This window comes from Marinibium conchae (genome assembly GCF_015595035.1).
Taxonomy (GTDB): Bacteria; Pseudomonadota; Gammaproteobacteria; order Enterobacterales; family Alteromonadaceae; genus Glaciecola.
The window spans coordinates 173,015-230,685 of the sequence record NZ_JADNRN010000004.1 but is presented as its reverse complement, the minus strand read 5'-3'; the positions used below and the strand labels follow the sequence as shown (position 1 = coordinate 230,685).

The following is a 57,671-nucleotide window of genomic DNA, read 5'->3' as shown; positions in this document are numbered from 1 at the left end:
AGACCATTTTGCTGACAAAGCAGACAGTACATCTATTAAACTCACAGTGCCGTCGAATCTAACAGCCGTTACCAACGGGAAATTACAAAAAACCATAGCGCTAGCTAATAACAGAACGCGTTTTGAATGGTTATTATCTGTGCCAGCAAGTGATTACAACATTGCTCTCAATGTTGGCCCCTATGGCTATATCAAACGAGATTATAAAAGCAGCAATGGGCAAACGGTGCCGATTGAATTCTGGCCTTTGAAAGAAAATCAAAAAAAGGCGGAAAGTCTTGTTGAAGACGACCTAGTCCAGCAGCTTGCATTTTTTGAAAAGCACCTTGGGCCTTACCCGTGGGGAACTGAAAAGCTCGGTTTTGTTGAGACTCCCCATTTGGGTATGGAACATCAAACCGTCAATGCTTATGGTAGAAACTACAAACGCGATAAACACGGCTTTGATTGGCTATTGCATCATGAGTTGGCACACGAGTGGTTTGGTAATCTGATGACTCACGAGCGTTTAAATGATGCGTGGTTGCATGAGGGTTTCGGTTGGTACATGCAACCTGCTTATAGTTTATACAAGGATGGCGAGGCAGCTTACCAACACCGTATGTATGAGTCATATTTGCGGTTAAAAAACTGTAAGGCGATTGTACTTGATGGTGACATAAGCTCCGACGACGCCTTTAACTCTGATATTTACGGTAAAGGAGGTTGGGTTTTGCATACTCTCCGATGGCTTATTGGTGATGAGTTATTTTGGCAAGCATCTCGCGAGCTCGTTTATGGGCAGGCTGATAAGGTAAATACCTTGCTCTCGCCAATAACACCGCGTTATCGAAATACTCAAGACTTCATCGATATCGTGAATAAAATGACCAATGAAGATTATAGCTGGCTATTCGATGTGTATATGAAACAAGCAAGCTTGCCTGAGCTAATTGTTCACAGAGATGAGTCGCACTTAGCACTTAGTTGGAAGACACCTAATCAATTACCTTTCCCTATGCCAGTGCCTGTTTCAATAGATGGCGATACTCTCATAGTAAAAATCGACCCGCAGGCTCAGAATACGTCACTGCCGGTGTCAACATCAAGCCATGTCATTATCGATCCGCAAATGAGCGTATTACGCAAACTACCAATTATTCCCACCTGCGAGGAGAGAATTGCTGAGGAAGCGACACAAAGCCCTCATTAGCGACTCACTTCGCATAAGTGCTACATCGGTTTTTACTGCGTTAAATACAAAGCAAATTCATCATGCCCAAATAACAAAAAAAGTATGCTTTTATGTTAATTTGATGTAATGTAAACGTTTACATATGAAAAGTTAGACCATTGAAAAGGACGCTTATTTTGAAATTTCGTAAACATCTTCCCTTGCTGTGTTTGGTCTTAGGCGCTACTACAGCATGTACTAGTGAAAAAGAGACTGCCGCTATGGATAAACCAAAACAAGAAGTTGCCGCAAAAAGCGGTATTGATATCTGGCCAGTACTAGATATAGAGGTTAAACAAACTAAAGAAGTTGAAGATCGCATCAAAAGCATTATGTCAACGATGACGCTTGAGCAAAAAGTTGCTCAGATGATTCAGCCCGAAATACGTGATATTACGGTTGAGGACATGCGCAAATATGGTTTTGGAAGCTTCTTAAATGGTGGTGGCGCATTTCCAAACAATAACAAACAGTCTACTCCACAAGACTGGATAAAGTTGGCCGAAGATTTATACCAAGCTTCAATCGACGATAGTCTCGATGGTTCTACTATTCCGACAATGTGGGGCACCGACGCAGTTCACGGGCATAACAATGTTATTGGTGCCACACTTTTCCCGCACAATATTGGCTTAGGTGCGGCAAATAATCCTGACTTGATCGAAAAAATTGCGAATGCAACGGCTACCGAGGTAATGGTAACGGGCATAGACTGGGTGTTTGCACCCACTGTGGCGACGGTGAGAGACGACCGATGGGGCCGAACTTACGAATCCTATTCCGAAGATCCTGAAATTGTTAGAACATATGCCGCAGCAATTGTTCATGGTTTACAAGGACATGCCGGCAAAGACTTCTTAAGTGATAATCGCGTTATAAGCACCGTTAAGCATTTCGTCGGCGACGGCGGCACTGTAGGGGGCGACGATCAAGGCGATAATATTGCACGTGAGCAAGAACTATTTGAAATTCATGCTCAAGGTTATGTGGGCGGACTAGAAGCTGGCGCACAATCTGTTATGGCCTCTTTTAATAGTTGGCATGGCGAGAAGATTCATGGCCATAAGTATCTTTTGAATGACGTGCTGAAAGATAAAATGGGCTTTGACGGATTTATTGTAGGTGACTGGAACGGTCATGGCCAAGTAAAGGGCTGCACTAACGGAGATTGTGCTCAGGCCGCTAATGCTGGTTTGGACATTTACATGGTACCAACGGATGCGTGGAAGCCCCTTTACGAAAACCTAATCAAACAGGTGAATGAGGGAATTATTCCTATGGCGCGCATTGATGATGCCGTAAGCCGAATTCTTCGCGTCAAAATCCGTGCCGGTCTATTTGAAAAACCGAGCCCGGCGAATCGCAAATTCTCTGGTAAAACCGAGCTAATTGGGCAAGAGAGTCATCGAGATATTGCAAAACAAGCCGTTCGTGAGTCTCTTGTGTTACTTAAAAATAAAAACGCGTTATTGCCACTTAATCCTAAGGCTCATGTTTTGGTGGCCGGAGACGGCGCAGATAACATCGGTAAGCAATCGGGCGGATGGACGATTACTTGGCAAGGAACAAATAACACAAATGATGACTTTCCGGGCGGCACTAGCATTTACGATGGAATAAAAGCACACGTTGAAGCCGCTGATGGTAGCGTTGAACTCAATGAAAGTGGTTCTTATGAGAAAAAGCCCGATGTAGCTATTGTTGTGTTTGGTGAGGAACCCTATGCCGAAGGGCATGGAGATCGTGAACATCTTGATTATCAACGTGGTGTCAAGTCCGATTTAGCAATGCTTAAAAAGTTGAAGGCTGAGGGCATCCCAGTGGTTTCTTTGTTTATCAGCGGTCGCCCTTTGTGGATGAATCAAGAGCTTAACGCCAGTGATGCTTTCGTTGCTGTCTGGCTACCTGGCTCAGAAGGCAGTGCTGTCGCCGATGTGTTGTTTACCGATAAAGAGGGTCAAAGACAATATGATACTACTGGTCGACTGTCGTTTTCGTGGCCAAATTCGCCATACGATGCAGTGTTAAACAAGGGCGATGAGGATTACTCACCACTGTTTGCCTATGGCTATGGTTTAAGTTACGACGATAAAGATAGCCTTGGTGATGATTTGTCGGAAACATACGAAGACTTGGCCGCAAACGCCGAAGCTAAGAAAATTTTCACTGGCACCTTACAAAAACCGTGGGTTTTGCTGCTTAACGAGGGCGCAACAGATCAATTCGTCGTTGCTAGCACTGCAGAGCTTGGGGCGGTCAGCTATAGAACGGTTGACAGAAATGTACAAGAAGACGCCTTTCGATTAACTGTAAGCAATGCAACTGAAGCTGCTGGTGTAAAAATTGCTGCAAAAAGCTTTTTCAGAGAAGACCTGAGTAATGAGCTACTGCGTAAATCTGCAATCACTTTTATGGTGAAACCTGAATCTGCAATAGAGGGAAGTGTTTCTCTGACGATGAGCTGTGAAAGCGAAGGGGATGCGCCTGGCAGTTGCACTGGTTCCGTTGATTTAACTGAACAGTTGAAATCAGTCGAGCAGGGCAGTTGGGCTACATTAAGTGTTGATTTACAGTGCTTTAGCAAGCAAGGTGTTGATTTCACCGGTTTGGTGGTGCCCTTTAACCTAACTGCAACGGGTTCGGTAACAATGAGCATCAGCGATATCGCTTTTGATTTTGATGCTGCTGAAACTGCGACGGTCAGCTGTAACTAGTCTTACATTTAACTTAGGCTCTTAATCCAGGAGCCAAGTTCGCTTCTTAATATAAGCCCGACCATCATAGTTGATGTCGGGCTTTTCTATGTTCTTTATTCAGCCTTTGTTCAGTCTATAGGCTATAATATGCCTCGGTGTAATAACGCTAGCGCAATTAAAGCGCTTGTTTTCAAACAAGTATTAAAGGAATAACATGTTTTCAAAAACGACACTGAGTTTAGCAACTCTTGCAGCAATCGCATTTTCTCAAAACGCCTTCGCTGACGATTATCAAACCTTTTTCGGTGCATCAGTCACCAGTAACAAAACAACGGTAAAAGGAGCGGGAAGCTCTACTTCAGAATCGCGCGAGGCTTGGAATCTGAATATGCAGTATTATTTTGACCCGCGTCCAACACTCGGGCCTTTGGCGGAGTTTGATTTCATTAATCAACAAAGCCGCATATCAGCAGGCCTGTTTGGTGCAAGTGGTAATCGTCAATATAGTCTGGCTGGCGAGTACATCATGGATAGCTTGGTATTCTCCGGAACGACCGTATACGATAATGATAGTGATACTGAGTTCACCAACATTGGCCTTGCTTATTTCATCAACAAGGACATAAAGCTTTCGATTTCGCGTGAGAGCAGTGATGGCTTGGGTGGGTTATTCGACTCTGATGAATCAGTGTTTAGCTTTGGTGCCGACTACGTCCACCAAATGCAGGGTAATGATTACGTAGGTGTGTCATATCGCACTGATGAAGACTTCCTCCAGCAAATTGTCAATACGAAGTACTTCACCGCACTGTCGGGTGGGCGTTATTTAACCGTTGATGCAACACTTAACGTGTTTGACGACGACTTTTTCTCCGACGAACGCCTAGATTTGGGAGCATCCTACTACTTCAATGATTACACTAGCATTGGCGCCGGATTTAACCTTATCGGTGATGATGACAGCTATAGCCTTTTTGCTCGTCATTTCTTCAATAAGCGTTCTTCGATTTTACTCAGTTACGCAAATAGCGAAAGCGAGTTTGTAAGTTTCGGGGACGAGAAGATAAAGATTAAAAATGACTCTTGGAACCTAAGTTACGTGTACCAATATTAGGCTAAAAAGGCTTTGTTTTTTAAAAGACGAACAAAATTGATTCGTTAACAAAACGCGCTTAATAATGTATACATTATGAGCGCGTTTTTTTGTGCTGTACTAAAGTGTCAGTTATATTTACACGTCACTAAAATTTTGAGTGTAAATATATGATTAAAAAGGGTATTTTTTTTGGAGCGAAAATTGCAAATGGATCATTGAATTTTAAACGCTTTTCAATAAAAGGAATATTTGATGTTTAAAGCACTATCAAAAAAACTCACTCTTCTATCTCTTGTGTTAAGTGCGAATGCATTAATAGCTATCACCGCAAACGCAGAACTCATACTTTCTAATAATGGAACCGTTGTTACCAGTGAAGATACATTTGGTAAAAATGTTGATCTTAACGGCGACGGCATCGACGACCTAAACTTTATTGTCATTAATGGCTTCAATCAATTTGAAGAGCAAACACAGTTCGCTGGTTTTACGAGCTTGTTTAACGCTGTAGAATTTGACGAAGGCTACACCCAAAGCGCATTGCGTTTTTCGGCTCTTGATTACGAATCACTAAGCGCTTATCAAGTAGGTGACGTGATTGGTGAGTCTACCTTTTCTGAAGGTGGTTCTTTAACTGAAGGAGTTCTTTATAGTGTTGACGAGTGGGACGAGTTTGGTAGCTTTGGTGAGGTAATTCCAAACGTTGGTGATTCAGCATTTTTAGGCTTTATGCTAACTGTTGAAACAACACTTTTTGAAGAAGAGTCGCGAACAACTGAAAATTTCTTTGGTTTCTTGCAAGTTACTCACGGTAGTATCAATGTAGGTACTGTAGGTATACAGACCATCGCGGGTGCATCTGCAACAGTGCAACTAGTTGAAGCATCTGCCCCAGCAGCAGTATCAATTATATTGCTCGCGTTTGCTTCGATGCTATTCAGACCTAAGCTTGGTAAATAATAATTGGTGAATAATCACTAGTTGACTGCTGGCTGAAAAAGCAAGTAGCTAACCATATTCAAAACGCTCAATGCAGTTCGTATTGAGCGTTTTTTATTACCTTATATTAGGTGAATTTAGGAAGCTGCAAATACTCAGTGCATCACTACAACGTTAAATCATACCTAGCTCAATAGCTTTTAGCACTGCTCTAGTGCGGTCTCGTACACCGAGCTTCGCAAGAATAGACGATACTTGATTTTTGATAGTGCCTTCAGATTTAAAAAGGCTCTCAGCCATTTCTCGGTTACTACAACCTGCTGCCATCAGGCGCAATATTTCTGTCTCTCTTGTTGATAAATTTTCAGGAAGCGCACTAGATTCGAAGTCACCCTTTACACCTTGCAAGCCTTGAATAAGGCGTTCAGTTATAGCAGGCTGTATGAGCGTATCACCTGCATGAACGGTTTCGATTGCTTCAACAAGTGTTTCAAGTGATACATCTTTAAGTAAATAGCCCTTTGCGCCTGCCTGAAGAGCTTGCATCACGGATTCATGATCGTCAAAAGTGGTCAGCATCACAACGGGTACATGCATATTTTGTTCCTTTAACTTTTGAAGCGTTTCAATCCCGTTAAGGTTGGGCATGCGAATATCCATCAACACAACATCGACCTGAAGTGTGCTATCTGCTAAACAAGCAAGCGCTTCATTGCCATCGCTTGCTTGTGCGACTACGTCAACTTGTTCGGCAAGTGCGAGAAGGCTATTTATGCCTTGTCTCACCAATGTTTGATCATCTACTAATAATATTTTAATCATATGTCGCCATAGGTAATGAAAGGTGAGTAACAAAGCCTTTATCATTTAAGAAAAAGTCCGCTTTACCTTTAAGAAGACTCACCCGCTCAACAATCCCTGTTAGTCCATTACCCGCCTTGAAGCCACGAGTAGGGTTAACCGTGTGTTTTGCTTTCTTCTTCACTTCGTTGCCGTTATCTTGAATGATTACTTCCACAAGACCATTAATTTTCTTAAATTGTACTTCTACATTTGTGGCCTTGCTATGTTTAAGAGAATTAGTGAAGCTTTCTTGAATACAGCGTATCAGTACATCAGCCATGTTGACATCGTCGATATTGATGTCGTTTGCATAATCCACTTTTATGTCGAGGTTTGGGAGACGCTCACTAATGGCCTTGATAGCGCTCACTAACTCTATCGATGATTTACTTCTGATGTCAGAAACAGCCTCTCTCACATCACTAAGAAGGAGTTTTGCCAAGCTATGACATTGTTCGATAGACTCTTTTATTTGTTGTTTGTTGCTCTGGCTGCTTTCGTCAACCTGTAAAGTGTCGGTTTGTCTACTTGCTACCTGTAGGTTGATTGTTAGCGCAGTAAGATGGTGCCCTAATAAATCATGAATATTTCTAGCAATGCGAACTCTTTCAGCCTGTTCAGCAGCTTGGTTAAGAAGCTGTTGCGTAGATACTAACTCACGATTAATCGTTTCTACCGTTTCTCTGCTTTTCTTCTCTTTAATTGTGGTGTTTACCATCACTAAGGCAAATAAATTGAAGGTCCAGAACAACACGGCTGACACTGCCATGTTATTGAAACCCCAATAAAATTCAAAAACGAAGTACAAAATACTCGACCATAGTGGTGATAAAAGGAATGCCCACTTAATGTTAATTAGATAAGGAAGAATGGCGCTCCAAATAACCATGAATATGGCAACGTAGGGGAACGGAACTGTGAAATAAATACCAACTATCACCAAAAATAAGGCCACTGTGAGGCTTCTTCTCACCACTCTCTCGTTTTCATAATGTTCATCACGGGATGCAAATAACCAAAGTACTAAATAGAGAACAAACAGGGCGAGCGCGGAGTAAGTTTGATTCATGCTGATAGAGTCGGCTCTAAGCATGAAATATATCGCACTTCCGCTTACCGCAAACCAAGTGATGATGGCAGAGAACGATTCGATTTTGATGGGGCTCGAATTGCCAAAATTGATGCCTTTAATTCTTTCTTGGTTGGGATGAACAGTCTGCATTGTGATACTTACCTGGTGTTTTGCGATTTGCGCAGAATAACAGTGTTTGTTGTGAAAAGGCGATAGGTAAAAAGTCACTTTTTCGAAAATGACTTCTGGCACTAAAGTCTTCTCATATACTTCAGTAAAGTGCTATCAACTGATAATTAGCGGCGGCAATGGCAATTTGTGAGATACTCTCACAGTCAGTAGCTCGCCCTACACTTTTGAAAACGAGATAGCTTATGACTTATTTACACAGCGGCCTGTTTGCTTCACATATTTTATTTGGCTCACTGGCTTTAATCCTATTTTGGGTACCATTGTTTACCAAGAAAGGGCAGTTGAACCACACCAGATTTGGCAATCATTATAAAGTGTCAATGTATTTGGTCGCTCTGTCTGGTGCAATCATGGCGCTGATGGTGTTGGCCTTCCCGGTAGTAATAAAAGGAGAGTACATTAATAATGCAAGCAATCCTGAACGAGCAACTTATGTCATCCGTTTATTTTGGGCTTTTCTGTTGTATCTAAGCTTACTTAGCTTCACTGTAACACGCCACGCTACTGCAGTTATTGCAGCAAAGCAAAACCGAAAGTCACTTCAAAAACTCAGCTACCTTCTACCAATAATAGCTCTGATTACGGCTGCGCCTGTGCTCTTTTACTACGGATTTATAGCGTCACAAACATTACTTATGGTCTTTGCTGTGTTAGGGCTAGTAGTCGGCTTCGGTATGCTTCGTTATTGCATAAAGGCACAGGTAGCAGAGCGTCAATGGTTATTTGAGCACATTGGCTCGTTCATCGGATCAGGTATAGGTGCCTACACAGCGTTTATCGCCTTTGGCGCAAGAACCGTCTTCGAGGGTTTAGGTGCATGGCAAATCATATTTTGGATTGCGCCTGGGCTTATAGGCAGTATCGCTTCCGCTTTCCTATGCAAAAAGTATGGAAAGCTTTATGGAATAAAGCCCGTGATCACTAGCAAATCCGCACAGGCCTAGATCCTAATACAATAGCAATCGCTGTTTAGGCAACAAGCCCTTTGGCTAAAACACGATTAGCAAGAAGCGCAAGGAGCTCTACTTCTTCTTCGCTTCTTTCGCCGTCAGCTTTCGTGATCGCCATTGCTACTTCTAGGGTTTTAGCAGCATCGATATTGAGTTCGTCGGATAGGGCACGGATAAAGTCAGGTGCTTTAAGGCTGTCAATTGCTGCACGCGCTTGATGAATTGCGTCGTTGATAAAAGCTTCTTTTGAAATACCACTATGCCAAGGCATGTTGTCGACCAATTCCTGAAAATAGTCTTGTTCAGTAAGCGTGACTATTCCGTCTATCTGATAGAGTAATACCGTTAACTTAATGAGTGCTTCGTTATGTTGTTGGCTTTGCTGATCGTTCAATCTATGGATTTGTGCATGAGACATAGGTTTCACCTTTTAAAATCAAAAACGATATGCTTAGGGATATATGAAGACCAGCGAAAGCCCTAAAAAGTTCCCCTAAGTTTGTATGGCTTGTTTTTTCGCAATCAAAGTGCGTAGCCAGGCGCTAAGCTTGGATTCTCGATGCGTCGTAACACATCAAGGTTCTCTAAAGCCAGTTGACACCCTTGCCCGGTAATTCTTGCACCTTCAGAGCAATCAACCTGCCATTGGCGCAGGATATATGCAGCCAGTGCTGCTCTGGTATGCATTACCTTACGTCCATTTTGCATGTCAAAATCCATCTCGATGGCGCGAGGATTTTTAATACTAGGGTGGGGAACTAAGACAACATCAATAATTTGATGAAATTGACTATCTGCGGCTGCCATTTGATGGCTCTCAATTGCTGTGCTTGAGCTTGTTATTGACGTAAAACGTGTACATACAAAATCTCTAAAACCTTGATTTTTGCAATCGAAGCCACGTACATGCCATCGATGACCGTTGTTAACGAGAGCATGTGGTACAAATTCACGGATTGTCTCACCAGAAGAGACCGAAACATACCCCACCTCGCATACTTCTTGATTGTGTATAGCCCTCATTAGCGCTGCAATGATGCTGCTATCAGGATGAATGAGTTGCACTGCGTCAAAGCATTGCTCAGAAGGTTGCGTAACATGTGAAATGCCATTGCCAAAGCCTCGACTTAAGGAGTGTAGAATGATGTCAGGCTCGTATTTAAATAAAGGAACAAACTCTGGTGTTCGATAATATTGTTTTGTAGAGTGATCAAGCACAAGATTACTGTTTGCTAAGTCGCGATAAGCTGCAAAATCTCTTGTGCATGCCGCCAACCCAGTTTGGAAACGACTCACTAAATCATTGCGTGTAATGTGACCAAAAAATTGAAGGCAAAAATCAATAAAAGCTAGGCGTTCTCGCTGTGCATGTGGCATCTCATTGATGATTTCAGTGATTTTCACAGTAGTACTCTCCGATATTATTATTATTTTTTATTGGCATTAAACTGTCTTGCTGCACTGTCATTTAGCAGTGCTAGAATAGTGTATAAATACTCAGTGTGCAATCAAAATGATGCGGTGTATTGACTTGTTATTTGATGGCTAAGCCCTTAGTGCTAGGCCTTTAGCGTTAGGTGTAGGCACCCGCTGCTTTAAATAGTTGAAGATGCACCTTAACCAAGGCATCAATGTCTCGCTGATAACCTCCACCAATAACCGCCGCTACGGGAATGCCGAGTTTTTCGCACTGTTCGAATACAAAGCGGTCTCGCTGAAGTACACCGTCGGTGCTGATGTGTAGATGGCCTAAATCGTCGTCGACATGAATATCAACGCCCGCATCGTAGATAACTGCGTCGGGTTGGAAATAAGTCATAGCCATGTGCCACGCTTGTTCTACGGTAGATAAAAACTCATCATCTTCGGTTGCTTTTGCCAAGCCGAAGTCAAGGTTGCTGGCTTGTTTGCGATAAGGAAAGTTTTTTTCCCCATGTATCGACACAGTATAAATAGCCTCATTATTCTCTGCTAGTTTTGCTGTGCCATCACCCTGATGCACATCACAATCAAAAATTAATACACGGTCAATATTTTTAGCTTGCAGCATGTTGAGTGCGGCGAGATATAGGTCGTTTATCATGCAAAAACCAGAGCCAAAGTTAGCAAATGCATGATGGTAGCCACCGGTAAGATTTAAGGCCTTGCCGTGTTCTAATGCTAAGGACGATGTGAGTACTGTGCCGCCTGCGGCTGTGAGTGTTCTTTCCACCAATTGTTGAGACCACGGGAAACCGATGCGGCGCATGGCTTTCGGAGAAAGCTCGCCACTACATAGCTGCCCAATATAATTGGGGTCATAAATACTGGAAATTGTTGATGGCTTGAGCGCGTCGGGACGTCGAAAGTGCGCTTCGCTAACCCCGAGCCCAACGAGTGCATCGTGGATACCAACGTACTTTTCAATTGGGAATCGATGTCTTACTGGCAGATCGAGTTGACTGTAAATAGGGTGAAAAACCAAAGGTGGCAAAGCGACTCCATAACGACTATTGGTTGGGCATTGTGTATTTAACGCAGCTTTAGACTAAACGGTTCTTTTCGTATTAGCCGGTTTATGCTTAAACCGCGTTCTTACTGGAGAAACCTTTGAACACCGATATCAATACTATTTTAATATCTAAGCCTATCGACCATCTATGAATATAGTCCAGATCGTATTCCACGCGCTTTACCATTTTATTTATTGTATTGGTTTCACCTCGGAAACCGTTTATTTGCGCCCAGCCAGTTATGCCGGGCTTTACTTTATGACGCAGCATATAACCTTGGATAAGTTCACGATATTGCTCGTTATGCGCAACGGCATGGGGACGAGGACCAACCACCGACATTTTCCCTTGCAACACATTAAAAAACTGGGGAAGCTCATCTAGCGAACGACGCCGTAAAAATGCACCAAATGGGGTAATGCGCTGATCATTCTTGGTTGCTTGTTTTACATGCTCACCATTATCCATAGTAGTCATAGTGCGGAACTTGCAAATACTAATTTTTTTGCCGTCCAAGCCATAGCGGTCCTGCTTGAATATTACGGGGCCGTCTGAACTGGCTTTGATTTTCAAGGCGATAATAAGCATAGGTATGGCTATCACCAATAATATTAACGAGGCAAGAATAATGTCTTCAATACGCTTGAGAACATTGTTTGCGCCTTGAAATGGGGTGTCAAACACACTGAGTGTTTGCACTGAGCCTACGCTTTGCCATCTTGCATGAAGCAAGTTGTAAATAAGAAAATTAGGAATGATGTATACCGAGCAGGTTGTATCGCTGCAGCGATTAAGGATATCCATGATGCGCTTCTCTGCACTCATGGGCATAGCAATGTAAATGTAGTCGATGCTACCTTCTTTGGCTCTTGCAATCGCTAACTCGATGTCACCTTCAAGGTATTCAAGAAATTCAGTCGATAAACGAGATGGCTCTCTGTCGTCGAAAAGGCCGGCTAATTTAATGCCAAGATGTGAGTTATCGTTAATTTGCATGGCGAGGTTATAGCCAGCAGGAGTGGCACCTATGATCGCTGCCTGCCGGGTATTTCTGCCCTGACGCCTGAGCATAAACAACAATTCCCGAAACACGATACGCCATATCGCAAGTGCAGGATAGGTCGACAAAATCCAAAACAATACAAGCTGTTGCTCATACACAATAAGATTCGGCAAAAAGTACGAGCACACAGTTAGCACAGCACTAGCGATACTCCACGCTATTGCTGTATATTTTATTAAAATGGACGTGGATTGAGTGCGCCAAGAACGATATAAGTCTAAGGATTCGGCGCATACATTAAACACAGTCATGCTAATCGCCAGTACAACCCAAGCATTATTGTCGAAGATAACCTGCTGTGAAAAAAGAATGAGGGCGAACATCACTGCAATAATAGAGAGGTCTACTAAGCGATATAGAGTTGAAAAACTACTCTTGTTCGACTGTATGATTCCGTGGCGATGATTAGTTGACTGCGTTTTCTTCATTTACTCTGCTTTACAACAATTAAAAATTTGGCGTGGGTGTGCGACTTTGCTTATTCGCAAAGTCTATTCAAATTCACGTCACTGGCAAGTATTTTGCCTGTCGAAAAGCCTAAAATCAGGCTTTTCATTTCATATTGGTGAATAATACGCTAAAAAGCTGCTTTGTGTTGCATTTCAACCACATTTAATTACTTGTTTTGCAATAAAATGTTGATTGTCTAACTACCTCTAATTGCGTTACAATCGGCGGGTATTTGTTGTTCGTTAATACCGCGATAAGTCATTATTTTAAAAGTGTTCAAATAACGAAAAGTAAACAAGGCAATGGAATGAAATTATTTCAATTAGGGCTGCTAAGTGTGTTAACTCTCAGCGTAAGCTTAGTTCAGGCACAACAATTTGAAGATGCAGCTAGTATTCCGGTAGCGGGTTTCGACCTAACACCAAGCGTGGATGTCGGTTTTCGCTATGACGATAACGTTATCCGTTCGTCACAAGACGAGATTTCCAGTTGGTCGCAGATCATTTCACCACAAGTTGTGATGTTAACTAATTTTGGTTCTAGCCAAGTGAATTTTGGCTATCGCCTGCGTAACGAGCGCTTTTACAGTAGCCCAGCCGATAACTACACAGACCATTTTTTAAGCGCTGGCGTTGATTATGAGCTTAATGCACGCCATCGTATGGATATTGCTGTTGATTATACTGATGGTCACGAGGACCGTGGTACGGGTTTTTCGATTGGCCGCGGTGAGCTTTTAACCACGCCGGATAAGTTCAAACAGGCCGAACTGGATTTGTTGTATTCTTATGGCGCATTCAACGCTGATGGCCGCTTGGAAGTGAATTTCAACATCACAAATCGCGATTACGATCTAACACTCCCAAGCTACAGAGCTAGAGACCGAGTTTTTACTGGGATTGGCGGGGCATTTTATTACCGAGTAGGGGCAACAACTGATTTGGTAATCGACATTATTTACACCGATGTTGATTATAATTTTGCCCTTAATTCCGAGTCGCCCCTCGATAGTACGCAAGTCTCTTATCTTATCGGCCTAGACTGGGAAGCAACCGCACAAACATCGGGCTACGCTAAAGTAGGGTATCAAGAAAAGGACTTTGAGAGTGAACTGCGTGATGATTTTGATGGTGTTGACTGGGAAGCTGGCGTGATATGGGAACCTGTCGAATATTCAAGTGTCGAACTAACAACGGGCGCCAGTACTAACGAAACCAATGGCGAAGGAGACTTCATTCGTGGTCGTGATCATCAAGTTGAATGGCGGCACGAGTGGCTAGAGCGTCTTCGCACCCGAGTAAGCTACACTTGGGGCAACGACAGGTACGAAGGTAGGCTTGTAAACAATCTTGCTGTTCGTGACGACGATCTAGCTCGCTTTAGAGCTTCTGCTTATTACCAATTTCGTCGCTGGATTAACGTTGAACTAAGTTACATAAGAGACGAGCGTGATAGTAACCGTGACATTATCAGTTACGATAGAAATCAGCTTTTCTTCAATATGCTGTTCACACTGTAATAACCATACTGTGAGGAAAAAAATTGCGAGTTAAACAAAGCGGTCTAGCACATACGTATCAACTTTCTTCATTATGGAAGTCGGCTTGCTCTCTCATTTTAATTATGTTGTTGGCACTTTCTAGCTCTCAATCTTTAGCGCAAATTAATAACGACCTTGAGCAATATCGCTTGGGTTCGGGTGATTTTGTTAAAATAACTGTTTTCGGACAAGACGACCTTATGGTTGAAACTCGCCTGTCGAATGTAGGCGTTATAAATTATCCTTTTTTAGGCGACATCAATTTAGTTGGCTTAACTCTCAATGAGGTTGAGTCACTGATTGATAAAGGACTCCGTGGTGACTATTTAGTTAATCCATCAGTATCCGTTACGGTTTTAGAGTATCGACCTTTCTTCATTGATGGTGCTGTAAAAAAACCAGGTGGCTATCCTTACCAGCCCGGGCTTTCAATAAGTAAAGCGGCCGCATTAGCCGGTGGGTTTACAGAGAGAGCAAATAGAGGCAATGTCATTATTGTGCGAAAACTCGCCGGTAAAGAAACTGAAATAGAGGCTACAGAAGTAGATACCATACTTCCTGGCGATATTGTTACCGTTAATGAGCGCTTTTTTTAATTTTGGAGTTTAGTCTTGGGCATTGAAGGATTTTGTAGAGTATTCGTTGTATGACGCAAATGACACCAGAACAAATAGAAGCAAAATTGCTCGACAGCGACATTATCGACTTTGGTCAATATTGGCTTACCGTAAGGCGATATATCTGGCGTATATTGGCTCTCGCATTTTCTCTTACCCTACTTGCGACTCTATTGGTGTTGTCCGTAACACCGCGATACATTGCTACAACCTCACTTTTGATAGAAGCAGAACAAGCGAATGTGCTCAGTATTGAAGAAGTGTATGGCTTAGATTCAAGCCGCAAAGAATACTTCGAAACACAGTATGAGATATTACGCTCAAGACAAATTGCAAAGCGAGTTGTAGAAGAACTGCAATTACAAGACAACATACTGTTCAGTTTAGATGCTGCAAGTGACAAGAAAACAGGCTTACAAAGCGTACTTTCTTCTGTAAAGGAGAGCCTAAAGTCAATGTTGCCGTTTTTGCCTCAGCGTCCAAAGCTCGCACTTTCAGAACAAGAATTACAGGAAAAGCGCCTAAACTATGCAATTTTAGAGGTAATGAAGTCGGTTAAGATCAGTCCTCTTAAAAACACGCAAGTTGTCGAGATTTCCTTTGAAAGCGAATCAGCTCAACTCTCTGCTATCATCGCGAATACCTTTGCAGAGGTGTATATTGAAAGCTATCTCGAAGCAAAACTCGATATGACTTCTAAGGCAACATCTTGGTTAAACGAAAGCTTGCAAGGTTTACGTCTAAAGCTCAGCACAGCGGAAAAAAATCTTGCTGATTTCTACGAGCGTGAACAACTCGTAGACATCGACGGTGTCGTTGGATTGGCTTCAGAGCAATTGCAACAGCTCAGCGATCAGCTCATTGACGCTCAGGTCACACTGCAACGCAGCGGCGCTATATTTGAACAAGTAAACCAGAGCAATGTTACCCTTTCTGAACTCTCTAGTTTGCCTGAAGTGTTGAATCATCCTTCAATCCAAACGATAAAACGCGAAGAGGTGATTGCACAAAGCAAAGTGTCGGAATTGAAAGAAGTCTACGGCCCGAAGCATCCTAAAATGATTGCCGCTCAGGCAGAACTTTTGTCGATAGAGCAGAGCATCGAAAAGCAAATCTCTCGCCTTATTGCTGGTATCAACACAGAATACAGAAGCGCGCAAACAAAGGTAAGAAAGTTAACAGCCGACGTGGAGTTAGCTAAAGCTGAATTCCGTAAGCTATCCAATCTGGAGAATCGACGAAAAGCGCTGCAGCGTGAAGTAGACACCAACCAACAACTCTACAATAGTTTCTTTACGCGCCTTAAAGAGACTGATCAACTAGGTGGTTTTGAATCTGCGAATGCCCGAATATTAGACAGTGCATTAGTACCAAATCAGCCAGCAAAGCCTAAAAAAACCTTAATTATCGCCGCTGCTTTTGTCTTGAGTTTTGGCTTGGGTGTGTTCTTGGCTCTAGTGTTAGAGGCGCTGAACGCCGGAGTACGCTCGGTTGATGATGTCGAAAGAAAATTAGGCCAACGCATGCTTGGCATCATTCCTTGGCAAGCTCATAAGAAGCGTGAAAACTTAGCGCTGAGGCACTTTTTTGATAAAAGCCACCATGTATTTAGTGAGTCGGTTAGAACCCTCAGAACAAGCTTGCAGTTATTGAATTTAGATAAACCATCACAAAGCATTCTAATAACGTCGAGTGTGCCAAAAGAAGGCAAAAGCACCGTATCAATAAACTTAGCTTTTGCAATAGGTCAGTTGAGCAAGGTATTGCTGCTCGATACAGACCTTCGAAGACCTTCTTTAGGCAAGCAGTTTGATCTTCCGGGTTTCCAGCCTGGCGTAGCGAACTTAATTGCTGGCACGCATACCCTCGATGAGTGTATCGTGACTGATCAGGCTTCGGGCATCGATTTGCTGTGCGCCGGCTCAATTCCGCCAAACCCCCAAGAATTACTGGCATCCGATAAATTTCGAGACTTAATGAGCTCTCTTAAAGCCAGTTACGACTATATTATTGTCGACAGCGCTCCTACACAAGCAGTGAGCGACGCAGTAGTCGTTTCCAAACTCTGTGACTCAATTGTTTATGTAGTGAGAGCCGACAGCACGAACATGAAAGTTATCAACATGGGGCTTAGTCGCTTTTTACAAATGGGCAATAGAGTTGACGGTGTTGTACTTAATCAGGTGGATTTGAAGAAAGCAAAGAAAAGCGGCGAGTACGGCGGCTTCTATGATCAATATGGCTACAATAGTTATTCGACCGACACTACGGACGATAATAAGCGTTGATAGACCTGCATAGTCATATTCTTGCTGGTATCGACGATGGCGCAAAATCACTTAGCGAATCAATTGCTATGGCGCAACAAAGCCTTGAAAGTGGTGTTAGCTATATGGTGTGTACCCCACATATACATCAAGGCGTTTTTAATAATAAGTTAGAAACGATCAAGCCCGTTTTCGATGTTTTGGTCGCTGAAATGAAAAAGATATCGCTGCCTCTTAAACTGGCTTATTCTTGTGAAGTAAGGCTTTGCCCAGAAGTGTTACAGTGGGTGACCGATATTCAATTGCCATATTTGGGACAATGGGACAGAAAAGCTTTATTGCTTTTAGAGCTTCCTCATAGCCATGTTCCCCCGGGTGCCGAAAACCTCATTAAATGGTTGTTAAAAAACCGCATCCAACCGGTTATTCCTCATCCAGAGCGCAACCGCGATATCATTGCAGACTACCGAAAAGCGGAATTCTTGAAAAAGCTCGGTTGCTTGTTTCAAATAACCGCAGGCGCATTTACTGGGCGTTTTAGTGACAAAGTAGCTGCTACCGCGCACAGACTATTAAAAGATGGTTACATTGATTACATTGCTTCCGATATGCATAGTTTGAACCGCAGACCGAATGATATGGGCGAGGCTTTTAAGGTGATTGAGAAAACTGAAGGTAAAGGCACGGCGATGAAACTCACTACGGATGTTCCTGCACTAATCACTAAAAATACTAGATGGTTCTCGGAATGAGAATTTGTAGGCTAGCGTGGTAAAGTGCTAATGAGAAAGCAAAGTAAACTAGTGGTGACTACCGCAAAAACCTTATTGTTTATTGTGGCTTTAATTGGCCTAGTGCTTAGCTCAAGAAATGGCCTGGCAAGTTTGGAGTTTTATTCAGTTAACAATATGCTCGAGCAGTGGCAAGAAGACGAAAGTAAGGCGGAAAAACAACTCAATGAGGCCTTGTTAAATACCCTCAAAGCAAACAGCTTGCACCCTAGTCACCCAATGTATATTGATATTCTTGGGCAGCTAAATGAATGGACTGCTTTGTCTGTACATTCAGGAGACGAGCAATTAAATGATAAAAACGAACAACTCGAGAAGGCCAAAACCTTCTATCGTTCGGCTATTTTGCAACGCCCAACTTGGCCGGTTACCCATGCGTCTTTACTGATTGTTAAGTGGCGAATGGCTGAGTTCGATGAAGAAATGGTCTCGGCAATTTCTAACGCAATTAAGTTTGGCCCTAAAAAGCCTGAGGTGCACTTAGCGTTAATACAATTCGGTTTGGCTAGCTATCAATCAAACCATCCATTCTATGCGCACGTGCGTGCGGTGTTGCCCGAATACATAGAATTAGGCATGAGAAATAAGCTCATCAAGGCTCAAGTGTTATCGACTATTCAACGTTATGATGCAAAACGTACGAGCTGTCGCTGGTTAAGCAAACTAGCCAATACAGATCGCTTTCCCCGAATGGTCTCGTTAAGGGAGCTTAACTGCGAGGCCTAAGTTTTAAGCTGCTAGATATTACTGCTAGGGCAATAAACAACACAAAATAGCAGGCATTCGCATAGGCCTGAAGTGGAAAGTCAACACTGGTGTGCATTGCCATTCCAATAAATACCATTACGCAGGCGAAAGCACTTCCCTTAAAAATTGAATTCTTGCGATTACGCATGGCGTGTAAGGATTTATAAGCAGCGTATAGGCATATTAACAAAAGTATTGAAAAGCCAAGTAATCCGTATTCAATTGCGAACTGCAGATAATCGTTATGTGTATGATCGTAGAAGGGCAACACATCTGCATTTTGATAACCTGGGAAGACCGAATAGAAACTGCCTGCTCCAGAGCCACTTATGGGGAAGTCCTTGATCATTGGCAAAGCGTCAACTATCACTTCATCTCGACTTTCCTGAGCTAAACTTGTTTCGCCTAGTCGACTTTTCACCTTATCAAGTCCAAAGTAAGCACTAACAATGAGCAGATCAACAATAAACATCGAAATGATCAGAAGCGTCAGTCCTCGGCTTCGCTTCTTAATTAGGAAGAGTGCCAAAACACCGGTAACAGTCATCGCAACGAAAAAAGCTGTATTCCCCATGCGCGAGCGACTCATTACAAGACCGATAACCATAATTGCCAAGCAAACACGAAACAGTGCTTTACTGCTGAGCAGAGTAGATGCAACTGAGCGCAACAGGTCGCGCGGAGAGCGCATTTGGTCTTTTTGCAAACTGGTAACTAATAGGCCGATACCCGCTGCTAAGCATAGCATTAAGAAATTGGCATAGTGATTTTTGTATACAAAGCTACCTGTGGCGATTTGCTCTGTCTCGATGTTAAAGATCCAACTGTGTTCTAGCTTTAACAGTACTTCAAGGCTGCCATAGGTAGCTTGGAAGGTGCCTGCCGCGAGCATGGTCATTAACAATGCTTTTATGCGTTGTTCGGAATTAAGCAGTAAAAGAGCTGATAGAAACAGACAAAAGAAGGAAAGCAGCTTTTGAAGGCTTATGGCACTTTGTCCTGGGTCGAGCGACAAGCTAAACTCCAAAAGGCCTACGTTGCGCTGCAATTCGTAAGCCACTGGAGAAAGCCATTCGACTACGCCCTCGGGCAGATGGACAATTTGCATGCATGCTAGCACTATCATAGCAATCCACAATGCAATAATGACTGTGTATTTTTTTAGCGAATAAATTTGTTGGCTTGTCGAGTTGATGCATAAGATGATGGTTAACGCAAAAATTGCAATTTGAAATAAATTCCAAGCCCATGGTCGGTTGGCACCTAAGGGGATAGGCAGCAAAAATACAATCAAGAGTAGTGACGAGAATAGGAAGGAATTAACTTTCGTCTTCATTTGCGAGCTTTGTTGGCTAGCATTTTCAATATGCAACATTTGCATTCATGCGGTGCATGATTGGGTGCGAATATTAGTTGGTTGAGGCTGTAGTGTCGCCACCGCCACCGCCGCCAGCACCAATACCAATACCTACAGGAGAAATTGGCCCTGTTTCAATTGCTGCACCAGCCGCTGTTGCAGTAGAAACCGTTGAAGGGTCAGCGCCAGCTTGAAGTGCGGCAACTAAGGCATCTTCAGGTGTGATTGCACCGGTAATAGCTGCACCATCTAGGACCTCTTGGGCAAAGTCGGGGTAAAGCACAATACCAAGCGTAATAATTTCTATGGTTTTTGCTGGGCTCTCTTCGATTAATACTTTAGTAACATCGATAAGGCTATTTACTTGAACCATTTCACGATAAAAGTCGTTGGAGAGCGGGACGTTAAATGCCACGGCCGATTTCGCGTCGGGACTTAGAGTTGTGTCGTCTTCCGTCATGGAAGAGGCGATAGCTAGGCTGATGGCTTGATCAGTTGACTCACCTTGTTCAACAAGCAGTATCACGTTTTCATGCAAACGGTTACCTGGTTGCACATCGTCACCAAAAATAGTGGATGTTGCGATTGTCTGAGCAGCGGCACCCGCTAGGGTGACTAAGCAAAGAAAACAGGTTATCGCAAATTTTTGCATCGTCGGTTCCGTTGGTGGTTGATATTAACTTTTTCGCTTTGCATTTAGCAGACCGAAAATCTTTTATTACTAGCGCCGTTAGTTTACTCAATATTGTCGTTTTTGGCAACTTAACTTAGGTCAAGTTTTACGATCCTCGGCGCGTCAATGAAATATCCTTGCTGGAAGTCAACGCCAGCATTGGCAAGCCATTCAGATTCCAATGCACTTTCTACCATTTCGGCAATAACCTTGATATTTAGGCCATGTGCTATCGAAATTAATGATTCTACAAAGAATTGATTATCTTGCTCATCATGGATATTTCTCACATAGCGACCATCAATCTTTAAGTAATCAGGTTTTATCGCTTTGAGGTGCATAATGCTAGCAAGTTGAGCGCCAAACCGTTCAACGGTAATTCGAATGCCAAAGCCTTTGAGTTGTTTAATAAAAACTGAAATAGCATCCGAACCATTGATTAATGCTCGCTCAGGTATTTCGAGGGTTAGTCTTTCACAGACTTTCTCGTAAAGATGAAGGTGGCTGAGCAGCCATTGCTGGAATTCGGCGTCGAGAAGAGAGCTACGAGAAATATTGAGTGCAAATTTATCCTGTGTTACCGAAGCAATCTGCAATGCATTGGTCATTAGCATTTTGTCTAACTCGCATGCGTAGTCTAAACGAAGTGATGCCGGTATAAGCTGTGACATTGGCATCATTTCTGTGTTTTCGGGATTTTTAATTCGAGCAAACCATTCATAATACTCAACAGTCATTTGTGTACTTTTGATTGGTTGTGCGGCAAAGTCAGCATGGTTTTCACTAATAAGTGTTGAAATTTGCTCTCGCCACTGGGTGTTGCTCTGGCTAAGTGCAATATTAGCAGAAAACTGCCATTGCTCAGGTAAGGTGGCCGCTATTGCGAGTGCGCTATCAGCTCTCTCTAAACAACTCGGCATTGCATCTTTATAACTGAATTCGGTAGCGCCTATGTGAGCTGTGCCCTGTGTATATTCTGATTTCTCGATACGTTTGAAGTTTGTGCCGAGTTCCTCAACGATACGTTGGCATTTACCCTTATCAATATCCTCTAGTATGAGGCCAAAATCAGCTCCTGCTATCCTGTACAGCGAAAAATGTGCCAAGTGCTTAGCACAAACCTGTTTAATCTCAGAGCATAGGGTTTGCAGATAATTATCTCCTTCATTTATACCGATATGTTCGTTAATTGAAGAAAGGCTGCTTGCTCTTACAAATACTAGAAAACCATGAGGGTGATGCTGTTCGTCTCGCAAGAGTTGCTCGAAAGCGAGCTCAAATGATCGCCGATTACCCACTGCCGTTAGCATGTCGGAGTAAGCTAACTTACGATACTGTTCTGATTGTTTACTAATTTGTTGAAACATTGCAGACAATTTGGATGACAAGGTATTCATTGCGATAACAAAAACGCTAAGCTCTGGCGTGTTGGGGATGTGTTCAATTTTATCGAAATGGTTATTGCTCATGCTTTGAGCCTGGCTCACTACATCTTTAATTGGCCGTGTGATCATTTTTACCAACGCATAAACAAAGAATAGGCCAATAATAAAAATCACAGTGATAATCGAAAATATGTTGGTTGCGTTTTTCCAAAGTTGAATATAGCCAAAACCTGGATTGCTTCTCACTTCTAGTCGGCCTGCAATGTTCCAGCCGGTATTGAGCTCGGTTGAGGAGGTTGGCGTTGTGATAGGAAATAGGCTGATAAACCACGCAGGCACCTTATCGACTGAGCTAGGATTGGTTTTCTCTACTAGTATATTTCCCTTGGCATCAAATAAGACAATAGATTGATAGTAGCCTCTATCGAAGATAGCGTTGGTCATAGTGTCAATAATGGGCAGGGCCGCTTCGTCGCCCAGATGGGGCATTATTGCCAAACCCAAGGAAGTCGCAGTATCTTGAGAGTGAGAGCTTAATTGCTGCTCTAGGTAAGCTTGCGTATTGCTAATATTGACCCACATTGTTGATAGGAAGACGATCAGTAATACAAGAAAAAAACCGAGTCCTAGTTGTTTGGATAAAGTCATACTTGCTCCCTTAGCACGATGAACAATGAATCACCGCGTAGATAATCTAAAATTATATGTTCAAAAGATTTAAAAACCACTTTTCATTCTCTCATTAAGGTCTAACCATAGACTGTTATTGCCTTTTCCTTGCATCTGTCTACCTCTTCCTTGTGCCTTCGCTAACCATAAACCGTCACCATTAAAACTGTATATCGGGATTAAGTCACTGCGTCTATTGGCAGGTAAAATGCGCTTGTTGAGGTTGTCGAGTACAAGTGGAATAGCATCTTTGCTTTCGTAATAAGCCAATACCATATGTGCTTGTGGAGGTTTAGTTGCTGTGACATACATGAGCCGCAATTTTGATTTGTCGACTCCCAACTCAACTAGAGTGAAATATTTTGCTATCGTAAAGTCTTCGCAATCACCGGCATTGCTCGACAAAAACTCGATAGGGGTGGCCCAGTAATCTTCTTTGCCCCAAAGGGTTTTATCATCAACGAAATCAAGTTTGTTGAAAAAGTCGTTTACGCTCTGTAGCTTTTCGTCTTCAGCTTCGTTATTCAAATCACTGAGTAAGCTCTGCCATCGCTCTATGCGTTGTAAAGCTTTTGCGCCGTAGGTATCAACAATGCCTTGTTTGTCGATCTTGTCAAATGCTAAATTTGACCAAGCAAGATAAGGTAAAAGTAGCAAAAAAAGACTGCTGCCTAGCCAAATGCTTGCTCTCATAAACAATATTATCTCAACACCTGATGATGAAGCCGCGCATAAATAGGGGCTTTTGAGTAGTTAAGTTCTTTCATTATCAACGTGTTCATTATATTATTCATGGGCATCGCCGACGAAGTTCAGATATGCGCCTTTCGCCGAATATTCGGAAGATAGCTTAGTATTATTATCGGGTGCAACATTTCTATTTTTTAACACGTTTAATCTCTGTTTTGGCACTTTTATCAAGGAACTCGAGTCTTTTGCCTACTGATAGCCAACAATTTACATATATTGCCGGAATAAAGATAGCATGCATAAATCGCTTGGGGATGGTCAGTGTAATCCTTGATAGGGTAAAAAGCTATTCTCGCGGGGACAGCCCTTTTGTCATTTTCGATGCTAACGGCCACGCAATTTCTCTGGCCAATAGCTCTACGACATTTATGCATAGCCTTAATCAAGCAGATTTAGTGCATGCTGATGGCCAAAGTGTGGTTCGCTTTTCTCAATGGATAGACGGGCATGAAATACCCGAACGCACGGCAACCACAGATACTATTACCGACTTACCTGAGTTGTCAGAACATAGCTTACGCCATTTCTTGTTGGGTGGAAGCGAAGAGACGGTTTCAAACTGTGCTCAAATTTTAAACTCTACATATCACAACTTTCATATCGCAGGTGCTTTGCATGGTTACTTCGATAAGTCTAAGTCTGATGAAGTTATTGCACACATAAATGCATCGAATGCAGATGTGCTATGGGTCGGCTTTGGCAAACCGATTGAACAATATTGGATAATGGAAAATAAAAGCAAGTTGCGGGTACCGGTTATCATCAGTTGCGGTGGTTGTTTTAACTACGTAACAGGTGACTATAAACGCGCCCCTTTATGGATGCAGAATAGGGGCTTGGAGTGGGCTCACCGAATGCTCACCGAGCCTAAAAAGCTCTTTTGGCGCTATTTAACAACTAACCCACACGCAGTGTATTGTGTATTGAAACATAAATTTTTTGGCAAAAAGAAATATGACTAAACGCGTTTTGTTTCTACTCAAGGAATATAAAGCCGACGGAGGAATTGAGCGCGTGAGCAGAAATCTCGCAAATGAGTTTCTTGCTCAAGATTTGGTCGTTTTTTTTCATTTGTTGCAAGGTGCTGAACTTCAAGATCCGCGTTTGGGCTCAACATTCAAGGTCACTCATACAGAAGCTGATTCTTCTGCCCTAAAACGCATTCGCCAAATGCTGGCACTGATAAAGCGTGAGCAAATAGATACAATCATAGCGGCAACTGAAACAGCTAATATTGCTGCTCTTATATGTAAATGCTGCTATCCCCAATTGAAGATAGTATTTACTCGGCATTGTGCTTTTGACGTATCGGGGCAAAATTTAAGTCCTCGGCAAATTAAATTACTTTATTGCCTTTATGTGTGTTTCGGGAAGGTTGTAGCGGTCTCGAAAGCCTTACAGAAAGAACTGATTAAGACTGTTCCCTTGTTCAAAAACCGTATTGCGTACTTGGCAAATCCTTCTGTGGTAAAGGAAATGAAGCAACTGGCTCAGCAAACGATTGAGGGCTGGACTAGGGAAAATTATTTCGTTGCAATAGGAAGGTTGGAGCAACAGAAAGGCTTTGACTTACTTTTGCAAGCTTATGCTTTAGCTTTGAAGGCTAACGCGCAACTACCACTGTTAGTTGTTGTTGGTGACGGTTCACAAAAAAATCAGCTTCTAACGCTTAGCAAGACATTGAATATAGATCATGCAGTGGTTTTCACCGGGTTTGTGCCAAACCCTTATTATATTCTGTCGAAAGCCTGCTGTTTTGTTTTGTCGTCTCGTCACGAGGGGATGCCAACCGTTTTGATTGAAGCGCTATCATTAAATATACCCAGCATTGCCTTTGCTTGCCCGACCGGGCCGGCTGAAATTATTCAGCATAAGGTGAATGGATATTTGCTTAACAACGGCGATATTCATGCTTTGTCTCAGGCGATGTTGAGTTACGATGAATTGCCTTGCGAAAACCTTGAGCAAAGCGTCTCTCAGTTTCACTCCGAACAGGCCGCTCGGGCATATTTAACACTCATCGGTGGTGAGCACTAATGGCGTCGATTTGTATCGTATTACATGACCTTCGCGGCGGTGGCGCAGAGAAAATGATGCTGAGGTTGGCAAACCAAATGAGCGAAATGGGTCATCAGCTTAGTTTTGTACTCGTAGGTAAAGGGGGGGAGAATAGCGTTTTTTTATCGGCCGACATTGCTGTGATTGAATTAGACTGTGAACGCACGCTACACGCTTTCTGGCCTCTTCGTAAAGCTATTAAAAGACTGAATCCTGATGCAATATTATCCGCATTAACTCACATCAATGTGATCGCGTACTTAACTTGTTTGTCATTGGGCTGGCAAAAGCGCTTGAGTATGAGTGAGCGCAACACCTTTTCAAGAGACAGAAGCGTTAATAACAATGCTACTATGAAGTTAGCATACGCCATCGCCCCTTTCGTTTATCGAAGAAGCGTTAAGCCGATTATTGCTGTATCTCAAGGTGTTAAAGAGGATTTAATTAGTGAAACAAATTTGCGCGAGCAACAAATTGCAGTTGCTCCTAATCCGGTTTTAGCAAAAGATTTATATTCTCAACTTTCGCAGCCTCCATCACACGATTGGCTGGTGAATAAAGAAACAAAGGTCATTGTTGCCGTTGGCAGACTGGCTCCGCAAAAAGGCTTTGATTTATTGCTGGAGGCGCTGTCAAAAGTAAATAAGCACGTTAAGTGTCGGCTAATCATTTTTGGCGAGGGAGAACTCAGAGCCGAGTTGGCTGAGCAAGCGCAAAAGTTAGATTTAGAAAAGCTTGTGTCTTTTGCAGGATATTGTTCTGCGCCTATGTCTGAAGTGGCAGCGGCAGATTTGTTCGTGCTATCCTCTCGTTTTGAGGGAAGCCCCAATGTGCTAGTTGAGGCTATGGCTTGCAATACGCCTGTCTTGGCTTTTGATTGTCCTCATGGCCCAAAAGAAATACTGGTAGAACAAAAACACTTGTTGGTAGCTTACTTAGATGTGGATGAGTTATATCGAAAAATAGTTAGCTCCTTGGAAAAAGAGCACAGTGCAGAGTCATACAAAAATACGGTTGCACGTTTTGATGTGAAGCTTTCAACATCACGCTATTTGGAGCTTATGCTGTAGCTATGACAATAACAAAGCATCAGTTTTATTCTACATTTTTGCTCATTGCTTTGGCTTTTTACATGGGCTTTATTCGTTTTTTTGCTAGCTTGTTAAGCGGCGACGATCAGCGCTCTGCATTTGAGAGTGGGGTGAGCGGAAATATAATAAATCAAATTGTAGGCTTGGGTTTATTAGCCGTTAGCCTGTTTTTTCTTATTCAACAACACAAAACTAAGCTAAGACAGCTGTGGTTATTTGGTTGGCCATTGTTACTTTTATGTGGCTTGTTTATATTGTCGATATCATGGTCGGATGTTAGCTCGGTATCCCTCAGGCGTTGTGTAGCGTTTGTAACCTTAGTGCTAGTTTGTTACACCATTGCTCAAGTTTTCACTCCTATTTCCTTGTTAAATCTATTAGCTAATCTTGTTTGTGCCACCGTCGTTATAGGCTTTGCTTACACTTTTATAAGTGGGAGCGAATTATCATTAGGCTTAAGTGATCGCGAGGCAGGTTTTAGAGGCATGTTCGATAACAAAAATGGGGCAGCCAGAGTGTATGCATATGGCCTTCTGCTTTTTATAGCGCTAAAACGCTATCGCAGTTTTGTTGATAAAATATTATTGTCTATGCTCATACTTGCTGTTTTGCTCTCTCAATCCGCGTCTGCCGTAATGATGTGTATAATTGGGGGCTCTATCATCCTTGCTTTGAACTTGTTGCGAGGGCGAAATAAAATACATACGCTACAACGTTTATTTGTACTTTCTTTCGTGAGTGCTCTGTTTGGATTTATCGCCTACTACAGTTACGACTTTATTCTGTCGTTATTGGGAAGGGACAGTAACCTGACAAACCGAGCAATAATTTGGGAGTTACTTACACCTTACGCCCAAGACAAGTGGTTACTAGGTTATGGTTTTGGTGCCTTTTGGGCTAGTAGTACAGTAGCTGATTTTATTCAACGCTGGGATTTTATTGGCAATGCGCACAGTGGTTATTTTGAAGTCGTGTTGCATTCAGGTGTGATTGGTTTTGTGCTACTTTGTTTGATGATTTTTGTTGCGGTTCAGCGCGGTTTCGCCGTTTACATTCGAACATCGCCTCAGCGCAAGTATGAAACCGTTTTTTGTTCCGCGCTATTCCTTGTTCAAGCTATTACCAATTACATTGCGTATATTATTCTTAATCACAACAGTTTTGATATGTTCTTATTTACTCTCAGCTTCTTCATTATAGCTAGACTATACTTTCTAGGGAAAACAAATGCTTAGTGGGCTAGAACAGCGTTCAACGCTTTCCTTTTCGGTTATCATAACAAGCTTCGAAAGGCCTTTGTTTTTACTTGAGTCTCTCACTAGCGTTCTCTCTCAAGAGCTTGCTCCTGTCGAGATTATTGTTGTTAATGATAGTCCTAGCTTTGATTATTCAGCTTGTGAGACGCTTTTATCGAATCCACTTTGTAAGACACTATTCACACAGGGGCAGGAAGGTGCAAATAGAGCCAGGAACATCGGCCTATCCGAAGCTAAAGGCGATATCGTCGCTTTCTTAGATGACGATGACGTGTGGTTCCCAAGCTACCTTCGCAGAATTAGTGAGGTTTACCAGGCTTTCAGTAATGTCTCGTCGACGGTTTGTGGAAAACAAATATTAGGTAGCGAGCTTATCAGCGTAAATAAGGCAAACTATGTTAGCGACGCTGAACTCAAAAAGGGCAATACTTTCTGTGGCTTCAGCGGCTTTACCTGTGAGGCTGAGCTGTTAAAAAAACATTGTTTGGATGAGTCTTTGTCAAATGCGCAAGATTGGGATCTGTATATTCGACTACTATGTTCAGGTGCGCTAATCAAAAATATTCCTGAACCTTTGTTCTTTTATCGGGCAATGGTGGAATCGGGTATCACCTATAAAAATCATATATATAACGAGAAGAATGCCAGTTTAATACTAAAGGCCAGTATTAAACACAAGGAATGGTTGGGAGAGCAAGCTTTCAGACGCAGAGTCAGTTGGATGACACTGAATAACCTAAAGCGTAAACAACACAAACTAAAGTGGCTTGCATTGTGTGCAAAGCACATAGGTTATTGGGAAACGCTCAAAGCTATTCTTATAAAAACAAAGCACATGGAAAAATCATGAGTATTCGATATGAGTAGCAATGCTATCGCTCGGCTGCAGCGTCTTGCATGGATATTTACTGAGAAGTTTGGCTTAATTTTTCTCTCCATTTTTTCATTTTTCGTGTTTTCGTATTTCCTCACGCCTTATGAACTCGGGATCGCAGTGCTCATGTTAGCGATTGCGGAACTCGTTTCACTCTTTTTTTCTTCAATGATTGATAACTCATATATTTCGAAAAAAGACATAACGCCGCGAGACGATGGTACGCTTTTTTGGGTCGGGCTTCTATTAAGCACGGCCATCGCTTTTGTTTTGGCTTTGCTGTTAGCTCGCTTCACCTTTGACGACATCTATTTTTGGCACATTATGTTGGCAATGACTTATTTGCCTCTACAAGCGCTAGCGAGAGTTCATATCGTTCATCTCAGAAGGGACGGAGACTTTAAGTCCTTGGCCCTGCGCACACTCTTAGGAAAAGTTGTTGGTTTGTTGGCTGGTTGTGCTCTGGCAGTTGTCGGTTTAGGAGTGCTCGGTTTTATCGTGCAGTCGATATTCATGGCGGCGATTTCCTCTTTTTTGATTTTACTCAAACACCGCCGACACTTACCTCTGAGTTTCGATATTAACCTACTTAAAGAAACCTTCATTCTTGGCTTTCCTGCAGCGCTTAAATCATTAAGTGAAAATGCGGTAGATAAGGGAATAATATTTGCGCTGAGCATATTCAGTGGCCCAAGTGCAGTAGGTTTATTTAACTTTGCTAATAGATTGGTGCAATTGCCAGCCAAGGCGTTTAGTAGCGCGGTAATGACTTACGGTCATCCTGTGCTTTCTAGGAAAGTAAATAATAAACTTGCTGTGAGTGATTTTTTCCTGGGTTTAACTCAAGTCTGCTTTATGGTTATCAGTCCTTTGTTTGTAGTGTTTAGCGCGTTAGGGGACTCCATTGTTGAATTGATTTTTCTTGAACGCTGGTGGCCCGCAGGCGAATTGCTTCAAGCTTTAGCATTAATTGCTGCCTGCTCTTTTACTTACGTTTTGGTGCCCAGCTTGCTGGTGGCCTATAAAAGCACTCACAGGGCTTTGTATGCAGAGCTTATTTCAACTGCTATTGCCATTTTAGTGTGTTTGTATTTTGCCTCGTCGCTCGGTGCATTCGCTGGCGTAGTGAGCATTGGCGTAAAATTGGCAATCATGTTGCCAGTAAATCTTTTTGTAGCACAATCAATCACTCAGGGGGCTTGGAAATTAACGATGGCCTTGTCTCGGCCTTTTATTTATAACGCTGTGATCTTTTATCTCTTGCATGTGCTGAAAGGGTCGTTCGGTCAGGTTGGTATATTAGAAATATTGGCTCTATCAGTCATTGCGCTTTCAAGTTACCTTGTATTGTTCTTTCTTTTTGAACGAAGAACGCTTTCTGCCTTTTGGCAACTATTCAAAGCCAGTTAAATAATTCGTAGACATAAAAAAGCCGTCACATCGGTGACGGCTTTTTGTTCGAAAAATTGAGTTACTTGCGTTTGCGTATCGCGATAAGCCCTGCAATAAGCAATAGACTTAACACAGCTGGCGCACTCACTTCCTGAATAGACAGTTGAAACTCTCTTAATTCAGCTTCACCTTCTCTTTCTATGCCGCTAATCACAAAAGTAAGTCTGTCGACGCCGCCGATAAAGGTAGAGCCACCTAACAGTACCATTTCATCAAATCTTCCCTCACGATGAGAAGCTGATAAGTTCGTGAACAGCTGAGTGAAAAGAGTCTCAACGCCACCAAATAGTGTCAGTTCCAACTCGCTGATCTCTTCGTTCGAGTTGGTCTTTGCGTCATTAAATAATGAAAACGAGCGAATGTCGACGATTCTGTTCAGCAATACATCAATAATGAGACTGTTTGTAGCCGAAATTGGCACTTTCTCTGCGTCAGATAGGCCTTCTATCTGGCTAAGTCTGAAGATAGTGTCGATGTCACCACTGATACCTCTTTGGCGACCGATGTCTTCATCAAAAAGAAAACTGCCTGCAATGCCAACATTGCTCAACTCGTAGCTCTCTGGAACGGTGATGATAATGCTATCTATATCGTCGTTTGTGATAAAGGCCGCTTGCGCTGCACCACACCCAGCGATGAGAAGGATCGTACTTATGAGCTTTTTAAATTTCATTGCTACCTCTACAGAAAATATTTTAAAACATACGCTACTTATATTGTTTGAGCAGTCTGTTTTATTTGCTAACGCTGTCGCATCATTGCGTCGCGTTATTTTTACTATTCGAACTCACTTTTCGAAGTCCATCTAGCAAAAAGCGCTTTTGCAATAAAAAAGCAATATTCATACCAAGTAAAAGCAGCTAGGTGATTACTGCGTTTTAGCGATGATATAGATTATTTATGAGAGCTTTGTAAATATTATCGACACTAAATATGTAAGCAATTTATATTCACATTTGGGGGCAAAAGCAAATTTATTTGTAAAGCATTTGGTCACGCGTTTGCGCCATTTCTTTTAGTAAACGATTTTGAAGAGGGTGTGAAATGCCAGCTTTGGTCATTGCAGCAATAAAAAGGTCGACTGTTCGATTGAAATCGCGTTCAGTAATGTTCATGCCAGTGTGAACTTGTTCCATCGTGTCACCGCTGTATTGACAAGGGCCTTCGCTCATCACACAAAGTTGTTCAACAAGCTTGTTCTTAAAGCGTTTTATGTTTGAGTTTGCAAAATACGGATATATTTGTGCGTCGAAGGAAATCTCATCTACAAAATTATCAGCTATTTCCTCAAGTTTGTTCTGCCCACCCAACTGTTCATATAGCGTACTATTCTTATTCATTCCTTGTGAAGAGTTAATTGTGCAAGCACTAAATAGAAGTGTAAAAAATGCTGACAGTATTAGCTGAAGGCACCTTGCGTTAACACTATGTCTTTCATTTACTCTTGTCATTACTATAGGTGCCCATTAAGTGAAATGTATAGACCGTCCTGCTTTGCTGCGCCCGCTATGCTGCCAAGTTCAGTCCATGCTACTGTTAATGATAAGTTTTTATTAGGAATGTAGCTAAAGAAAACGTCGAACCAGTCGTCTTCGCCCAAGTTTAGGTTGTCGGGTTTTTGTCGATATTCGACACCTATCACCAAATTTCGCGAAAGTAGTATGCCCGCAGAAGCTTCTACCATGAGTTCGTAGCGATCGTTACTCGGGCCTCCAAATCCCAAAATGCCGAGCTCATTCGCTTTAGTTGCTCGGGCAGTCAAATTCCAGACTGTGTTGTAGCCACTAATGGCGCCAAGGTGAACCTTGGTTGCCGCAAAGTAAATATCGGTGCCAGAAGAGCTCGCTGCGCCTAAAGCATTAGGGATGGTAGCATCTTCATTTTTCTTATGTTGTAAACCAAGGCTCAATTGAGGGGAGTATCCATATACAGCATCGCCATAAAGTTTGTATTTTAGCCCAATGATATGCTGCTTAATATCAACCCCCGAGGTTTTTAAATCAAAACGCTGCTGAGCAACACTCACTTCCACTCTATCGTAAAATGAGGCACTTAGTGTTTGTACGGCAAGTCTGTAATCGTTTAGTTCGGCTGAGCTCACGCTTACTGATAGTGATAATTCGTCGTGGCTATCATATCCTGATAGCGTCGCCCAAGGCACTAGTCCACCACCACCAGAGCCTTCAACTTGGCTAAGACCTGCGGTGGCAAGCAGTTTTCCTTCAGCGCCTAAGCTCAGGCTATGGTTACTAAATATAGCGATACAAAATAAGAATTTGGCTGTGAACAATAGGGGATGCTTGTGCATGATTAAGAAGCCGCCGTTAGAGTCTATATAATCGATTTTATGAATGTTGAGGCGATGCAGCATAGTCTTTATGCCAACTGATATATTTTTGTGCATCAATCGGGCGACAAATATGATAACCCTGTGCAAACTCGCAGCCGTAGTCTGTGAGGAGTTTAAGAGACGCTTCATTTTCAACGCCTTCAGCAACCACTTCCATATTAAAATCATGAGCCAGCTTAACTACGGTTTTTACGATTGTTTGATCAGATTGCTGTTCATCCAGTTTCAATACAAAGCTCTTGTCCACTTTAAGGATATCGGCTGGTAGTCTGCTTAAATAGGAGAGTGATGAGTAACCTGTACCAAAATCGTCAATCGCAATTTTGAAGCCGGCATCACGCATGATGGCTAACTGTGTTACTGCTTTTTGTAAGTTCCTTACCAGTTGCCCTTCGGTCATTTCGAAGGATAAGACACTGGTGGGCAGGGAATTCTCTTTTAGCAGCTTGAGCACCATTGACAGCAACTCAGGATTCATGACGTCTTGAGCTGATATGTTGATAGCGACAGTAATATCTATGTTCTCTTCTTTGAAAGATAAAATATCATCAATTGCACGTTTGAAAACCCAGTTTGTTACTTCTCCGATGAAGCCTGCGTGTTCAGCAACAGCAATGAAGTCCTCTGGCGATACAAAACCTAGAGCTTTGTTGTTCCACCTAATCAGTGCCTCGACGGTTTCAACTTTATTGCTATGTAAACTCAGTTTAGGTTGATAGAACAGGGCTAGTTCGTCGCTGTCCTCAGCAAGTGCCTTTTTGAGCTCGGTAATAATGGCAAGGCGTCGGGTGTACTTCTCTTCAAGCTCATTAGAGAATGGCAGAATAAACTGGCGAGAAATTTGTGCCTCATCAATCACAATATTCATTTTTCTAAATAATTCGCTAGGCGAGTGGGTATCGGAAGGGCAATTTATAATGCCCATAGCTACCTTCATCGGAATATTTAGGCCAGGGGCAGTTACATCTCCGTCAAGGGATTGCTTTATGCGTTCAAGTTCCGCTAGGGAAACCTCTTCGTTGGGCACCCATAATAATTCACCTCCGGTCAGGCGCGCAGATAAGCCACCCAAGCTAGCAACCCGTTCTGCAAGTGTTTCCAAGCAGATATCACCATTGTCGTAACCAAAGGTATCGTTTATACCGCGAAAGCCAAATATGTTGATCCCGATCGCTTGAAAGCACTCGTTGTTCTCAAATTTTTCGTTGAGTAGTTTTTCTACGTGGTTTCGATTATAAAGTGTTGTGAGTAAATCATGTTGAGCTTGATAAATGACCTTGTCTTCGCGGTCTTTAATATTAGTTTGCATAGTATTAAAGGCGTCAGAGAGTGTACTAAGCTCAGATGAATGTCCTACAACCGCTGTGTAAGCTTCGTAATTACCACTCGCTATTTTCTTAGCATGTTGGGTGAGTGTTTGGATTGGCTGTACTAGTTTTTTTGATAGCAGGGCACCGAAAAAGATGGCAACTACCACAGCGGAAACGGCGATCAAACCAATACTGAGTTGTAAGCTAACAAAGTCGCTGAGTATGGCGTTGACGTTGTTCGATAGAATAAAGTCTACCCGTAGATCTTCTTTTTCAATCAACACAAAGGAAGTTGATATGTAGTCATGGCTGGATGATATCGCCAGAATAGGCCATGAAAGCGTATTGAGTTCCTCAATTGCTTTACTCTTTGCAAGATCGTCTTTACTCAAGGTACTTATGGCATAGGTGCGTTTGTCGGTATTTACCGATATTGTGGTATCGAGTTGTGTGATGTTTTTCAGTTGTTCGGCGATACTCTGATCAATTTTAAAACCCATCATAGCAACGGCGATGGTTCGCGGTGCTCTAACATCGGCAAAAAATACTTGATATAACTGGCCGTCCAGAGAAAGTATCGAACTTGACACGCCTTTATCGATAGCTTCTTGAATTAGGTCGGGGTACACAAACACGGAGTTAGCTTCGAGCTTGGCCGGCACACTTGTGATCACCTCATTGGATAGCGTGAAAAGAGTGATTAGGTCAGCATTGATGCGCTTGCCATGGTTAGCTAATAAGCTTTCTATCGTTGCTTTGTCTCTGCTGGCAACAACTTGTTTGAAGCCAAAGTCGGAAGTGAGCAAAGACGTAGAGGTTTCAAGCAAGGCTTCCTTGTCGTCCAACACTTTGGTGAGAATGTTTTGGGCTACCTGCAGGTCTCTTGAAAGCTGAGCTGTCGCCTGATCGCTCGTCGATTTCCAAATGAACACCAGCAGGCTTATCGTAGTGAGCACTACAATATTGATAATGAGGCGATTTATGCGTTGATTTAGTGATTTTTGCATCATTTAGCGACCAAACTTCCTCTTAAATCCTGTTTGCTCTTTTGTGACTTGCTCTGGCTCCAAAATAAATGGAATTGTCACCCTGTGAAAACTTGTATCGGCAGGGATGCTGATTTCTATTATTTGATCTTGCATAACTGACAATTGTGGATGCCAAACTGATGCCTTAATACTCGTCGTTTCACTCACCTCGGACAGAAACTGAACATTTCCATTTACATCGCTTAAGTAGCTAGGCTGGCCATTGCTCACGTAAATGTAGCCAATCATGTTATCGTGAATGTTACAGCCAAGCACAACGACACCATGATTTTCAAACGATATAGTCTTAGTGTCTTGCCCGCTAAATAGCTTTATTTCGAACTGATTAGGGTGTGAAAAGCTATATACATGATGTCTGATTTCGTCGCTGTTGGGGAAAGAGACTTGTTGGCCTTGTTCTACAATGAGCACCGTTGGAGAAAACTGTTCATTGATTTGGTCCATCACAGCGGCTTTTTCTTCTATTGTCGGGTTCAGCACAGTTTTTACATCTGGCGATGTGATACTTAGCACTGCGTTGGGCACCGGTGCATTGTTTTGGTCTACAATAGTGACTGTTATTTGTTTTGCACCAGCATTGAAAGTGAGTGCTAATACAGAGAGGCAAGAAAGGACGATACGAGCTTTTAGTGACAAATTTGATAAAAAAATAGAAGTCTGCGCCAAGATAAAAGCTCTTTAATGATAACCGATACGGCATTTTATCAAGGAGCACATTTTGTTCCGTTTAAGTCATTATAATTAAGTCTAACTATTCATACTTTATTCTAAAGCGTAAACGCATACTCTAGGTGCGAAAGGTAGTTCCATGGAAGCAAGTGACACATAATATTGAGCTTTACGGTAACAAGGAGGGTTTTTCTTCACTTTTACAAGGTAACGCAATGAAAGGTATCGTTTTTACTGAGTTTTCACAGATGGTTGAAGCCGCGTTTGGCGAGGATATGTTAGACGACTTGATTGACGCAACAAATCCTAAGTCTGGTGGGGCTTATACGTCGGTAGGAACCTACGACCATGTAGAGCTAGTCGACATGGTGGTTGAATTGAGCGCTAAAGTTGATATTCCCGTACCAAAGCTGATACACACCTTTGGCGTGCATCTTGGAAAGGTGTTTACCGAGAAGTTTGAGAGTTTTTTTAAAGAAGCCGGCTCTACGTTAGAATTACTTAAGCAAATAGATAAACACATTCATGTTGAAGTTCGAAAACTTTATCCCGATGCCGAGCTTCCCCATTTTTCCTATCAAGACGCGCTTACTGATGATGACGGTTTTAAACTTCATTATCAATCAACCAGAGGCTTTGCTGATTTAGCCGAAGGATTAATTGCATCCACATCTTCGTATTATGGGGAGTCTTTCACGGTTGAACGTAAAGACTGGGTTGAGCAAGATATTCACAATACTATTTTTACACTCAGATCCGAGGGCCAGTAATGCCCAGCGACCTCATCCGCTTGGAAAAGCGACTGGCCAGGGAGCAATTAGCAAGAAAGGAAGCTGAAGATTTACTCGAGATAAATAGTAAACAGCTGTTTCAAAAGAACCGGGAGCTGTCAAAGCTCAGCGAAAGTTTGGAAAAGCTAGTCGCAAAACGCACCTCACAAATGCAAAAGGCCCGCGATGACGCCTTACTTGCCCTGCAGGTTAAATCTGATTTCATCGCAAATATGAGCCATGAGCTAAGAACACCAATGAATGGTGTGTTGGGCGTATTAACCTTGCTTTCTGACGAGGAACTTACCCTAGAGCAGCAAGAATTAGTCTCGGTGGCGCTTACGTCTGGCAAGCATTTGTTAGGTGTCATAAATGATATTCTTGATTTTTCTAAGATTGAAGCAAAAAAAGTAGAGCTAGAGTTATCACCGGTTAATGTAAAAACCTATTTCCAATCGGTTTGCGCCCCGTTCATTTTAGATGCTAAAAACAAAGGCATAGAATTTCGTTTCAACATTGATGCGGCCGTTCCAAATGTGTTGATAACTGATCCACTTCGGCTGACCCAAATTATCAGCAACTTATTATCCAACGCCATTAAATTTACCGACAACGGCGGCGTGTTTCTCTCATTCACACCTTTCAATTCAAAAGGTGTGTATCGTTTAACCGTTGCTGATTCCGGAATAGGCATTAGCAAGGAGCACATCAGTACTGTTTTTGCGGCTTTTGAGCAAGCCGATACCAGCATAACCCGTGATTTTGGTGGTACTGGCTTGGGTATGAACATCACTAAAAATTTGGTTGAAATGTTCAATGGCGAAATTACCGTTGAGAGTGAGTTGGGTGAGGGCACTACCTTTCATGTAGACATTTGTTTTAAAACAAGTGACGCCGCCTTAGAAGATATGACTTTGGTTCGTACTGTTAACACAGCAGATGAAGCAAGCCTAACTAATAGTCGTATTTTGCTGGTTGAAGATAACCCTGTAAACCAGATGATAGCAATGAAAATGCTATCCAAATGGGATTGTCATGTTGAGCTAGCAGACGATGGCAAAAAAGCGATAGATATGCTGGAGATGAACGACTATCACCTGGTACTGATGGACCTGCAAATGCCTGTGATGGGAGGGATCGAAGCAACTCAATTGATAAGAGCTTCTAATAAGGCTTATGCTGATGTACCGATCGTCGCCATGACCGCTCACAACTCTACCGAGCACGTTGAAGAGTGCTATAGCGTAGGAATGCAAGATCATATTTCAAAGCCCATCGAGCGTGAGAGCTTAAGAGCAGTTGTATTAAAGTATTTAAGTGCAGTGACAGAGGGAGAAACTGACAGTCAGGATGTAGAAATAGAGACGGTGCTGATTGATGGTATCGACACCCAGAGTAGTCTTGACCGACTTGGTGGAGACTGGCCCCTTCTGTATTCTCTAATCGAGCGCTTTTTGCAAGAGCATGCAGACTTCGCAGCGAAAGTTAGTGAGTTAAAACAAAGTGATGACAGCACGAACGCTATTATTTTATTACATAAGGTAAAAGGTGGTGCTGGCAACTTAGGTATCACTGAACTTGCGGATTGGGCGGGTGAATATGAAGCTTCGTTAATCAATCACGATAGTTGGCCCAAACAGCAGGCGATAATAAAAGTACAGCGCTTTCTAGAAGGGCTTAATAAAAACTTTGCTGCAGTCGATAACCCCATTAAGACAACAAGTACTACCGACTTGAGAAAAGAAAGCTTAGACTATATCAAATCTGGGTTGGAAGAGCTTTTAACGTTAGTAAACAAAGACTTATTTGCTGCTGAAGACATACTTAACGACATTCTTGAATGCGAACTGTCTCCTCAGCTTCACGAAGAGTTACTGCATGCCAAAGATTCAATGCTTAAATTTGATACAGCGGCCGTTTCAGCTTCAATTAACACTGCGATCACGCTGATAGGATAAAGAATGAACAAGAATAGAATTCTACTTGTTGACGACTCTCCAAATGAACTTCGCATTTTGATGGAAGTATTGAAAGATAAGTACGCGATAGTCGCCGCTACAAGTGGTTTTCAAGCCGTGCAAATGGTGAAAGATGACCCCGATATTGAGCTTGTCTTGCTCGATGTTGTTATGCCCGATATGGACGGCTACGAAACATGTAAACAAATTCTTGAAACAGCCCCGCAAATGCCAGTGATGTTTGTATCGGGTAATACGCACACCGAGGAGATTTTGCGTGGTTTCGACGTGGGTGGCCTTGACTACCTGACTAAACCTATCGATGCCACACTAGTTGCAAGAAAAGTAAAAGTAGTGATTGAGGATAGAGCTCGTATTGCCGAATTATCCGACGAAAACCGTGAAACTACCGATATGGTGATGTCGGTAATTGCGAGCGCTGGTCATCTAGGGACGGTACTGGGATTCTTACGCAGTGGCTTGAAGATACGAACACCAGAGGCACTGATTAGCGCTTTGTTCGATGTTTTTGACGGCCTAAATATTGATGCTTGTGTGCAATTACGCACTGATAAACGCATAATAAATCGTTCATCTCAAATGATGATTACTCCATTAGAGCAAGACTTGTTAAATAGAGCTGCTTCAATGACAGCGAGATTTTTGGAGAAGGGTAGCCGATACATTGTCAATTTTGAAAGTGTGTCGGTGATCATAAAAAATATGCCCGATGACGAAATGGAGAGAGGCGACTTACGCGACAATCTGATGATGATCATTGAGGATACCGACGCTCTAAATAAGAAAATATCTGGAAGTTTAGATGATGCTCCAGCGAGCAATGTTGCCAATAGCGACCTCAGCATCAATAACCTTCGCGACGAACTTCAAGATATTCAATCCACAATGGAAATGATCATCCAAATGCAAACCCAGCATAAGCAAAAAACCATGCATATTATGGAAGACATGCAAAGTGAACTCGACGATTGTTTCTTTAAACTGGGGTTAATTGAAACTCAAGAGCAAACCATTTCCACCACAGTTAACAGCAAGGCATCGGAAATGATATTGCACATAGATGAGGGGATGCATGTAGAAGACAATCTAACTACCTTACGAGACCGCTTGGTTGTGCTTACTTTTGACTTAGAAGGGTAGTGAATAAAACGTGAAAATACTTTGCAAATACACCCCGCAGTATGTTGCCAAGATATGTAGTTATGGATTATGTATTCTTGCGCTCGCATTGGCGTCATTGCCTAGCCTAGCCGATGATAGTAGTTTTGAGTTTAGCGGCTTTGGCAGAATAGTAAGCGGCGCGATCGACGATGACAGCCTCAGTTTTGTAGGCTATGACAATGAGCTTTCGTTTTCAGAGCAGAGCTTACTCGCGATTCGTGGTGATTTTAGCTACTCCGAGAAATTATCTGTGGTCGCTCAGGTGTTAGGCCACAGTGGAGAAAGCAGAAAAAGTGGCGTGCAGTGGCTGTATTTACAATACGAGCCGACAACTAATTTGTCATTTAAACTAGGACGTCAACGCATTCCTTTTTTTAATTACAGCGATGTAATAGATGTGGGCTTTGCCTACGATTGGATTTCACCTCCTATACAAGTTTATACAAATTACGTATTTTCTGATTTCGATGGCTTAACAAGTCGATACAAGTATTCAGCGTCTTCAATCACGGGGTCTCTAAATGCATATTATGGCTTTTTTGAGGGCGAACTTGTCGTTTCTGGCGATCGCCGCGAGGCTGATGTTCAATACGTTTTCGGGCTTGCAGGCGACGCTCAGTGGAGAAATTTCCTCTTTTCCGCGGCTTATCATGAGGGCTCGGTTTCCGTAATAAACCAAGAGTTGAGTGGATTTCAAGATGTCTTACGGCAGTTGAATTTCTTGCAAAGCGCCAATTCACTTGATATCGATGGTAATGCAAGCTTCTACAAGCTGGGTTTATCATACGAGACTATCGACTATTATATTCGTTCTGAATTTACGGCTATTCGCTCGGATATTCTCTTCGTTCCTGATTTGGACGCGGGTTATTTGAGTATGGGGTATCATTTTCCCGCAGTATTGCTCCATGCAACACTGGCCAGCAGCGATGCGCAATATGGCAGCTTTCCAAGCGAAATTCCCTTTGGTGTTAATCCGCAGTTAGATGCTCTAGGTTTTGGTTATCAACAAGTTATAAACTCTTTGCCTGTTGATAGCTTAGATAGTTTTACCGTGGGAATACGTTATGATTACACTATTAACATAGCACTTAAGGCAGAGCTAAGTTTCCTTAGTGGCAAGCAGGGCGATCGAGCATTTTTCGATGTTATAGACAGCACATCGCAAAAACCAGAAGCGCTCTTATATCAATTTGCTGTGGAGTGGATATTCTAATGAAGAATAATTTGCTCGCGTCAATCAACAACAATAAGTCATTTGGTAGAAGGGTGGGCTTGGGTTTGTCTCTTGCTATATTATGGACAACGCCGATATCTACCGCTTTTGCAAAAGTAAAACTGATAGCCAACGTCGATGAAGAAATTAGCCTCAGCCGCCAAGAGGTGAAGTCCTTATTTTTAGGCGGGGCTGTTCAATATGAGCTTAGCGCGGTTGCGCTAGAGCCAGATCATCGTACTCGTTTGCAGTTTAATACGCACGTGCTGGGCTTAACCGAATCACGTATACAAAGCTACTGGGCTCAAATGCGTTTCTCTGGTAAAAGTAAGCCACCGCGAGAGTTGGCATCTGAACAAAGCGCCATTGCTTACGTCATGAATAATAAAGGTGCAGTGACTTATGTGGATGAAGCTACGGAGCTTCCCGATTCATTAAAAGTAGTGTTTGAAACCAAATAGTCTATTTGGCAGCAAGTACTAGCAACGTATAAATGGGTAAAAACTCAGCAATGGCTGAGTTTTTTATTGCTAAAAAATACTAGGAGTGAAACGAAGCGTGCCTGAAACCAGCTTATTTGGTGCCAAAGGTTTTTAATATGGCTTCTAACGGCGCTGGTTTGCCGAACAAGTAACCTTGAAGTTGTTGGCAACCACTCTCTACCAAGAAATCGCGCTGCTCTCTCGTTTCCACTCCCTCGGCACATATATTCAAGTTCAACTGTTTTGCCATTTCGACGATGGTTGTCGTTACTAGTGTACTGCGTTTTGACACTCCCAAATTATCAACGAATTGTTTATCGATTTTTAAGGTGTGTAATTCTATTTGTGTTAAGTAAGACAACGACGAGTATCCGGTTCCAAAGTCATCTAATGCGATGCTAGAGCCAATTTCGCGTATGTCTCGAAAGAACTCATTTGCCATATCGAAGTTTTCTAAATACGTTGATTCGGTTACTTCAAACTCTATATTTTGTGGGCGAAGTTGGTATTTAGCGAACAGGTTTTGAATATCTTCGAATAGATTGCTATTGCGTAGGTCGTGAGCGGATAGGTTAAGCGATACAACAGTTTCATCTCCAAAGGCTTCAATCAAAGTTGGTGTATCTTGCATTACTTGATCCATCACCCAGTAGGTGATTTCACTGATCTTACCGCTTTGTTCCGCTATACCAATGAACTCGACAGGCGACACAAAGCCAAATTCACTGCTATTCCAGCGAAGCAGTGCTTCAAAACCAACGATTTCCTCTTGCTGATCAACTTTAGGTTGGTAATACAGTTCAAACTCACCGTTTTTCAAGCCCGGCATAAGGTTATTTGCCAGCATGAGTTTACGTTTGTTGTCTTCCATCATTTCATGCACAAATATGGTGTGGGTATTTTTCCCTTCCAATTTTGATTTATACATCGCAACATCTGCATTGCTAACAAAGTCACTGAGATTGTAGCTAGCGTCTTTTGCGCGAGTAAGGCCAATGCTTGCGCTAATAAGGATTTCCCATTCGAGAATATCAAAGGGCTTGCTGATTTCTTTAATAATGCGTTGGGCGATATCGCTTACAACGAAGTCGTTAGGATTGTTGTAGAGTAAAATCAGAAATTCGTCTCCACCCAAGCGCGCTATCAGATCGCCATGACGCAAAAAGCGCTGAGTACGCTTACTCGCTTCAATGAGGAGTTTGTCGCCAACTTCGTGGCCATAAGTGTCGTTTACGCCTTTAAACCCGTCGAGGTCAAAATACATCAACACTAAGTCGTCATCTTCACGTTGCGCAATGCTGAGCGATTTTCTTAGCGTTTCCATGAAATATTGGCGATTAGGCAAACCCGTTAAACTATCAAAATTCGCCAATCGCTCCATGTCTTTGCGTTGTTGCATTAACTGCTTGGTATAGCGTTTGTTTTTAATTTCTTCGTTATGAATGGTATCCATCATGCCGCTAAATTCGCTGCTTAGGTCGAGCACCTCTTGTTTACCATGCACTTTAATATCAATCGAGTAGTCGTTAGTTTCTTTGATTTTATGCGCCAGCTTTGCCAGTTTTTGCAGTGGAAACAACAATCGGCTGTTCAGCCATAATGATAATGCGATGCCTATAGCTATAACGATGAAGGTGAGTGGCAATACTTTCAGCAACAACGATAACTTGCTTCGAACAAGTGGTTTCTCGAGGTCGTTGACAATTAGCAAATAGCCAACTTCAGCTATATTGGCCTGACCGACACGCTTATAGGCGTATAACTCTCCATTTTTACTCGACATGCCGAACGGAATATCCATCAATTGTTCGCGGTCTACCGTCATGTCGATTTTACCGTCAACCTGTAAGGTGTTTCCGGCGTGCACATCAATTTGTTGGTAGTTTTTGTCGAAAACAACCGCAAACTTTACATTTTCATACTCTTCTAAACGCAACAGTAGTGTTCGAATGTCGATTAGGTCAGCTTCATCGCCACTTAAATATGGAACGAGATCTTGAGAAAGGTTATTTGAAAGGGCGTCGAGATCGCTCGTTACCGCCTCACTGTATAGATCTTCGTGCGTTAATATTGAAAAGGTGAGCACCGCCGCGCACAAGCCTGCGATTGCAAGACTGTTGAATGTCGTTAGGGTTGAGCGAATCGTTTTAAATAACATTCGGTGAATTATAGTCTTGCCAAGTTTGATTGAAAGCCTTTGTGCATAATTGAGGGTATGAATAAATAGAAGCAGGTATATTTTTTGACAATAGAAATTCTTACACATTTCTCTTATTCATCCGCTGACTAATTGCGTACACTAATGCTTGTGAAACTAGTCAACTTCGCTAACATGCCTTATTTGCGTATATGAGGCAGTTAAAGTAGCAGCAAATTGAGGACAATAAAGACATGACAGACATCAGTTCAAACCAGCAGATCCATCTACAGAGCCTACCCCAGGTGGAAGAGATGGACTTACAGTCTTTATCGCCGCGATACAGAGTATTGAACATACAAATATCCCTCATTCTATGGGGAGCGCTCGCGCTTATTTCCGCAATCGTTCATTGGCAGCCACTTTTCGAGTTGTCGAGTACAGTGGCGGATGTGAGTTTTTTTGCTACCTTTTGCTTAATTTTTATTAGCATCAGTGGGGCGACTTATCACTTCTTTGCCGACCCTAAAAAACAATATGCTATTCGAGAACACGACGTGCATTTTCACTCGGGATTATTTTTTCGACGCTTAGTTAGCCAGCCTATTATGCGCATTCAACATATTGAAATAGCACGCGGGCCTATTGAGAGAAGCGCGGGGCTTGCTACTTTGCAAGTGTATAGTGCCGGTGGTGCAAACCACGCTTTTCAAATTCCTGGTTTGGTACATGAACAAGCCATTCAACTACGACAGTACATTCTCGACCATAAGGATGTGAAAGAGAATGGATGAGTTGAATAAAGCACTAAATGACGGCAATGAACTTGGCCAAGATCTCGAGTTAAACAGCGCTAGCGATGAATGGCAGCGCTTGTCGCCCATCAGTATTTTGTATTTTACCGTGCGTTCCTTGTTTCTGATCGCCAACAATTTTATTTATCTTGTTCCTATCGTCGCAGTTAATTTTTCGACCTTCAAAGACCAACCACTGTTGGTCGTTTTTATTGTACTTGCGCTGCTGATGGTGCTCGCGCTTATCGGTTTTTTACAGTTCCTTTTCTATCGCTTTAGAGTGCAGGGGCAACGTGTAGAAATTAAGCAAGGGGTCATTAAAAAGTCGCATATCGATTTGCCCTTCGAACGTATACAAAACGTAAAACTAGAGCAACCTCTGTATTATCGTTTTAATAATTTTGCTTGCGTAGAGCTTGATACTGCAGGCAGTGCCAAACAGGAAGCAAAAATTATTGCGCTAAAAATGGATTTAGCGCAAGCCTTTAGAAAAACGGTTATAGAAACTAACTACGAAAATAAACTAAACGAAGAGCAGGGTAATGAAGGGCAGGTTGAGTCAGCCTCTTCAGCTCCAGCTGTGAATGAAGTTGAACTTAACCGACGCTCTATGAAGGACCTTGTGATACATGGTGTATCAAATAACCGAGTGTGGATATTTCTTGGGGCACTAGCGCCATTTTACGCCTCGATATCCGACGCTTTGTCACAATTATTCGTATCAATCGGTTTTGATGTTGAAGCTTACTTTAGTATACAAACACTTGCTTGGTGGGAGTTTGCTTTACATGTGCTATCGCTAGCCATGTTGCTGATGCTTATCATCGTGTTGTTTTCTGTTGTTGGCTCGATCTTAATGTTCTACGGCTACACTTTATGCAAGTCTGATGATCGCTATATTCGCCGTTCAGGATTACTCACCAAACAAGAGGTGAGCATGAAGCAAAGTCGCATTCAGTTAATGGTGCAGCAGCAAGACTGGCTCGACATATTGCTAAAACGAGTGAATTTGTATTTCGAACAAAACAAAACCGGCTCAGTCAATCAAAATCAACCGGGTCAGCATCTGGCTAACAAGCTTTTGGTTCCGTCGGTAACTCCGCAAGAATCTGCAGAGCTAATGCACGATGTGATGCCGGAGCAAGCACTTCCTAGTCAAAATTTTGCTGCTATATCTAAACGCTTTATTTTAAAAAATGCAGCGTTATTTGCTTTGCCTTTGGCGGGATTGATAGGCGCTACATTGCAACATAAAAACGATTGGGGCTGGCTGGCTGGATTGGGTATTTTTGCCTTTTTTATAGCAATTATTACGCTGCGCTGGTGGCGCTGGGGCTATAGCTTCGACAGTGATTTTGCTTACATACGAAAGGGCTTCTTAGGTGTTAATTATTACTGCTTCCCAATAAATAAAGTGCAGCAAATACACTTTAAACAAAACTCGTTTATGCGCCCATATAAACTGGCGACATTGAGAGTGGTTCTGGCTTCAGGGGCTTTATCCGTGCCCTACATGGACGAGTATATTGTGCGCAAGCAAATAAACCGAGTGCTGGATGTTTTGGTAAGTGATAAAAGGAGTTGGATGTAATATCCGATTCTGAAAATGTGTTGTTGCTAGACTAGAAGGCGTTCGCAGATTAGCAGTATTGGGTGCGCTACTCTATAAATTTGTCTATAACGTAAGTTACTATCCTAATGATTAGATTAAAGAGATGATACTTTAGGCGATTTTGATGCTAAAGAATATCGTGATAAGGCCTACGGAGACTTCCTCAATATTCAAGAAACTGACGGCGGCTCGGAAGAAAGAGAAGAGCAGGTAGAAGAGGATGATAAAGAGGAAGTTAAAGTGACTGATTACACAGATCTTGAATTTGCGGCGGATCAAATTCGAAAGGATAAGATTAGTATTCAACAGTTCGCAAAAAACATCGACTCTCAAGGTAAACGAGAGCAAATATTGGAGCAGTTGCATAATAGACTATCGGATAGAACATTCATTTCCGAGAGAAGTTTATATTGTAGTTTGATCAAAGAATTTAACTGTAAAGAATCGCTACCCATTCTGTGGGAAATGATTGGGAGAGATGAAACTAAAGGGAGACGTGGAAGTTTAGTATATGCAATGGAGAATATGAATCCAATTGACTATTTGGAAAAACTAGTTGATTTAGCAATAGTTGATAATTATGAAGTCCTTTGTAACGCCATTGGCGTTATTGACGGTATTGAAGGTTTTATAGACCAAATGATACTGAGTAATTGCCGTAATAAAATTATCAATGCATTAGCTAAACCTATGCCCGAGTGGAGAAGAGCGGCCTTGGAACTCTTGCTCGAAGAGTTTCAAGAGTAATTTTGCTGAAACGGGCAAGGTCATCAGCGCAAAGGGAAGCTCTTTTCGGTTGGATTGGTCACTCGTTGCCAGTTGGCTAAGTTATTTGTTCCCGCGCCACTAGCTGAAGGTAAAGGTTACTAATAAACAATAGAGGACGAACAGAAAAATGAATAGCAAAACAGTAACCTCAATCGTGTTGCCTGTCATTTTCTTAACAATAATAGTTTCGATTTTTTTAAAACTCTCAGAAGTATTGCTCATAGAGTTAGGGATAAATAGTTTTTTAATTGATGTTTTTGATGTAGCTGTTATCGCAACGGTTTTTATTATTTTTTATCAATGGAGATTAAAATAATATTTAAATTCAACCACAACAGGTAAACATTTTATGAAAATAGCAATGATTTTTATGCTCATAACTGTCGTGAGTTTTGATTCTAAGGAAAAAGGGTGTTTGGAAAACGCTTGGAACCTATTGCCTGATAGTTATGCTCACAAAAAATTCGATATTGAACATGATTTAAATAAAAATGGGCGATACTTCTCTTGTGACTCTTTTCTTACTCCATTTGAAATAAGTAGTTTTTTAAAGCAGATTAAATATTTAATTGCAAATGGTAATAAAACCGCGACAGCCGAAATCTTTGACTATCCATTAGAAGTTAGCTTTAAAAATGAGAGCATGCTGGTAGAGGATTATGAGTTGACTATAAGTACAGAAGAAGAACTCATCGATAATTTTAACGAAATATTTACTGGTAGGTTTGGCGCATTATTAAGTTGCGCAAATATTCAGAATGTATTCTCTGTGCCTTCTCAAGGTGTGTTTTTAGGACATGGTGAGTTGATATTTAGCCTGGATTTCGACTCTACGGAAAGGAGTATTAAGATAACTAAAATTTCAGTTAATAAGAATTCAATTGATAAGTGGTTATCTAAGAATTCCTGTGAATCCATAACAGTACAATAGCCATTCATTTACGCCATTTCTTAACAAGAGCAAGTAATTGCGTCCGGCAACGCACAGCAGGTAATAAGAGGTAGCGACGGTACTAGCTCCGACATATGCAGTGCAGTTGCTATTGGGAAACTCTGCTATCCACAAATCATTGTTGTCACCGCACCGTATGATACTCACCAGTGCGATACCTGCATCAGCAAACAGTTTACAAGCAACCTTGCTCCCGCGTTGTCCAATAGTAATCGTGTTTCAGCATAACAATATTCGGTGATTTGTTTAGGAATAGTTGCTTATTCATAATGGTAAGAATCAACCCTAAATATATCAATTAAATACAAACTGACTATAAACATGCTCCTGGCCAGCAGCCAAATCTAGGTAAGTCACTTTGTTGCCTTGACTATGATTTAACTTATATTCCGCGCTATACATGGCCATAATTAAGTCATTTTGAACTAGCACCCAGCTTCCTACCTTATTTGTCGTTGCCAAGATGTCGCAGACAGCAAATTTGCATTCAATTTTCTGTATTGTGATCGACTCTGCATTTGGACTCAATTGAATTGCATCTTGAATCAGTTGTTGTGTTGCATAAGCCCATGACTCATCAAACTCTGCTTCATTTAATAGATTACCTGAGTCTAAAGCAGGGTTATCAAACATTATTTTTTCAAGAAAAGGTTTAACTATATTATCCGGTGCGCTTTCTTCAACCAGAGCTTCAATTTCTTGTTTATGCTTTTCTATCCAACGGATGTGTTCCTTTGTTTCCAAGGATAGTTGCTGTGCTCTTTCAATATTTGTTAACTCGTTATCAAGTTTACTAAAAGGAGTTTGCTCAATTGTCGGCTTAATGTTGGAGTCAGCCTGCTGCGATAAAGTATCATGACTTGGGCTTACTTTGTCTTCCAAAGGTTTTATACCTTGAGCGCTGACTACATTTATATCGCATGTATCCTGATGACTTTCGTGCAAACTTATTTCATTAGTTAAATGAGTTGTCACTTCTTTTGAAGGAAAAGTGCCGGAGTTAAGGATTGGATAAACTATATACCCTATCAAGGCTGAGAGCCCCGACAAGGCTATCAGTGTTAAGCCAGTTTTCATCTTTTATCCTTTATAAAATATAAAAGCTATAAAGCCTTTTTTAGCTCTTGGCTTTGTATTTCTTGCTCACAAAAAAGGCTTGCGTCGGCTTCTGAACAGGGCGAATTAATACTATGTAATTCAGGCTCTAGTAGAGCCATCATTCGATAGTCCATGGCATGTCTTTCACCACGTTCAATCAAATACTGAGTAACTAGCTGACGTTGCTGCGCACTTTGCTGCTCGTTCATACGATAATCGTTAACTTGCTTGTGTACGTGAAAAGTAAGCACAATAACAAAGGCAGCAGCGCATGCAGCCAAAGATTGATTTGTTAGAAAACCTTGAGCTCTGCGCTGAAGCCAAGAGGCGCTAGAATGCCTTCTTGCCGTCATTCCTTCAGCAGTAATTCGCTGTTGTAACTTTTTACTGAAATCATCGCTTAAACTAAGCAATTTAAGCGCTTTAATACCAGCTTTAAGTTCTTCTGTAGTGGCTAGGAATTGTTGACACTCTTCGCAGTGCTGCAAGTGGGTAGTCATGTCTGGGCCTAGCGCCAGCCTCTCGTTAGTATGCTCACCAACACACTCTTGTATTTGTTTACATATCATCATCTGGATCTCGTAATTCATGGCTTAACTTTTTCCGAATTGCATGCAGGCGCGAGCGTATCGTGCCTATTTTTATGTTCAGAATATGACTTATTTGCTGGTAGCTAAAGTTTTCGCGGTCGGCTAAGAATATGAGCTGCCTATCATCAACCGATAAGGCACTTATAGCCTTGCTAAGCATCTCAGTAGTGAGCTTCTTCGTTACGACTAATTCCAAAGATGGTGAAGCGTCTATATCACTATGCTCAATAAGTAAGGTGCTATGAGCGGGCTCGTCATCAGCGTCCTTTTTAAAAATACCGAGTAGTCGTATGCGTCTATTTTTAGTGCGAAAGAAATTAAAAACAAGGTTCTTGGCAATTGAATACAGAAAAGTACTAAATTTGGAATCACCGCGAAACAAGTCTGCCTTCCTAAATAATTGTATGAAGGTTTCCTGCGTTAGATCTTCCGCATCTTGGCGCTGCTTAACTTGAAAGTATACAAACTCAAAAATTTTGTGCTTATAGCGTTCCACCAGCTGGTTATAAGAATTGTGATTGCCTGACAAAAACTGTGATAGAAGTTGTTCGTCGCTAAAAGTAAGAATCGATGGTTTATGTAGCTCCTCATCGAAGCTACATAAATGCTTAACCGACATATCCTTTGTCATTTTGTCCACCTAAAGGCCATAAAGATATAAATAAGACGCTACTGAACAAAGCTTTATTCAATATCGAAACTTAGATTGACAGGCTGTTCTACCTTTTTCGGCCATTGCGCTGTTACCGGTGTGTAATCGTCTACGGTATCAATTTCGAAATTATCCATCCACACTTTACCTCTTCCTTGCAGCAAGACACCATAGTTGAGTGTTGTGGCATTATCCGGAACATCTACAACCATTTCGTATCGATTCCATTGTGTGCTTTCTAATAATGGACGATCCGACATATTATCCATTGATAACATTGTGCTTTTACCAGCAACTAGGCCATCAACCCTAATCCATGCTCCCGCCCAATTATCAAGTTCGTGACTTTTAAGGCTAACGGAAATTTTTACCTTTTTCCCAATATAAGCGCTTGCTTCAACGTGTTGCATGAGGGTAGCAAACTTTTCACCAGCATTTGCTTTTGATTCAATAAAGGCAACCTGAGTTCCGTCTAAACTGCCTTCAAGCTCTATACCAACTCTATATCCGTCTGGCTGACTACCTGCTTTGTACCACCCTTTTGGCACATATTCTTGCTCAAGATTTGCGTCGATGGCAGACGCAGAAAAGGAATAAAAGCAAATAACGGTGCTAGCTAATAGTTTGTTGAACGTCATGTTAAGTCCTACCTTCTTGTTAATGTTCACCTCTCAGTAACCACTTATCAAAGATAGTTCGAAAATAGCCTGTTTTTTTACGTCCGTTAATTTAGTAGGGTGGGTACCTCGGCAGTTTTTAGTTCTGCCCTTGAGGTATTTTTACGCTGAAATGGCGCGTCATGAAAATCGCAAATAGAATTGAAAAAGCCGCGCAAGCTAGGCTTATAGTCCATAACGATAACTCAGGTCTTGCAAATAAAATACATATAGCAGATGAAAGCGACATCGCATTAATTGCCATAACATAAAAAAGAGATTTATCGTTTTGCTGAGTTTGCACCTTGTTGTCTCGTATCAGGATGCTAAAGAATCTTAAAATCGGCAAACGCTCGGCCTCTAGCACCAATGCATTCCCTGTAAAGTGCTTATAGGCATGTGCAGATACATAACTGGCGATAAGTAACAAACAGATACTTAAAGTAACGTACGCATTATTTGCTGCCGTAAATGCAAAGTTGTAGCAAGAGAGTATCGCTATATAAAAATATGTTTTCTTCATTATGTCTTCCTTGATAATTTTTGTTTAGGTCGGCTTACGAAATAAGCCGACCCAAATAATAGCAGTTTTAAGAAACGTTGCCACCATCAGCTTGGATTTGATCAACGACGTTGTCTACGCCAAACGCCACAGCGCCAACCAAACCACCGATAACAGCACCAAAACCTGCTCCAACTGGCCCACCTAAAACGCTGCCAATAGCGGCTCCTGTGCCTGCTCCAGCTAATGCACCTGCGCCGGCCGACTCTACAGCATCACCACCGGAAACGCCTGAGCCAGATACTTCCGCCAACTCATATGTAGTTAATTCTTTCATTTTTAGTTCCTTCTAGTCTGTTAAAAATTCATAAGTGGCACCAGCAACAGCAGCAACCGCAATAACACCAATGGTAACTGGCGCTGTTACTGTTGCGCCAATGGCAACAGCGATGCCAATCGCACCAGCACCGTATGCACCGCCAGCAACAGCTCCTTGAGCAGCGTCTGCAATGTCACCAGCGCCACTAATTAATTCAATTTCAACTTCATTAATTTCTCTCATTTTTACTTCCTTGTTATTGGTAAAGACTTAGTTATGAATTACCAAGTCAGGTAAAGTTAAGAATAAAACAACAGCTATTTCTTAACTCGGATTTCAAGCTTGAGAGCATAGTGTGCAATGAAAAAGTAGAGGAAACTACTGTAGTGAGGACTAGTTTTTTGACATAAACATTAGCCTTGATATTTAATTAAATAATAATGATTATCATTTGTATTTACTTATTTATGAAGCTTTATTACAATCGCTCCTGAAATGACAACACAAACAATAATCCAAGGATCGATATTCAATATGTCTTCGCAAAAAAACACACTTTCTACACTGGGTTCTGGTGCGCTATTAACCACCTTAGCAATTGGAATGAACACTGCTTTTGCTAATGAAATTACCGAAAAATGTGAATCTCTTGACTCACAATGTTCTGAAGAAGCAATAGAGCTTATTCGTATTCACGGTGTTCGTAATTCACTTTACAACGTGAAAAACTCTGGCGATGTACGCCGTCTTGCAGAGTTGTTAGATACACCTCAAACAATTACGGTATTAACTAAAGATCAAATTGAAGAGTCTGGAAAGACAGATCTAAAAGAAATTTTAGCTGCTCAAGCGGGCGTAACCCTAGGAACAGGCGAGAATGGTAACGCCTTTGGTGACCGCTATATTATACGTGGCCATGAGGCTCGTTCTGATGTATTCGTAGATGGTTTACGCGACCCCGGAATGACCACGCGTGAGAGCTTTGCGACAGAACAAATTGAAATAACCAAAGGACCTAGTTCGACCTTTGCTGGTCGCGGCTCATCAGGTGGTGCAGTGAATAGTATTTCTAAAAAAGCATCAACAGCTTACGACTTTGGTCGTGTTGATGCCAGCCTTGGAACAGATGATTTTTATCGCTTAGGGTTAGACTATAACACACCTGTTTCAGCTAATTTTGCGACTCGAATTAATGTACTAAGCGCACAAGAAGATGCTCCTGGTCGAGAAGGGATAAGTCGAAGTCGACATGGCATTTTACTATCAGGTTTATATGACAACTTAGATGATCTTAGAGTATCTACTGACTTTTATTATTTAAATGCAGAAGATACGCCAGATTTAGGGAGTTATTTTGATTCAGATACTCGGTCTCCGGTGGAAGACATTCCTGTATATGCTCAAAATGAAGACTTTCTTGATTCAGACGTTTTCGCCTTAACTATTCGAACTGAATACGACATTAATGAAAATCTAACCTTTCATAATTCAACACGCTATGGTGAAACGAGTAATGGCTATATCTCTACCGGTGCTCGTGGAACACTAAGAGATAGCACTGACTCAATTGCGCCCGGTACAGAAACGATTAACTTGAGTACTCACCAAGGTTGGCAAGAGGTTGAATATTTTGCGACTCAGTTTAACTTTATCTATGAGCTTGATGCAGCGGGCATCGAACACAAGTTACTTTTTGGCTTTGAATTTACTGACGAAGAAGTAGACAACGGCGTTTATAGTGTATCGGGAACGAACGACTTTAACTGTGTAACCAGCGGTCGTCGTGGTGCTAGTGATTCATATTGTCTATTAGATGGAACTGGCAATGTATTTGACAACCCAAGCAGCATTATTGGGCGTGCGTTCACACGCGGAGATTCTGACGCATTGTTTCAAGCTCAAACAGTAGCTTTTTATGTCATGGATACAGCCACTATTAATGACAACTGGCAAGTCTTTGCTGGATTACGCTTCGATAGTATTGATTACAGCAACGATGTCGTCAGCCGAGGTACTGAACTTGATTATGCCTATAAAGATGACTTCTACAACGGTCACTTCGGAGTAGTCTATAGCATCACAGATGATGCGAATGTATATGCTACCTACTCAACCGCAACGAATATTAATGGCGGAGAGTCGGATCTTGGTGCTAATTGCGGTTACGGTGGTTTATGTGGAGACCCAGAACAGGCGTCAGTTGCCGACCCAGAACTAGTCGAAAATATTGAGTTTGGTACGAAATGGTCGGTGCTCGATGACAAACTATTCATAGCTGCAGCTTGGTTTCAGTTGACCAAATCTGATGTTATGGAAAGTGTTGGCGACGCCTACTCAACGCTTGGCTCACTCAATACAGGTAAAAATAGAGTCGATGGTTTTGAGTTTGCAATGAACGGCAATATAAGCGACAAATTAAGCCTACAAATTAGCGCTGCTGTAATGGATTCAGAAGTACTCGATTCGTACGATGAAAGTAATATTGGTCTTGAACTAAGTAACTTCTCGGGTAGCAGTTTTTATGCTCAGTTGCGTTACCAACTAACGGAAAATTTTGCGTTTGGCGGTGACTTTACTCGCAAAGGTGAAATGTACGGTGGACAGCCAGACAGCGCTGCAGGTTACGATGCTGACAACAGTCGCTATAGTATTGTTGTGCCGAGCTATAATGTCGCAAATTTATTCGCCAATTATAGCTTTAACGAGTCGACTACTTTACGCGTGAACATTGGGAATGTGACTGATACAGAGTATTGGACGGCCGCCTATCGCTCTGGAGCGTTTATGTACTTAGGTGATGCTCGTTCAGCACGTGCGACGCTAACCTACGAATTTTAAATAAAGAGATACAGGAAACAAAGCTATGGTCTTGATTGAGCAATTGTTAAGTAAAGTCGAAGTTAGTCAGTATCGCAATGTGCTTAATCAAGTACCATGGAATGATGGAAAAGAGACAGCGATGGGCATGGCCTCAAGCGTTAAGCAAAATGGTCAAGCAGACGCTAGTGATAAGCAAGTGCAAGCTCTCGCAAATGCCTTGCTCGGTGTTTTTGGGAATTCTGCGAAGCTAGTTTCTGCTGCGTTGCCACATCGCATCTTTCCACCGTGCTTTAATCGTTATTCTGGTGGAGAAACTTATGGTTTTCATGTTGATGCAGCCATTATGCGTATGCCACATAACAACGAGGTTTTGCGTTCTGATATGTCGATGACAACATTTTTGTCTGAGCCTGATGAGTACGAAGGCGGTGAGCTGATCATTCAAACAGAGTTTGGTGAGCAGAAAGTAAAACTGAATGCGGGTGATGCGGTATTGTATCCATCAAGTAGCTTGCACAAAGTTACGCCAGTGACAGACGGTAAGCGTGTGGCTGCAATTACGTGGATGCAAAGCTTAGTGCCTGATATTCTTATGCGACAAACTTTGTATGAATTAGACCAAAGCATTCAGGCTTTGCTTCAAAACCCCAGTATCGCGCGAGAGGAGTTAGATCGTTTGCACCATGTGTATCACAACCTAATTCGTCAGGCATCCCAAGTGTAAGATACTAAAACTTATATTTTCATTCTCAACTCTCGAAACCTTGCATATTATCAATTCATGAATTACAGTTATTTCTGTAAGTACAGAAATAACTGAATGAGTGAGTCGAAACGCAATGAATAACAACATAATCAATGGCAATGACATTCGCATTACACCGTTAATGGAAACCTACATATTACACTGGGGAGAAATGGGAACACGGTGGGGAGTTAATCGTACTGTCTCACAAATTCATGCGCTCTTATATTTACTTAAAGCCCCGGTTAATGCTGAACAAATAGCAGCAGCCTTATCAGTCGCGCGTTCAAACGTCAGTACTAGCATTAAAGAATTACAAAGTTGGGATTTGATTAAAACCCACTCAGTGCTTGGCGATCGTCGAGATCATTTCTGCGTAAAAGGTGATACTTGGTCAATGTTTCTGACTATTGTTGAGGGTAGAAAGAAACGTGAAATTGACCCAATTCTAAGCATGCTTCGACAATGTGAGCTCGACATGCAAAATGATGAAGAGACGCCAAAGCAAGTCAAAGCGCAAATTAGCGAAATGCTGACCTTCATGAACACACTCACAGAGTGGTATGAGCAAATAAGGCGTTTACCAACTAGTAGTTTGGTTTCTTTGATGAAAATGGGCACCAAGATCACGCGCTTCCTTCCTAGTAAAAAAAGCTAAGCTTGCACGCTCAAAGTCAATGCTTTGAGCTTTCGCTTAATGTGGAGTAAAGAACAATGAAAGACACTGTAAAGCCCCTCGGCCAAAGCCTGACCGCCAGTCCAAATATTGGTTTAAATGCTAATTATCAGTTCGATGCAAGCCAAGTTTCTCAAGATATTATTCAATACTACTCTCAAGTTGGGCTCGACTACGAACCGTGGAGTGCTAACTACAACATGCATTTCGGCTACTATCGCACGGGCATGAATCCTTTCAAACGCGAACCCTTGCTTGTCGAAATGAATAATCAGGTACTGTCCAGACTCAAACTCGACACCGATAACTTGAATCAAGTTATTGATCTCGGTTGTGGAGTCGGGGCGACGGCTCGCTACTGCGCTCATAACTACGATAATACCTATATTACTGGCGCGACAGTGGTTCCTTGGCAAATTGAGAAAGCCAATATATTCACCGAGCAGGCTAAGCTGCAGAATCGTGCGAGTTTTCACTTAATCGATTACCGAAACACGCCATTTCCGGACAATAGCTTCAATGGCGCTTATGCTGTTGAAAGTAGTTGCTACGCTGATGGCACCAGCAAGGCAACATTTATCAATGAAGCTTTTCGGATCCTAAAACCAGGCGCTCGACTAGTGGTCGCCGATGGATTTAGAAAGCGCATAAAATCAAATCCACTTTTTGAAAAAGCGTTTCGCCTTGTATGCAAAGGTTGGTCAGTCGATACCTTCGCAAACATTCATGATTTTACCCAAGCACTGCGTGACGCCGGTTTTGTCGATATAGAAGTGAAAGACGCCTCATGGCGAGCGCTACCCAGTGTGTTGCATGTACCTTGGGTATCAATGAAATATTTTTTTAGCAATATTGCCATGAAGAAGGGCGAACGGACGATGCAGAAAATGCATTTTATAGCGCCCGTGATGGGCATGGTGATCGGCATGCATCGACGTGACTTTGCCTACTACCTTGTGAGTGCAAGAAAACCTGAATAATGAGCTTGATGATCTAATGGATAAGGCTCGAATGGGCAAAGCCTTGAATGGAGAAAAACTCGAATGGAGACAACTTGGTAATTTATTTCCGCTTAGCACGAGGCTAGAAAGTGGTAGAAATGGTGGCCCCTCCCAGACTTGAACTGGGGACCTACCGATTATGAGTCGGGTGCTCTAACCAACTGAGCTAAAGGGCCATCACTAAAGCGGCGTGCAGTATAAATTTTTTTTTGTGGGTTGTCATCCATGAGGTAAACATTTTTTAAAAAAAGCCGATAAATACTCCACAAGCCGTTAAAATGAACAATGTTGGCTTGCAAACGTGCAAATATATGCTGTGTTTGCTATATTTCACATAAGATAACGTTTTTTACTCGTTGGGAGTTGTAAATGGCTGACGCACCATACTTAATTAGTGGTCGAAATACGATAATACATAAATTGAGAAAGCTTGATTTATTGATAGTCAACAGTCGTCGCGATCCTGTTTTGTTGGTTATGCACAACGATATTGAAGTTTACGAAGGCAAAATTCCAGAGAATAAACTAGAAGCTAAGCGTATGGATATGGCTAAAGTTGATATTGCCTCGTCGGATAACTTCAGTGATTATCGCTCTATGCTTTTTATTCAAACACTGAACAACAAAGAGTATAAAATCGATTACAGCAAAGCAGGCACTCCTTTCTTCATTACTATTCACCAAGACAGCACTTTTTAGTTATCTCCTATGTTAAAGCTCACTTTCTCTTTTGTTGTGGGCTTCGTGATATTGTGTGCCATCTCGCTTTTATCTCAGTTTTTGTTTTATCACTTTTCCATCCCTATTCCTCCAGCGCTTATCGGTATTTT

55 protein-coding genes and 1 tRNA gene (2 of these 56 running past the window's edge) are annotated in these 57,671 nt (G+C 42.0%); 32 read left to right on the top strand and 24 right to left on the bottom strand.

Going from position 1 to position 57,671, the window contains the following annotated elements; genetic code table 11:
* The 4 genes from ISG33_RS15960 to ISG33_RS15945 all read left to right on the top strand — a co-directional run.
* Positions 1-1,192, top strand: the 3' portion of a protein-coding gene (locus ISG33_RS15960) for a M1 family metallopeptidase (RefSeq protein ID WP_229333650.1). The gene continues 569 nt to the left of window position 1, outside the view; only the last 1,192 of its 1,761 coding nucleotides appear in the window; its start codon lies off the left edge, out of view; its stop codon occupies positions 1,190-1,192.
* Between the two features lie 158 nt (positions 1,193-1,350).
* Entirely contained in the window at positions 1,351-3,927 is a 2,577-nt protein-coding gene (locus ISG33_RS15955) for a glycoside hydrolase family 3 protein (protein WP_370545341.1), read from the top strand.
* Between the two features lie 196 nt (positions 3,928-4,123).
* Positions 4,124-5,023 carry a putative porin gene (locus tag ISG33_RS15950; RefSeq protein ID WP_195734625.1) on the top strand — a complete coding sequence of 300 codons (900 nt, stop codon included), beginning with the start codon at positions 4,124-4,126 and terminating at the stop codon, positions 5,021-5,023.
* Positions 5,024-5,257: 234 nt separating this feature from the next.
* Positions 5,258-5,965 (top strand): hypothetical protein, encoded by a 708-nt coding sequence (locus tag ISG33_RS15945; RefSeq protein ID WP_195734624.1) that lies wholly within the window; start codon positions 5,258-5,260, stop codon positions 5,963-5,965.
* A 153-nt stretch (positions 5,966-6,118) separates the two neighbouring features.
* Here the strand turns inward: ISG33_RS15945 and ISG33_RS15940 are convergent, their stop codons facing one another.
* Positions 6,119-6,766 (bottom strand): response regulator, encoded by a 648-nt coding sequence (locus tag ISG33_RS15940; RefSeq protein ID WP_195734623.1) that lies wholly within the window; start codon positions 6,764-6,766, stop codon positions 6,119-6,121.
* A complete protein-coding gene (locus tag ISG33_RS15935; protein ID WP_195734622.1) occupies positions 6,759-8,111 on the bottom strand; it encodes a sensor histidine kinase in 1,353 nt (450 codons plus the stop codon). The genes ISG33_RS15940 and ISG33_RS15935 overlap by 8 nt, the downstream gene beginning before the upstream one ends.
* Positions 8,112-8,233: 122 nt before the next feature.
* Between ISG33_RS15935 and ISG33_RS15930 the strand changes: the two genes are divergently transcribed.
* The gene (locus ISG33_RS15930) at positions 8,234-8,995 is read left to right on the top strand and encodes a SoxR reducing system RseC family protein (RefSeq protein WP_195734621.1); all 762 of its coding nucleotides are present in this window, start codon (positions 8,234-8,236) and stop codon (positions 8,993-8,995) included.
* Between the two features lie 25 nt (positions 8,996-9,020).
* Here ISG33_RS15930 and ISG33_RS15925 read toward each other — a convergent pair whose 3' ends face one another.
* From ISG33_RS15925 to ISG33_RS15910, 4 genes are all read right to left on the bottom strand, one after another.
* The gene (locus tag ISG33_RS15925) at positions 9,021-9,419 is read right to left on the bottom strand and encodes a TerB family tellurite resistance protein (protein ID WP_195734620.1); all 399 of its coding nucleotides are present in this window, start codon (positions 9,417-9,419) and stop codon (positions 9,021-9,023) included.
* 104 nt (positions 9,420-9,523) lie between these two features.
* Complete coding sequence (locus ISG33_RS15920; RefSeq protein WP_229333649.1) at positions 9,524-10,405, bottom strand: WYL domain-containing protein; 882 nt, start codon at positions 10,403-10,405, stop codon at positions 9,524-9,526.
* Between the two features lie 169 nt (positions 10,406-10,574).
* A complete protein-coding gene (locus ISG33_RS15915; protein ID WP_195734619.1) occupies positions 10,575-11,474 on the bottom strand; it encodes a histone deacetylase family protein in 900 nt (299 codons plus the stop codon).
* An 88-nt stretch (positions 11,475-11,562) separates the two neighbouring features.
* On the bottom strand, positions 11,563-12,984 hold the full coding sequence (locus tag ISG33_RS15910) for an undecaprenyl-phosphate glucose phosphotransferase (protein WP_195734618.1): 1,422 nt from the start codon (positions 12,982-12,984) through the stop codon (positions 11,563-11,565).
* 329 nt (positions 12,985-13,313) lie between these two features.
* On the opposite strand from ISG33_RS15910, the gene ISG33_RS15905 reads away from it, so the two are divergent.
* The 5 genes from ISG33_RS15905 (at position 13,314) to ISG33_RS15885 (ending at position 18,947) form a co-directional block, all read left to right on the top strand.
* The gene (locus ISG33_RS15905) at positions 13,314-14,525 is read left to right on the top strand and encodes an outer membrane beta-barrel protein (RefSeq protein ID WP_195734617.1); all 1,212 of its coding nucleotides are present in this window, start codon (positions 13,314-13,316) and stop codon (positions 14,523-14,525) included.
* Positions 14,526-14,629: 104 nt separating this feature from the next.
* Entirely contained in the window at positions 14,630-15,142 is a 513-nt protein-coding gene (locus tag ISG33_RS15900) for a polysaccharide biosynthesis/export family protein (RefSeq protein ID WP_195734709.1), read from the top strand.
* Positions 15,143-15,192: 50 nt separating this feature from the next.
* Positions 15,193-17,451: a GumC family protein gene (locus tag ISG33_RS15895; protein ID WP_195734616.1), complete on the top strand. Its 2,259-nt coding sequence runs from the start codon at positions 15,193-15,195 to the stop codon at positions 17,449-17,451.
* On the top strand, positions 17,448-18,182 hold the full coding sequence (locus tag ISG33_RS15890; protein ID WP_195734615.1) for a tyrosine-protein phosphatase: 735 nt from the start codon (positions 17,448-17,450) through the stop codon (positions 18,180-18,182). Before ISG33_RS15895 ends, ISG33_RS15890 begins: the two co-directional genes overlap by 4 nt.
* Positions 18,183-18,212: 30 nt before the next feature.
* Complete coding sequence (locus ISG33_RS15885; protein ID WP_195734614.1) at positions 18,213-18,947, top strand: VpsP family polysaccharide biosynthesis protein; 735 nt, start codon at positions 18,213-18,215, stop codon at positions 18,945-18,947.
* On the opposite strand, the gene ISG33_RS15880 is transcribed toward ISG33_RS15885, so the two are convergent.
* The 4 genes from ISG33_RS15880 to ISG33_RS15865 all read right to left on the bottom strand — a co-directional run bounded on the left by ISG33_RS15880 (position 18,931) and on the right by ISG33_RS15865 (position 23,745).
* Positions 18,931-20,343 (bottom strand): O-antigen ligase family protein, encoded by a 1,413-nt coding sequence (locus tag ISG33_RS15880; protein ID WP_229333648.1) that lies wholly within the window; start codon positions 20,341-20,343, stop codon positions 18,931-18,933. The two genes, ISG33_RS15885 and ISG33_RS15880, sit on opposite strands and share 17 nt — an antisense overlap.
* A gap of 34 nt (positions 20,344-20,377) precedes the next feature.
* Entirely contained in the window at positions 20,378-20,977 is a 600-nt protein-coding gene (locus tag ISG33_RS15875; RefSeq protein ID WP_195734613.1) for a hypothetical protein, read from the bottom strand.
* A gap of 110 nt (positions 20,978-21,087) precedes the next feature.
* Entirely contained in the window at positions 21,088-23,031 is a 1,944-nt protein-coding gene (locus tag ISG33_RS15870) for a bifunctional diguanylate cyclase/phosphodiesterase (protein WP_195734612.1), read from the bottom strand.
* Between the two features lie 69 nt (positions 23,032-23,100).
* On the bottom strand, positions 23,101-23,745 hold the full coding sequence (locus ISG33_RS15865) for a transglutaminase-like cysteine peptidase (protein WP_195734611.1): 645 nt from the start codon (positions 23,743-23,745) through the stop codon (positions 23,101-23,103).
* A 242-nt stretch (positions 23,746-23,987) separates the two neighbouring features.
* Between ISG33_RS15865 and ISG33_RS15860 the strand changes: the two genes are divergently transcribed.
* The 6 genes from ISG33_RS15860 to ISG33_RS15835 are packed head-to-tail and all read left to right on the top strand — an operon-like array spanning position 23,988 to position 30,491.
* On the top strand, positions 23,988-24,764 hold the full coding sequence (locus ISG33_RS15860; RefSeq protein ID WP_229333647.1) for a WecB/TagA/CpsF family glycosyltransferase: 777 nt from the start codon (positions 23,988-23,990) through the stop codon (positions 24,762-24,764).
* On the top strand, positions 24,757-25,839 hold the full coding sequence (locus tag ISG33_RS15855) for a glycosyltransferase (protein WP_195734610.1): 1,083 nt from the start codon (positions 24,757-24,759) through the stop codon (positions 25,837-25,839). Before ISG33_RS15860 ends, ISG33_RS15855 begins: the two co-directional genes overlap by 8 nt.
* Positions 25,839-26,930 carry a glycosyltransferase gene (locus tag ISG33_RS15850; protein WP_195734609.1) on the top strand — a complete coding sequence of 364 codons (1,092 nt, stop codon included), beginning with the start codon at positions 25,839-25,841 and terminating at the stop codon, positions 26,928-26,930. Before ISG33_RS15855 ends, ISG33_RS15850 begins: the two co-directional genes overlap by 1 nt.
* Before the next feature lie 2 nt (positions 26,931-26,932).
* Entirely contained in the window at positions 26,933-28,186 is a 1,254-nt protein-coding gene (locus ISG33_RS15845) for an O-antigen ligase family protein (protein WP_195734608.1), read from the top strand.
* Positions 28,179-29,057, top strand: a complete 879-nt coding sequence (locus ISG33_RS15840; RefSeq protein WP_195734607.1) for a glycosyltransferase family 2 protein — start codon at positions 28,179-28,181, stop codon at positions 29,055-29,057. The genes ISG33_RS15845 and ISG33_RS15840 overlap by 8 nt, the downstream gene beginning before the upstream one ends.
* A 9-nt stretch (positions 29,058-29,066) precedes the next feature.
* A complete protein-coding gene (locus ISG33_RS15835; protein WP_195734606.1) occupies positions 29,067-30,491 on the top strand; it encodes an oligosaccharide flippase family protein in 1,425 nt (474 codons plus the stop codon).
* A gap of 61 nt (positions 30,492-30,552) precedes the next feature.
* Here ISG33_RS15835 and ISG33_RS15830 read toward each other — a convergent pair whose 3' ends face one another.
* From ISG33_RS15830 to ISG33_RS15810, 5 genes are all read right to left on the bottom strand, one after another.
* On the bottom strand, positions 30,553-31,206 hold the full coding sequence (locus ISG33_RS15830; RefSeq protein WP_195734605.1) for a hypothetical protein: 654 nt from the start codon (positions 31,204-31,206) through the stop codon (positions 30,553-30,555).
* Positions 31,207-31,507: 301 nt separating this feature from the next.
* Positions 31,508-31,873, bottom strand: coding sequence for a group I truncated hemoglobin (locus ISG33_RS15825; RefSeq protein ID WP_229333646.1), 366 nt, complete (start codon positions 31,871-31,873; stop codon positions 31,508-31,510).
* Between the two features lie 113 nt (positions 31,874-31,986).
* On the bottom strand, positions 31,987-32,841 hold the full coding sequence (locus tag ISG33_RS15820) for a DUF3034 family protein (RefSeq protein WP_195734706.1): 855 nt from the start codon (positions 32,839-32,841) through the stop codon (positions 31,987-31,989).
* Between the two features lie 37 nt (positions 32,842-32,878).
* Positions 32,879-35,203: a bifunctional diguanylate cyclase/phosphodiesterase gene (locus ISG33_RS15815; RefSeq protein ID WP_229333644.1), complete on the bottom strand. Its 2,325-nt coding sequence runs from the start codon at positions 35,201-35,203 to the stop codon at positions 32,879-32,881.
* Positions 35,204-35,908: a cupredoxin domain-containing protein gene (locus ISG33_RS15810; RefSeq protein ID WP_195734603.1), complete on the bottom strand. Its 705-nt coding sequence runs from the start codon at positions 35,906-35,908 to the stop codon at positions 35,204-35,206. It abuts the gene before it with no gap.
* A gap of 152 nt (positions 35,909-36,060) precedes the next feature.
* On the opposite strand from ISG33_RS15810, the gene ISG33_RS15805 reads away from it, so the two are divergent.
* Genes ISG33_RS15805 through ISG33_RS15785 form a run of 5 tightly spaced genes read left to right on the top strand, consistent with a single transcriptional unit; the run spans position 36,061 to position 41,498 of the window.
* Positions 36,061-36,681, top strand: a complete 621-nt coding sequence (locus ISG33_RS15805; RefSeq protein WP_229333643.1) for a heme NO-binding domain-containing protein — start codon at positions 36,061-36,063, stop codon at positions 36,679-36,681.
* On the top strand, positions 36,681-38,639 hold the full coding sequence (locus tag ISG33_RS15800) for a response regulator (RefSeq protein ID WP_195734602.1): 1,959 nt from the start codon (positions 36,681-36,683) through the stop codon (positions 38,637-38,639). Before ISG33_RS15805 ends, ISG33_RS15800 begins: the two co-directional genes overlap by 1 nt.
* Positions 38,640-38,642: 3 nt before the next feature.
* Complete coding sequence (locus tag ISG33_RS15795; protein WP_195734601.1) at positions 38,643-39,800, top strand: response regulator; 1,158 nt, start codon at positions 38,643-38,645, stop codon at positions 39,798-39,800.
* Positions 39,801-39,810: 10 nt separating this feature from the next.
* Positions 39,811-41,037 carry a hypothetical protein gene (locus ISG33_RS15790; RefSeq protein ID WP_195734600.1) on the top strand — a complete coding sequence of 409 codons (1,227 nt, stop codon included), beginning with the start codon at positions 39,811-39,813 and terminating at the stop codon, positions 41,035-41,037.
* The gene (locus ISG33_RS15785; RefSeq protein ID WP_195734599.1) at positions 41,037-41,498 is read left to right on the top strand and encodes a hypothetical protein; all 462 of its coding nucleotides are present in this window, start codon (positions 41,037-41,039) and stop codon (positions 41,496-41,498) included. Before ISG33_RS15790 ends, ISG33_RS15785 begins: the two co-directional genes overlap by 1 nt.
* A gap of 112 nt (positions 41,499-41,610) precedes the next feature.
* Here ISG33_RS15785 and ISG33_RS15780 read toward each other — a convergent pair whose 3' ends face one another.
* Positions 41,611-43,677 carry a putative bifunctional diguanylate cyclase/phosphodiesterase gene (locus tag ISG33_RS15780; RefSeq protein ID WP_195734598.1) on the bottom strand — a complete coding sequence of 689 codons (2,067 nt, stop codon included), beginning with the start codon at positions 43,675-43,677 and terminating at the stop codon, positions 41,611-41,613.
* Between the two features lie 233 nt (positions 43,678-43,910).
* On the opposite strand from ISG33_RS15780, the gene ISG33_RS15775 reads away from it, so the two are divergent.
* The 5 genes from ISG33_RS15775 to ISG33_RS15755 all read left to right on the top strand — a co-directional run bounded on the left by ISG33_RS15775 (position 43,911) and on the right by ISG33_RS15755 (position 47,761).
* A complete protein-coding gene (locus tag ISG33_RS15775; RefSeq protein ID WP_195734597.1) occupies positions 43,911-44,450 on the top strand; it encodes a PH domain-containing protein in 540 nt (179 codons plus the stop codon).
* Positions 44,443-46,041, top strand: a complete 1,599-nt coding sequence (locus tag ISG33_RS15770; protein ID WP_195734596.1) for a PH domain-containing protein — start codon at positions 44,443-44,445, stop codon at positions 46,039-46,041. Before ISG33_RS15775 ends, ISG33_RS15770 begins: the two co-directional genes overlap by 8 nt.
* Positions 46,042-46,302: 261 nt before the next feature.
* Positions 46,303-46,809, top strand: a complete 507-nt coding sequence (locus tag ISG33_RS15765) for a hypothetical protein (RefSeq protein ID WP_195734595.1) — start codon at positions 46,303-46,305, stop codon at positions 46,807-46,809.
* A gap of 148 nt (positions 46,810-46,957) precedes the next feature.
* Positions 46,958-47,146, top strand: a complete 189-nt coding sequence (locus ISG33_RS15760) for a hypothetical protein (RefSeq protein WP_195734594.1) — start codon at positions 46,958-46,960, stop codon at positions 47,144-47,146.
* A gap of 33 nt (positions 47,147-47,179) precedes the next feature.
* Positions 47,180-47,761 (top strand): hypothetical protein, encoded by a 582-nt coding sequence (locus tag ISG33_RS15755; protein ID WP_195734593.1) that lies wholly within the window; start codon positions 47,180-47,182, stop codon positions 47,759-47,761.
* A gap of 315 nt (positions 47,762-48,076) precedes the next feature.
* Here ISG33_RS15755 and ISG33_RS15750 read toward each other — a convergent pair whose 3' ends face one another.
* From ISG33_RS15750 to ISG33_RS15720, 7 genes are all read right to left on the bottom strand, one after another.
* Positions 48,077-48,859 carry a hypothetical protein gene (locus ISG33_RS15750; protein WP_195734592.1) on the bottom strand — a complete coding sequence of 261 codons (783 nt, stop codon included), beginning with the start codon at positions 48,857-48,859 and terminating at the stop codon, positions 48,077-48,079.
* Between the two features lie 26 nt (positions 48,860-48,885).
* Positions 48,886-49,452, bottom strand: a complete 567-nt coding sequence (locus ISG33_RS15745) for a hypothetical protein (RefSeq protein ID WP_195734591.1) — start codon at positions 49,450-49,452, stop codon at positions 48,886-48,888.
* Positions 49,439-50,101 (bottom strand): RNA polymerase sigma factor, encoded by a 663-nt coding sequence (locus tag ISG33_RS15740; protein WP_195734590.1) that lies wholly within the window; start codon positions 50,099-50,101, stop codon positions 49,439-49,441. Before ISG33_RS15740 ends, ISG33_RS15745 begins: the two co-directional genes overlap by 14 nt.
* A 53-nt stretch (positions 50,102-50,154) precedes the next feature.
* Positions 50,155-50,760, bottom strand: coding sequence for a hypothetical protein (locus ISG33_RS15735; RefSeq protein ID WP_195734589.1), 606 nt, complete (start codon positions 50,758-50,760; stop codon positions 50,155-50,157).
* Between the two features lie 118 nt (positions 50,761-50,878).
* Complete coding sequence (locus ISG33_RS15730) at positions 50,879-51,301, bottom strand: hypothetical protein (RefSeq protein ID WP_195734588.1); 423 nt, start codon at positions 51,299-51,301, stop codon at positions 50,879-50,881.
* A 67-nt stretch (positions 51,302-51,368) separates the two neighbouring features.
* Positions 51,369-51,617: a hypothetical protein gene (locus ISG33_RS15725; protein WP_195734587.1), complete on the bottom strand. Its 249-nt coding sequence runs from the start codon at positions 51,615-51,617 to the stop codon at positions 51,369-51,371.
* Between the two features lie 12 nt (positions 51,618-51,629).
* Positions 51,630-51,842 (bottom strand): hypothetical protein, encoded by a 213-nt coding sequence (locus ISG33_RS15720; RefSeq protein ID WP_195734586.1) that lies wholly within the window; start codon positions 51,840-51,842, stop codon positions 51,630-51,632.
* A 291-nt stretch (positions 51,843-52,133) separates the two neighbouring features.
* On the opposite strand from ISG33_RS15720, the gene ISG33_RS15715 reads away from it, so the two are divergent.
* The 4 genes from ISG33_RS15715 (at position 52,134) to ISG33_RS15700 (ending at position 56,820) form a co-directional block, all read left to right on the top strand.
* Positions 52,134-54,437, top strand: coding sequence for a TonB-dependent receptor (locus tag ISG33_RS15715; RefSeq protein ID WP_195734585.1), 2,304 nt, complete (start codon positions 52,134-52,136; stop codon positions 54,435-54,437).
* A 25-nt stretch (positions 54,438-54,462) separates the two neighbouring features.
* The gene (locus ISG33_RS15710; RefSeq protein WP_195734584.1) at positions 54,463-55,143 is read left to right on the top strand and encodes a Fe2+-dependent dioxygenase; all 681 of its coding nucleotides are present in this window, start codon (positions 54,463-54,465) and stop codon (positions 55,141-55,143) included.
* 115 nt (positions 55,144-55,258) lie between these two features.
* Positions 55,259-55,822, top strand: coding sequence for a GbsR/MarR family transcriptional regulator (locus tag ISG33_RS15705; RefSeq protein ID WP_229333642.1), 564 nt, complete (start codon positions 55,259-55,261; stop codon positions 55,820-55,822).
* Between the two features lie 56 nt (positions 55,823-55,878).
* On the top strand, positions 55,879-56,820 hold the full coding sequence (locus ISG33_RS15700) for a methyltransferase domain-containing protein (RefSeq protein WP_195734583.1): 942 nt from the start codon (positions 55,879-55,881) through the stop codon (positions 56,818-56,820).
* Positions 56,821-56,940: 120 nt separating this feature from the next.
* Here ISG33_RS15700 and ISG33_RS15695 read toward each other — a convergent pair.
* Positions 56,941-57,017 (bottom strand) — tRNA-Ile (locus tag ISG33_RS15695).
* Between the two features lie 193 nt (positions 57,018-57,210).
* Between ISG33_RS15695 and ISG33_RS15690 the strand changes: the two genes are divergently transcribed.
* A complete protein-coding gene (locus tag ISG33_RS15690; RefSeq protein ID WP_195734582.1) occupies positions 57,211-57,540 on the top strand; it encodes a hypothetical protein in 330 nt (109 codons plus the stop codon).
* A gap of 9 nt (positions 57,541-57,549) precedes the next feature.
* Positions 57,550-57,671: the beginning of a CidA/LrgA family protein gene (locus tag ISG33_RS15685; protein ID WP_195734581.1), read on the top strand. 274 nt of this gene lie beyond the right edge of the window; 122 of the gene's 396 nt are visible here — the first part of the coding sequence; its start codon is at positions 57,550-57,552; its stop codon lies beyond the right edge, outside the window.

Excerpts from the sequence above, each read along its gene's own strand:
- ISG33_RS15950 (WP_195734625.1), top strand. The coding sequence starts at position 4,124 with ATGTTTTCAAAAACGACACTGAGTTTAGCAACTCTTGCAGCAATCGCA.
- ISG33_RS15945 (WP_195734624.1), top strand. The coding sequence starts at position 5,258 with ATGTTTAAAGCACTATCAAAAAAACTCACTCTTCTATCTCTTGTGTTA.
- ISG33_RS15940 (WP_195734623.1), bottom strand. The coding sequence starts at position 6,766 with ATGATTAAAATATTATTAGTAGATGATCAAACATTGGTGAGACAAGGC.
- ISG33_RS15930 (WP_195734621.1), top strand. The coding sequence starts at position 8,234 with ATGACTTATTTACACAGCGGCCTGTTTGCTTCACATATTTTATTTGGC.
- ISG33_RS15925 (WP_195734620.1), bottom strand. The coding sequence starts at position 9,419 with ATGTCTCATGCACAAATCCATAGATTGAACGATCAGCAAAGCCAACAA.
- ISG33_RS15910 (WP_195734618.1), bottom strand. The coding sequence starts at position 12,984 with ATGAAGAAAACGCAGTCAACTAATCATCGCCACGGAATCATACAGTCG.
- ISG33_RS15905 (WP_195734617.1), top strand. The coding sequence starts at position 13,314 with ATGAAATTATTTCAATTAGGGCTGCTAAGTGTGTTAACTCTCAGCGTA.
- ISG33_RS15900 (WP_195734709.1), top strand. The coding sequence starts at position 14,630 with ATGTTGTTGGCACTTTCTAGCTCTCAATCTTTAGCGCAAATTAATAAC.
- ISG33_RS15895 (WP_195734616.1), top strand. The coding sequence starts at position 15,193 with ATGACGCAAATGACACCAGAACAAATAGAAGCAAAATTGCTCGACAGC.
- ISG33_RS15885 (WP_195734614.1), top strand. The coding sequence starts at position 18,213 with ATGAGAAAGCAAAGTAAACTAGTGGTGACTACCGCAAAAACCTTATTG.
- ISG33_RS15880 (WP_229333648.1), bottom strand. The coding sequence starts at position 20,343 with ATGTTGCATATTGAAAATGCTAGCCAACAAAGCTCGCAAATGAAGACG.
- ISG33_RS15875 (WP_195734613.1), bottom strand. The coding sequence starts at position 20,977 with ATGCAAAAATTTGCGATAACCTGTTTTCTTTGCTTAGTCACCCTAGCG.
- ISG33_RS15870 (WP_195734612.1), bottom strand. The coding sequence starts at position 23,031 with ATGACTTTATCCAAACAACTAGGACTCGGTTTTTTTCTTGTATTACTG.
- ISG33_RS15865 (WP_195734611.1), bottom strand. The coding sequence starts at position 23,745 with ATGAGAGCAAGCATTTGGCTAGGCAGCAGTCTTTTTTTGCTACTTTTA.
- ISG33_RS15855 (WP_195734610.1), top strand. The coding sequence starts at position 24,757 with ATGACTAAACGCGTTTTGTTTCTACTCAAGGAATATAAAGCCGACGGA.
- ISG33_RS15850 (WP_195734609.1), top strand. The coding sequence starts at position 25,839 with ATGGCGTCGATTTGTATCGTATTACATGACCTTCGCGGCGGTGGCGCA.
- ISG33_RS15845 (WP_195734608.1), top strand. The coding sequence starts at position 26,933 with ATGACAATAACAAAGCATCAGTTTTATTCTACATTTTTGCTCATTGCT.
- ISG33_RS15840 (WP_195734607.1), top strand. The coding sequence starts at position 28,179 with ATGCTTAGTGGGCTAGAACAGCGTTCAACGCTTTCCTTTTCGGTTATC.
- ISG33_RS15835 (WP_195734606.1), top strand. The coding sequence starts at position 29,067 with ATGAGTAGCAATGCTATCGCTCGGCTGCAGCGTCTTGCATGGATATTT.
- ISG33_RS15830 (WP_195734605.1), bottom strand. The coding sequence starts at position 31,206 with ATGAAATTTAAAAAGCTCATAAGTACGATCCTTCTCATCGCTGGGTGT.
- ISG33_RS15825 (WP_229333646.1), bottom strand. The coding sequence starts at position 31,873 with ATGAATAAGAATAGTACGCTATATGAACAGTTGGGTGGGCAGAACAAA.
- ISG33_RS15820 (WP_195734706.1), bottom strand. The coding sequence starts at position 32,841 with ATGCACAAGCATCCCCTATTGTTCACAGCCAAATTCTTATTTTGTATC.
- ISG33_RS15815 (WP_229333644.1), bottom strand. The coding sequence starts at position 35,203 with ATGATGCAAAAATCACTAAATCAACGCATAAATCGCCTCATTATCAAT.
- ISG33_RS15800 (WP_195734602.1), top strand. The coding sequence starts at position 36,681 with ATGCCCAGCGACCTCATCCGCTTGGAAAAGCGACTGGCCAGGGAGCAA.
- ISG33_RS15795 (WP_195734601.1), top strand. The coding sequence starts at position 38,643 with ATGAACAAGAATAGAATTCTACTTGTTGACGACTCTCCAAATGAACTT.
- ISG33_RS15785 (WP_195734599.1), top strand. The coding sequence starts at position 41,037 with ATGAAGAATAATTTGCTCGCGTCAATCAACAACAATAAGTCATTTGGT.
- ISG33_RS15780 (WP_195734598.1), bottom strand. The coding sequence starts at position 43,677 with ATGTTATTTAAAACGATTCGCTCAACCCTAACGACATTCAACAGTCTT.
- ISG33_RS15775 (WP_195734597.1), top strand. The coding sequence starts at position 43,911 with ATGACAGACATCAGTTCAAACCAGCAGATCCATCTACAGAGCCTACCC.
- ISG33_RS15770 (WP_195734596.1), top strand. The coding sequence starts at position 44,443 with ATGGATGAGTTGAATAAAGCACTAAATGACGGCAATGAACTTGGCCAA.
- ISG33_RS15760 (WP_195734594.1), top strand. The coding sequence starts at position 46,958 with ATGAATAGCAAAACAGTAACCTCAATCGTGTTGCCTGTCATTTTCTTA.
- ISG33_RS15755 (WP_195734593.1), top strand. The coding sequence starts at position 47,180 with ATGAAAATAGCAATGATTTTTATGCTCATAACTGTCGTGAGTTTTGAT.
- ISG33_RS15750 (WP_195734592.1), bottom strand. The coding sequence starts at position 48,859 with ATGAAAACTGGCTTAACACTGATAGCCTTGTCGGGGCTCTCAGCCTTG.
- ISG33_RS15745 (WP_195734591.1), bottom strand. The coding sequence starts at position 49,452 with ATGATGATATGTAAACAAATACAAGAGTGTGTTGGTGAGCATACTAAC.
- ISG33_RS15740 (WP_195734590.1), bottom strand. The coding sequence starts at position 50,101 with ATGACAAAGGATATGTCGGTTAAGCATTTATGTAGCTTCGATGAGGAG.
- ISG33_RS15735 (WP_195734589.1), bottom strand. The coding sequence starts at position 50,760 with ATGACGTTCAACAAACTATTAGCTAGCACCGTTATTTGCTTTTATTCC.
- ISG33_RS15730 (WP_195734588.1), bottom strand. The coding sequence starts at position 51,301 with ATGAAGAAAACATATTTTTATATAGCGATACTCTCTTGCTACAACTTT.
- ISG33_RS15725 (WP_195734587.1), bottom strand. The coding sequence starts at position 51,617 with ATGAAAGAATTAACTACATATGAGTTGGCGGAAGTATCTGGCTCAGGC.
- ISG33_RS15720 (WP_195734586.1), bottom strand. The coding sequence starts at position 51,842 with ATGAGAGAAATTAATGAAGTTGAAATTGAATTAATTAGTGGCGCTGGT.
- ISG33_RS15715 (WP_195734585.1), top strand. The coding sequence starts at position 52,134 with ATGTCTTCGCAAAAAAACACACTTTCTACACTGGGTTCTGGTGCGCTA.
- ISG33_RS15710 (WP_195734584.1), top strand. The coding sequence starts at position 54,463 with ATGGTCTTGATTGAGCAATTGTTAAGTAAAGTCGAAGTTAGTCAGTAT.
- ISG33_RS15705 (WP_229333642.1), top strand. The coding sequence starts at position 55,259 with ATGAATAACAACATAATCAATGGCAATGACATTCGCATTACACCGTTA.
- ISG33_RS15700 (WP_195734583.1), top strand. The coding sequence starts at position 55,879 with ATGAAAGACACTGTAAAGCCCCTCGGCCAAAGCCTGACCGCCAGTCCA.
- ISG33_RS15690 (WP_195734582.1), top strand. The coding sequence starts at position 57,211 with ATGGCTGACGCACCATACTTAATTAGTGGTCGAAATACGATAATACAT.